This is a genomic window from Tenacibaculum piscium, from assembly GCF_021390715.1.
GTDB lineage: Bacteria > Bacteroidota > Bacteroidia > Flavobacteriales > Flavobacteriaceae > Polaribacter > Polaribacter piscius.
Map to the genome: position 1 here is coordinate 1 of NZ_JAJGWT010000009.1, position 57,671 is coordinate 57,671.

Sequence of the window (57,671 nt, forward strand, 5' to 3'; positions counted from 1 at the left end):
CTCGAATGATAGTTTTTTATTTATTTTATTATCATAAAATAAATAAAAAACTATCATTCGAGTGATTCTTTTTGAATAAAAACCACCTGAACTGATAGTTTTTTTATTGATTTAAATTATTATTTCTTAGAGGCTGTTTAAAAATTAAAGAAACTGTCAATTCGAGTGATTTTAATGACTAAAAGGAATTAAAATTGTATCGAGAATTTGAATTATTTTATCTTGATGAATTTTGATGCTAAAAAAGTTCTCGATACAATTTTTTTGAAGGAAAAAAATCACTCGAACTGACAGTTTCTTTAATTTTTAAACAGCCTCTAAGAAATAATAATTTAAATCAATAAAAAAACTATCAGTTCAGGTGGTTTTTATTCAAAAAGAATCACTCGAATGATAGTTTTTTATTTATTTTATTATCATAAAATAAATTATAATTTTTATAGGGTTAAAATTGCCAAACTTAGATTATTTATTTTTTGTTCATTTAGTTTCAAATCGGCTAAAATAGTTGGTGAATATGTCATGGCATTTTGATATTCTTTATCAAATAATTGTTGATAATACGCGACACCTTCTTGCAAATTTTTAGCAAATGTTTTTAGATATTTAATTTCTTTTAGAGAAGCTTCCGCGGTGGTTTCTTTTACTTTTTTCTTTAAAAAATCGATATAAATTGTTAATTCTTTGATGAAAAAATTAGGTCTTTCATTAGTCGTTACGTTTTTAGATTGTCCGTAAATTGCCTTTGTAATTTCGTTTAAACTCATCATTTTAGAGAAATAAGCGATATTTGGTCCAGGGCAAACCGACACTCCAGCACCTTCGGTTTTGGTATCTAAATCGTAGGCTAATAAAGCGGAAGTTCCTAAACCAACACAGGTACAACTTTTTTCGGTTATTTTGTTGAATTTTTCAGTATACTCTTCTTTTGATATTTTTTTTGATAATTTTTCGGTATCTAATTCTTTAATTTTCAGATGTTGAAATTGCCTTGATGCCGTACAAACACCTTTTTCATTAAATTCTTTATTTAAGGCGACAAATTTCTTTGGACAGGCACTTCCAGGTCTTCCTTTAGCGATATTTGAGGCTTTTTCTTGGTCTTTTGTATTTCCTTTTAAATTATTAAATGGCACGCCTAACGGAGAAATATCACTTAAATAAACATCGTCTTCTTTGGCTTTAATTAATTTATGGAGTGTTTGTTTATCAACCGTTGTTGCTTCTGGAACTAATAAAAAAGGCGTTCCCCAGCCTACTGAATCAATATTATAATGCTCCAATAAAAACTGATGTTCATCGGCAGTTCCTACGCCTCCTTGTGCCGAAATTTTAAAGGTTAAATCTTGTGTTGGAATTGTATATTCTTTTTGTTTTAAGGCGTTAAAAAGTAAACTTTGAATTGATTCATGCAATTCTTTTCGTTTGATTTTGAATTCTTCTAAAACAGGTCCTAATAAATAACCATCGGTTGCAAAAGCGTGTCCGCCACAGTTTAAGCCCGATTCGATACGATATTCTGATACCCAAATTCCTTTTTTCGCCAAAAATTTCCCTTGAATTAATGCAGAACGATAATCACTTACTTTTAGAATAATTCTTTTTTTAATAGCACCTTTTTCGTCAGGATAAAAATCTTTAAAACGTTCTAAATAAGCATATAATCGAGGATTCATTCCTGCAGAAAAAACGACTGATGAATTAATATCACTATTTGCAAAACCTCTTAAAGCGGCATGTGCATCGTTATATTCAATGCCTAATTTTTCATCTTTTTGATAATTATCTTTATCAATTTTGGTCATGATATTTACATCAATTTGCCCCATTGATAAATTTTCTTTTAACCAATCAGCAACTTTTTTAACATCAAAATTAGTACTTGTTACTTTTAAAAACTCTTGTTTTAATGATGATGAATCTGGAAGGTCTTCAAAAAATGCCGTAATATCTTGTTTTGTTTGCGTGATATTCTTTTTAAATTCTTCAAATTTTTCTTCAGAAAGTGTTTTCATCAAATTCAAATAAGAAGTAACTCTTTCTGCTCTAAAATCTTCCATTTTTTCGGTGATTTCATCGTATGGAATTTTAAATTTTAAAGAATACATTTTTCGTATTTTTTCCAACAAAATATCATCAACTAACGAAATAACAGAGTCTATTCCGAATCTCGAAACTTTTAAGGGCGAATCTATGGTGAATCCAATTCCCATCACTGGAATATGAAATGAATGTGTTTTTAACATACTTTATATATTATAGTTTAAAAAACGCAAGCTATTAGTATCTAAAATAGTATCATATGATAAATATCATACAAAAAAAACACAAAAAACCTTTTCAAAAAAGCTACAAAATTGCAACTATATTGAAAAGGTTTTATTTTTTAAATCTAAAAAAGATAATTTATATTGTTCTAAAATATTCTAAAACTTGCCTTGCATCTTCTTTTGTTAAATGCTGATTTGCCATTGGAACGCCTTTAAATTTCACTAATAACTCTTTAGCGATAGGATCTTTTTTAAGCATTTCTTCAGGATTTAAAATCATATTCATTACCCATTCAGGCGAACGTCTTTCTAAGATTCCCGCAGGACTTGGCCCAATAAATTTCTTACTTGCTTTATGACAAGAAGAACATTTGTTTTTAAATACTGATTTTCCTTTTTCAGCCATTGCCTTATCAATAGTTGTGGCAAGTTCTAACGATTTTACAGGACCAATTCCTTTATTTTTTAAATCGATAATCCCTGGTTTTTCTACCTTCTTTTCAGGTGCTTTTTCAACTGTTTTTTCAACTGCTTTTGTTACTGTTTTTCCAGAGCTATATGAAGGCGCTTTTTTCTCTTTTCCGCCACAACTCATAAATAATGCTACTAATAGTACTAAAAATACGTTTTGTAATTTCATCTGATTTTGTTTTATAGTATTTGTTAATTTTTGATTTTTTTAGCTACTTATTTACGCTTTCGTACCTCAAATTTAAAAAACTCGATTCCTTAAAAACATGACAAATGTCATAAAAAGATAACAAAATGTTATCAGCTGTAAAATATTTTTTCTTTAAAGAATATTAATTTTACATTATATAATTAAACAGTAACACTATTCCTATAATTATTGAAAATGATTATTTTTATTACATATATGATAAATATCATAAAAAAACATACTGTTATTTAGAATAAAAATAAATTATTTTAATATAAATTATTTTTTAATATAAATACACATCAACTAAATGATAGTTATATCAATAAAAAACACGCTTTATTGATACGAAAAGAGCTTGTAAAAATTTTAAAATAACAAAAAGCCTTATTTTAGCAGAAAAAAGCATGAATAATTTTTTAATTGGTATTGGTAAACGCATCAAAATCATCAGAAAAGAACAAAAATTGACTATTAGCGAAGTTGCTTCAAACGCAGGTGTATCGAATGGCTTAATTTCTCGAATAGAAAATGGAAGAACAATACCTTCTTTACCTGTTTTATTAGAGTTAATAAATGCTTTAAAAATTGATGTTAGTACTTTTTTTAAAGATATAGAAAATTCTCAATCAAGAAAATATATTCATATATCAAAAGAACAACAGCAATTAATTGAAAAAGAAGTTGAAGCGGAAGGATTTACTTACAATCATATTTTTAGTAAAAGTTTATCTGCCATGGGTTTTGAAGCTGTTATTTTAAATATAAACCCAAATTCTAAAAGAGAAAAAGTAGTTACTGATGCTTGGGAATTTAAATATATTATTAGCGGAAGTTGTACATACTATATTGGTGAAGATGAAATTGTTGTAAATAAAGGTGATTCGTTATATTTTAATGGAAAAATACCTCACGTACCTTTTAATCATACAGCACAAGACTGTACAATGCTTGTGCTGTATTTTTTTATTGATGCTAGTTAAATTTCTTATTCTTATAAAATATCTTTTAAATTTACCAACGATTCTAAAATATACGTTGGTTTTTCTTTTTCTAATTGTGCTTTTGTTTGTGCTCCTGATAAAACACCGACTGTAATTCCACAGCCTGCATTTTTTCCTTCTTCAATATCAATAGCAGAATCACCTGCTTTTAAAACTTTTGAAGCATCGGTAACCCCTAATAATTCCATAGCTTGAAATATCATATCTGGGTGCGGACGCCCGTTTACAACATCGCTTGCTGTAATTAAAGCATCATAATGTATTTTTTCATCCCACTTTAATTTATCTAATAATAAAGTAGCTGTTTTTCTATCATACCCTGTATTTAGAACTACTTTTATACCTTCCGATCGTAAATTTAGCAATACATTTTCAACTCCTTTTATCGGTTTTACTTCTAAAGTGGCATACGCAACTGTTAACAATTTTTTAAAATTATCAAAAATAATTTGAGAATCTTTTAATTTATCAGACTTTAAATGTGTTAAAACATCTTTAATTGCTTTGTGTTTTTCTTTTCCTGCTCCATACTCTAAAACCGTTTCTAAAGACACCTCAACATTAGCGGCTACAATTGCTTTATGCAATGTTTTATAAACTACATTTTGTTCATCCACTGTTGTTCCTGCCATATCAAAAACAACCATGTCTATTTTTCTCTTTGTTTCGCTCATCATCATCATTATTATTTGTTATTTATTAAATATTTTATTGATATTTTCTTTTGAAAACCCAGCACTCCCTGTCATTCCTTTTCCACCGATACCTGTTACAACATGCACATTATCACTTACGGCATATTCAAAAATATCTTTTTCTTTACATTGACTGTAAAAACCTGCCCATTTATATTGAATATCGTAAGTAGGTAAGTCTATTATTTTTTTAGCTTCTGCAATCATATAATTATCAATATCTTCATTTAAGTCAAAACCTAAATCATCGCTATTTTTTGCAGTTGCATATTCGTGAGAATCTCCTAAGATTACCGAACCATCTGTAGCTTGTTTAAATAAAATATGAACTCCATATTTTTTTTGAAAACTATCAGGATCTTCTTTTGCTTTAATTTGATCCCAAGAAGCACATTCTTCAAAAGCCTCATACCTTCGGATTGTTGAACCTGTTAAAATAGAACCATCTAAAGTGTAATTTTTTTGAGGTTTGGTTTGCATCATTTGTAATTTAGCAACTACTAAATCACTATTATTATAAATTGATGGATACAACGTTTTAAAATCTACCCCATTACAAATAATAACTTTTGATGCTTTATATAACACACCTATTGAAGATGTTATCACTACTTCATTATTTATTTCTTCCGTATTAATTACAGTTGTATTGTAATGAATTTCAATATTTTTTTCTGCGGATAAAAAAGAATGTAAACGATGAATCATCGTTTTTGGCTCTACGGTTACTTCTTCAGGAAAAAACAATCCTGCTTTACAATAATCTGCACGTAATCCTGCATATTTATCTAAACATTGTGCCTTTGTTAATAGATTTGAAGTATAATTATTGTTTTTATTAATTTGATGCAATTCTTCAATTAACTGAACCTCTTCATCATTAGAAGCTAAATAAACCGTACCATTTTGACGAATTGTAACATCAAACTGACTTTGAATATCTTTATAAATAGCTAAACTTTCTCTTCCATAATTTTGCCATTTTTGATTCATTCCTGAAGGTACTACTTGTCCAAAATTACGAACCGTTGCTCCTTGAGGCTTACTATCTCTTTCTAAAATAGCTACTGATAACCCTTTTTTTGCTGCGTGAAAAGCATGAAAAGTTCCTAAAACTCCTCCACCTATAACTATTAAATCATACTTATTGTTCATATACTAAATCTTTTAATTGTACTGGTTTTTTGTATTTGTTTTTAAAAAACTGAAAGCAATAAATTGTTATTGCTAATCCTATAAATGCTAGAAAATATAATGCTTGTGTAAAAAAGGAAAGCCAAGAAATATCTCCTTTTCCAAAATTTTTATAAAGAAGAATCAGAATGCTTCCTAAATATCCGAAGGCATCGGCTATGTAAATTAAGAAGCCTACGTTTCCGTTAATTTTAAAAGTTGCAATCATTCTATCAAAGAAAATTCCGTTAAAAGGTACGTAACAACTGTACAATCCTATTCCTGAAACGACCATCCAAACTAATGGTGTAATAACTTGTTGTTGATATAAATATGTTGATACCAAAATTGAAATACATCCAATAATCAACACATAATGATAATACATAAAGGCTTTATAATTTTTAGTAACACTGCCTATCATCCCTAAAACAACCAATACAATAATCGCTATTGGTATTTCAGAAATACTATAAATAGAGGCATCTGTATAGCCTAAAGAATCCCATATTTCTCTGGCAAAATTGTCTCTAAAATCTCTAATTGATGTTAATAACATAAAGAAAAATACAATGAAAGTTAAAGGCAATGCGTATTTTTTAAACAACAGCTTTCTTTCTTGTTTATTTAATGGATTTCTTACTGCTTTTAATAATTGATCTTCGGTTGTTGGTGGTGGTAATTTTTCTAACATCCAGGCAAAAAATAATAATGGAAGTATAAAAAATAATCCTGTAATAAATGGCATCCAATATTCATCAAACTGAAATTTATCTAACACCATTTTCCCTATTGTTTTAACAGCTCCTGAGGAAACTATAAAACTAGAGGATAAGATTACTCCTAATAATTCGGTAGCTTTTCTTCCTTCTAGATAAGAAAATACAATTCCCCAAATCATTCCTAATGGTAATCCGTTTAAAAATAAAAAGAGAATATTATAAGGTGCTGGAATAACAGCAAAACCTAACAATGCTAATTCTGCTGAAAAAATAAAACCAACTAAATAAAGCATCCTTTTATATGATTTCATTTCTGAAATTACTTTTATACCTATAAATTTTGATAATGTATAGCCAATCACTTGAGCTACGATTAATAAAATTTTATAATCAACTCCCCAAAAAGCTAAGTTTTCAAATGTTGCTACCGTAAAAGGCTTTCTAAAAGCGTACATACAGAAATAAGTACCAAATGCCGCTATCGAGGCTTGTAATAAAAAACGTAAACGCATGAGTTCTTTTTTTTGACAGAATTTAGCTCTCAATTTCTTGAGAGCCTACTTCCGCGTTTAATTCAAAATACTTAAAGACTAAACTTAACACCAATGTTTCCTTTAACACCGTAGTATTCTACTTGTTTCGGGCGGTCTTGGCTTTTACCGTAATGATAAATAAGGGGGTTATTTAAAATATTATTGAAATCAGTATATATTGTCCATTTTTTTCCTATTTGATAAGATGCTGAAAAATCTAACGTATTATATTTTCCGTAATACACATCATCAATATCTCTTTCACCGTAAGCAATCGCATATTTTCCTTTATGATTAAAAGCTAATCGAGTATTAAATCCACCTTTTTCAAAAAATAACTGTGCATTAAATAAACTACCCGCTTGATAAGCCATCGCTACTTTTCTACCACTTGCTTTTGTCATTTCAGAATCCATAAACGTAGCGTTTAATTGTGTTCCAAAATATTTTAAAAAGCCTGGTAAGAAATCAAAACGTCTGTTAATTCCTAATTCTACACCACCAATCCATGATGCTGCTCCTCCGTTTACAGGAGTTGTAAATTCAACACCTTCTTTTCCGTTATAAGTTCCTTGATAGGTATCATTATAAATAATATCTGTAATCGATTTATAAAAAACACCTGCATTGATAACACCAACATTTTGGAAATAATATTCTCCTAATAAATCAAAATTCCATGAAAACGTTGGATTTAAATCCGGATTCCCTCCTTTAAATTCATTATCATAAGAAATAAAAGTTCCTGATGGAGAAATATCTCCAAAATTAGGTCTTGAAAAACTTCTTGTTGCTGCAAAACGGATATTTAAATCTCTTTGAGGAGAATATTTAACATGTAACATTGGTAATACTGCCCAATATTTTTTAGTCTTTATTGATTTTTTCAAAGCATCATTTTCAACAACATATCCTGATACTTTTGTTTCAGTTTTCGTTGCTCTTAATCCTCCTAAAATAGTCCACTTTTCAGAAGATTTTAAAGTTCCCATACCATAAAAAGATAAATGAGTTTCATCAACATCAAAATTTCTTCCTAATCCACTATTATATTGTAAAGCTGATGAATCATCTTCTAAAACACTTAAATTTTCTTTGTTTGATGTCCAAAAATTATTCATTCCTTGAGTAGATAAAACAGGTCCAAAAGTTGATTGAATATTAGAACCCATTTCATTTAAATAGTCTGCGCGACCTGGTTGTTCAATAATATATTGAGAAGAATCTGATAACATTGGAGTTTCTCCTGCGCCATTCCATCCGTAGTATAAATCTTCAAAAGTTGCTCTACGATCTTTATCTCTATATTTAGTTCCTACTTTAATTTTGAAGTTATCATTAACAGTATGTTCATAATTTAATGAGGATACAATGTTATCTCTTTCTTTTATTGATATTTTATATAATTCTAAATCTGAAAACTTCATTTGAGTTGCATCCATTTTAAATTTAGAATCGCTAAAAAATCCAAATAAAGCATCGGTATCATTATAATCTAATTTTCCACCGTCTGCTTTCCAATAAGCTCTATCATCACCAGCTCCTCCATTTTCTTTAGAACGATTATCTAAATAATTTGAATTTATACCGACACCATCTTGCTTAAACTTTACAACAAAATAACTTTTATCTTGAGCTGTTGGCGTATTTCCGTATCTAAATTCATTAGCATAAGAAGCAATACTCCAATCGAATTTTCCATTTTCAACAAGATGTCTTCCTCCTATTTCTTTTCCAAAAAGCTCTGTAATTAATTCGTTATGTATATTTTGTAATTCTACTCTTGTAGTACTTGTTCCTGAATCGAATTTATCAAAACGAATTCTATGTTTATAATGTTCTTCAGTATCCGATAAAGTTCCATAAACTCCTCTAAAATACATTTTATGAGCAGGTGTAAAATTATATTCCATCGCTGCATTTATACCAGTAGTAATTCTTACCCCATTATAATCTCTTAATTCCATTCTAAAAACACCTTCGTCTCCTTTTCTACGTGCTTCAAAATTATCAGTACCCCAACTTCTATTCCAATAAGAACCGTTTACGATATATCCGAATTTACCATCTTTACTTTTGTTACCAATGGTTAAAGAAGCATTGTAAATTGGTTCACCCGATTTTTCATTAAAACCTCCACCAATATTTACATTTAAAAGTTTTTTAGCTGGTGCTGTTTGTGTGATAAAGTTTACACCTCCACCAATACCGTCTGATTCCATATCAGGCGTATATGCTTTAGCTGCTTGTACGTATGAAATTAATTCTGATGGAAAAAAATCAAAAGCCGTTGCACGTGAAGTCGTTTCTTCTTCGGCTGTTGGAAGTCTATTTCCATTAATAGTTGTTGATGTCCAAAAAGGAGGCAATCCTCTTACGGATACAAAACGTCCTTCACCTTGATCTCTTTCAATAGATAAACCTTGAATACGTTGTACTGTTTCGGCTGCATTACGATCTGGTAATTTACCAATACCATCCGAAGCAATCACATTCATTATACTCATTGATCTTTTTTGAATACTTAAAGCTTTCGCTTCACTATTTCTTCTTGATCCTACATTAATAACAACTTCCTTTAATGCTTGTGAAGATGGTAATAACGCAACTACACCTATATTTTTACTAGCACTACCAATAATAGAAACGTCTACTATTTTTGTTTGAAAACCGATATAAGAAATTTCTAATTTTATGGTCCCATTTTTCATTTTATTTATCACAAATTTACCATCAAAATCTGTGTAGACTCCTTTTGTCGTTTCTGCTACCGAAACACTAGCTCCTGGTAACGGAAAATTACCATCAGTTATAATCCCTGTAATAATTGATTCTTGTGAAAAAACAGCATTACTAATAAAGAGAATTAGTATCGTATTTAATAAAAGTTTAAAATTATTCATTTGTTTAGTTTTACAATAGTTAAATTACCTGATACAAATCACGCTATTTTTTTACTATTTGTAAACTTTTAAAAGTTAAGAAAACTTTTATAAAAAGATATTTTAATGTTAGATAATTGTTAATTAAGTAATTATATTCTTTAAATTAACAATTCTAATATTAGCTTTTTTACATAAAGTTACGCCTGTTAAAATAAATCATATAATTAGTTCGTACTTTTGTACGCTACATAAACTATAGTAATTTTACACTTATTAATACAATAATGATAATACAAGACTTAGTGGGTAGTTATACTATAATTGGTAATAACCAAGATGCAGAAAAACATTCTTATAAAGGAGTACTTTCTTTACAACTTGATATGAATAATCGAATAGTTGCTAAATGGTTCATCAATAATGAACAAGAACAAACTGGTTCAGGTTTTTTTAATGATAATATATTAGTTATCAATTTTAACTATAAAGGAGAAGATAACAATACTTATAAAGGAGTTGTGGTTTACAGATGCATTTCTAAAGATATTTTAGATGGATTTTGGTCTGAAAAACATGGAAACCCACTATTTTTAGGAAAAGAACGTTGTTTTAGAATTGATACAGAAAATACTCACTTAAATTAATAATACTATGAAATGTCCTTGTAACCCAAACAAAAATTATACTGATTGTTGTGAAATAGCACATAAAAACATTCAAGATGTTTTAACTGCAGAACAATTAATGCGCTCACGATACAGTGCTTTTGCCTTAGCTAATGTCGATTATTTACATAAAAGCCATCATTCAAGTACTCGCCCATCGAAAGAAGAAAATAAAGAAATTTTACTTTGGACAAAATCTGTTGCTTGGGTTAAATTAGAAATCATCAATACAAATAAAGGTGCAGCTTCCGACATTATAGGAAATGTAACATTTGAAGCTTTTTTCAAAGAAAATAATAAAATTAATAGCATAAAAGAGAATTCTTCTTTCTGTAAAGAAGATAATCATTGGGTATATTTAATAGGAAAATAAATATTTTTTGGATAAAAAAGGATAAAAGATATAGATTCTTTTTAAAAAAAGTTTATATTTGACACCGTGTTAAACAACAGAACAAATATCACTTCTTTACCTATCGTAGCTCCTACGATAAATTCTGTTGGCACTATTATTTCTACCATCATTATTACCCTTTAGGGGTTATTTTTATACATATCATTCCGATTCTATTTATATTTTTCAAATACTTGAAAAACAGGTAAATAACAACTTATATTTTTTATTCTATTATTAAAACATTAAAAACATTTTTTTAAGATGAAAATTTTAAAATTTGGAGGCTCATCAGTCGCTAATAGTGAAAACATTCAAAAAGTAATTCAAATCGTTTCAGCTGCTTCAGCAAAAGATAAAGTAGCTGTTGTGGTTTCTGCATTTGGAAAAACGACTAATAAATTAATTGCCGCAGCAAACAAAGCTGCCAATAATGACCCATCGTATATTGTACTTTTTAACGAAGTTACCGAGCATCATACACAGGTAATTTCCGATTTAATTTTTAAAGAAAAGCAATCAGAGGTTCAAGAAAAAGTAAACACCTTATTTAATCAATTACAAACTTTATTAGAAGGTTGTTTTTTACTAAGTGAAGTTACGCCAAAAACAATGGCTACTATTAGTGGTTTTGGTGAGCGTTTATCATCTTATATAATTTCTGAAGTTGCTAAAAACACTTTAAATGCTAGTTATAAAGATAGTAGAGAGCTTATTATTACTTCTAATGTTTTTGATAAAGCACAAGTAAATTTCGCTATTACCAATAAAAACTGTCAAGATTTTTTTAAAAATAACCCGCATCAAGTTACGGTTTTACCAGGTTTTATTGCCAAATCTGAAAATGGCTTAACCACTACTTTAGGAAGAGGTGGTTCTGATTATACAGCAGCTATTTATGCGGCAGCGTTACAAGCAAACGAACTTCAAATTTGGACAGACGTAAGCGGAATGTACACCGCAAACCCAAGTATTGTAAAACAAGCCTTTCCGATTCCTGAAATTTCGTATCAAGAAGCTATGGAATTATCACATTTTGGCGCAAAAGTTATTTACCCACCAACCATACAACCTGCACTCGAAAAGGAAATTCCTATTGTTATCAAAAATACTTTTGAGCCAAGTAATCCAGGTACTTTAATTGCAAAAGATGTAAAAAGCACCAACCTTGTAAAAGGAATTAGCCATATTGAAGATATTACCCTGTTAACCCTAGAAGGTACAGGAATGATTGGCGTATCAGGGATTTCAAAACGCTTGTTTGAAACACTTTCGAACCAAGATATTAGCGTAGTTTTAATAACCCAAGCTTCTTCGGAACATTCGATTTGCGTTGGAATTTACGATCAAGATGCTCAAAAAGCAACCAAAGCAATTAATGATGCTTTTGAAATTGAAATTGAACGCAAAAAAATAAAACCCGTTATTGTTGAACAAGGCTTGGCTATCTTAGCATTGGTGGGCGATAACATGAAAAATCACCAAGGATTAAGCGGACAAATGTTTAGCGCTTTAGGAAGAAATAACGTAAATATTAGAGCAATTGCTCAAGGTGCTTCTCAAAAAAATATTTCGGCAGTTATCGATAGTAAAGATGCTAAAAAAGGATTAAATACCTTGCACGAGCAGTTTTTTGAAGAAAAATTAAAACAACTGAATTTATTTGTAACAGGTGTTGGAAATGTTGGTGAACGCTTTTTAGCACAAATACATCAGCAAAAAAAGTATTTGAAAGAACATTTAAAAATGAAAGTTAGAGTGATTGGTATCGCAAACTCTAAAAAAATGACTTTTGATACCAATGGTATCGATTTAAATAATTGGAAAGATGCTTTAAATAACGGAGAACCTGCTACTTTAGATGATTTTTTCAATAAAACAAAAGATTATAACCTACGTAACGCTGTTTTTGTAGATAATACAGCAAATCAGCAAGTATCTGAAATATATGAACAGTATTTACGCAATAGTATTGCCGTAGTTACTTGTAATAAAATAGCGTGTGCATCTAGCTTAGAAAACTACAAAATATTAAAAGCTGTTTCTAGAAAATATAATGCACCATTTTTATTTGAAACCAATGTTGGCGCAGGTTTACCAGTTATTGATACACTTAAAAACTTAATTGCTTCTGGTGATAGAGTTCAAAAAATACAAGCTGTTTTATCTGGAAGTTTAAATTTTGTTTTTAATAACTTTAATGAAAATACTACTTTTCATGATGTTGTTGCTAAAGCTCAAAAAGAAGGATACACAGAGCCTGATCCAAAAATTGATTTAAGTGGTGTTGATGTTGCTCGAAAAATATTAATATTAGCTCGTGAAAGTGGTTATGAATTAGAATTATCTGATATTGATAATAATGCTTTTTTACCTGAAAAAAGTTTAAACACGACTAATAATGATGATTTTTACGCTAGTTTAACAGAATTTGAAGCTCATTTTCAAAATATTTTTAAAGAAGCTAACGATAAAAACTGTCGTTTAAAATATGTAGCTGAATTTGCTGAGGGTAAAGCTAAAGTAGGTTTACAGCACATTCCTGCCGATCATCCTTTTTACAATTTAGAAGGAAGTGATAATATTGTGTTATTTTTTACTGATAGATATCCTGTAAATCCTTTATTGATAAAAGGTGCTGGAGCTGGTGCAGATGTTACTGCTTCTGGTATTTTTGCTGATGTAATTCGTATAGGAAATCGTTAATATTATTTTTATATCAATAAAAAATCATACAAACACATCAACTAAAAAATGATTATTATTGTTTTTTAGTTGATTTTAATTGCAAAAAAAGATGGAATATATAAAAATATTTGCTCCAGCAACAGTTGCTAATGTTTCTTGCGGATTCGATTCTATGGGATTAGCCGTAGATACCATGGGAGATGAAATGACTTTTACCAAAACAATAGAAAAAGGCGTAAAAATAACAGCAATTACAGGTGCTGATGGTTTAAGTTTTGATCCAACAAAAAATGCTGCAGGAGTTGTTGCTTTGGCAATGCTAGAAAAACATCCTGTTGATTTTGGTATTGAAATAACCATGCATAAAGGTTTCTCTCCAGGAAGTGGATTAGGTAGTAGTGCAGCAAGTTCAGCTGGTGCTGCTTTTGGTGTAAACGAACTGCTAAACAGGCCTTTTTCTACATTAGAATTGACAAAATTTTCTATGATAGGCGAAGAAGCTGCTTGCGGTACTCCAATTGCAGATAATGTTTCGGCGGCTATTTATGGCGGTTTTGTGCTCATCCGAAGTTATGAACCTTTAGAAATCATAAAATTACCTGTACCTAGCGAATTACGATTAGTTGCCATACATCCACAAATTGAAGTAAAAACTAAAGATGCTCGTGAAGTTTTACCTGATAACGTATCTTTAAAAAATGCCGTTACTCAATGGGCAAATGTTGGCGGATTAGTAAGCGGTTTATATACAAATGATTATCAATTAATCAGTAATTCGTTAACTGATGTAATTGTTGAACCTGCCAGAAAACACTTAATTCCTAATTTTGATTTAGTTAAAAGCGAAGCCATTAAAGCAGGTGCTTTAGGTGCTGGAATTTCAGGTTCTGGACCAACTATTTTTGCTTTATGTAAAGGTGATGATGCTGTTAAAAAAGTACACAAAGCCATCCAAAATGCGTATGCTGATAAAAATATTAACTTCACATTATTTTCATCAAAAATAAATACTGAGGGAATCAAAATTTTAGAAACTAAATAAAATAACGTTATCGTAAATAAACAAAGTAATTTTGTTTGATTTAAAATGACATTAAAAAAATAAAAATGAATTATTATAGTCTTAATAAAAAATCGTCAAACGTTAGTTTTCAAGATGCTGTAGTTAACGGATTAGCTCCTGATAGAGGTTTGTATTTTCCTGAAAGTATAACACCTCTTTCTTCTGATTTTATCAAAAATATTGATAACTATTCTAATGAAGAAATTGCTTATGAAGCAATTAAACAATTTGTTGGCGATGAAATTCCTAAGGATGTTTTACAGAATATTATTAAAGAAACACTTTCTTTTGATTTCCCTGTTGTTTCTATTGAAGAAAACGTAGCAACTTTAGAGCTTTTTCATGGTCCTACCATGGCTTTTAAAGATGTTGGTGCTCGTTTTATGGCACGCTGTTTAGGTTATTTTAATAGAAATAATAACGACCAACTTACTGTATTAGTGGCAACTTCTGGTGATACTGGTGGTGCTGTTGCCGATGGATTTTTAGATGTAAAAGGTGTAGACGTTGTTATTTTATATCCAAGCGGAAAAGTAAGTGATGTACAAGAAAAACAATTAACAACTTTAGGTAAAAACATTACTGCTTTAGAGGTTAATGGTGTTTTTGATGATTGTCAAGACATGGTAAAAACAGCTTTTTTAGATGCTGAAATTAGCCGTACTTTAACCTCTGCAAATTCAATTAACGTTGCTCGTTGGTTACCGCAAATGTTTTACTTTTTCTTAGCTTATAAGCAAATACACAAGCAACAAAAAGATGTTGTATTCTCTGTACCAAGTGGAAATTTCGGTAATATTTGTGCAGGAATGATGGCTCAAAAGTTAGGATTACCTATTAAACATTTTGTTGCTTCAACAAATATTAATGATACCGTTCCTAATTATTTAAAAGATGGAGTTTACACTCCAAAACCATCAAAAGCAACTATTTCAAATGCTATGGATGTTGGAAATCCTAGTAATTTTATCCGTATTCAAGAAATTTTTGAAAATAATATCGAAGCTTTAAAAAACACATTTTCTTCATATTCATTTTCTGATGATGAAACTCGTGAGGCTATGAAATTAATCCATAAAAATAGTGGATATGTTGCCGATCCTCATGGAGCTGTTGGTTATTTAGGAGCTAAAGAATATCAAAAAACAAATGCAGATGCCTTGTGTATTTTCTTAGAAACTGCACATCCTGTGAAATTTTTAGAGGTTGTTGAAAATACTTTAGATATAACTGTTGCCATTCCTGAACAGATTAAATCGGTTATGGATAAAGAAAAAACAACTATAAAAATGAGTACTTATAACGATTTAAAAAGTTTTTTAAATTCGTAATATTTTTCACATAAAATTATTTTTTAAACCGTTGGTTATTTAAAAATTAGCCAACGGTTTTTTAATTCTTTATCTTTTCGACTAAAAATAAGAGCAAAAAGTAAAAAATAGCTCAAAATAAATTGCTTTAAAAATAATAGTACCTCTTAAAAAAACCATAAAAAACTAACAATCAAACAGTAAGATTAAATTTGTACAATCGATGGAATTTACCTAATTTGCAATACGCAAAAAAAACAACAACTTTATGTCGATTGAAATCACCCGTCTTTTTGACTTCCCATATCACTTGAAAGAAACTTATAATTTAGATAAAGCTTTTAGCACTAAATATAATGGTACATGGGAATCTATTTCTACTCAAGAATATATTGATAAAGCCAATACAATTAGTAGAGGTTTACTACGTTTAGGCGTACAACCGAATGATAAAATTGCGGTAATTTCTTCAAGCAATCGTACAGAATGGAATATTTGTGATATCGGTATTTTACAAACTGGTGCGCAAAATGTACCTATTTATCCAACTATTTCAAAAGAAGATTACGAGTATGTTTTAAATCATTCTGAATCAACATATTGTATTGTTTCTGATGAAACCGTTTTAGAAAAATTAAATCAAATTAAAGGAAATACAAAGTTAAAAGGTGTTTTTACTTTTGATGCTATTGCCAATGAAAAAAGTTGGAAAGAAATTTTAAAACTTGGTGAAGATACAAGCAACCAAAGCCAAGTAGAAGCGAGAAAAAAGAAGGTTACCTCTGATAGTTTAGCAACCTTAATTTACACATCTGGAACTACAGGAAAACCTAAAGGTGTTATGCTTTCTCACGGTAATATTGTTGCCAATGTATTGGCGAGTGAAAAAAGAGTTCCATTAACATATGGGCAAGAACGTGGACTGAGTTTTTTACCTGTTTGTCATGTTTTTGAACGCATGATTTTATACTTATATCAATATTGTGGAGTTTCTATTTATTTTGCAGAATCGATTGAAAAACTAAGTGAAAACGCTCAAGAAATTAAGCCACATGTTATGACGGCAGTTCCTCGTTTATACGAAAAAATTTACGATAAAATTTATGCCAAAGGAGCTGATTTAACAGGTATCAAAAAGAAATTATTCTTTTGGGCTATTGATTTAGGACTTCAATATGAACCATACGGAGCGAACGGTTGGTGGTACGAAAAACAATTAAGTATTGCTCGTAAACTCATTTTCTCTAAATGGCAAGCTGCTTTAGGAGGTGAATTAAAATTAATGGTTTCTGGTTCAGCTGCCTTACAACCTCGATTAACCAGACTATTTACCGCCGCTGGAATGCCTGTTATGGAAGGCTACGGACTTACCGAAACCTCTCCTGTAATTAGTGTAAATGACCTTAGAGATGGTGGTTTTAGAATAGGAACCGTTGGTAAAGTTTTAGATGGAATCGACTTAAAATTTGCTGATAGTGGCGAAATTTTAGTAAAAGGTGCTAACGTAATGTTAGGCTATTATAAAGATCCTGAAAAAACTGCAGAAGTTATAAAAGATGGTTATTTTTATACCGGTGATAAAGGAGAATTAGATACTGATGGTTTCTTAAAAATTACAGGACGTACCAAAGAAATGTTTAAAACTTCAGGAGGAAAATATATTATTCCACCATTATTAGAAGGTGAATTAAAAGAATCTCGTTTTATTGAACAAGTAATGGTGATTGGTGAAGGCGAAAAAATGGCATGTGCTCTTATTCAACCAAATTTTGATTTTGTAAAAGAATGGGCTTTAAGACATGGAATTGAATTAAAGTCAAATGAAGAATTAATTAAAAATCAACAAGTTATTGATCGTATTGAAAAAGAAGTCGCTTTATGTAATACACATTTTGGAAAATGGGAAACCATTAAAAAGTTTGAATTAACTGCCGATGAATGGTCTATAGAAGGAGGACACCTTACCCCTACTTTAAAAATGAAACGTAACGTTATTAAAGAAATTTATAAAGATTTATACGAAAAAATTTATAGAAGTTAAATTTTTATTATTTGATATACTTTTCAAAAGTGTACTCAAAAAAATATATTAAAAAAGTGTTGTGATAAGCAACACTTTTTCTGTTTTTATTTATTATTTTATTTAAAATTATGCCTAAATTTATTGAATTTACTTCGGATATTAGTAATATTGAAATTCCTGAAAAATTTGATTATCCTCATAATTATACGCCGCATATTTTAGCCAAAATTGCTTCAGAAGAACTACAAGAATATTTAAAAATTCAAACCGATTTTTCTCATAATTTTCAAGATTTAGGAAAAATGTTTGGCGTTTTAATCGTTAAAAACAAGCAAAATAAAATCGGTTATTTAAGTGCTTTTTCAGGAAAAATTGCTCAAAGTACACAGCACAAACAATTTGTTCCGCCCGTTTATGATGTCTTAAAAGAAAATGGTATTTTCTTACAAACAGAAAAAGTAAACAATCAAATTAATCAGGAAATTTTAATTTTAGAAAATAATTCAGCGTATCTAAAAACTAAAAAAAACTTCCTAATTCAGCAAAAATCTAACGAAAATTTATTTCAAGAAGAACAAAAAATCCTCAAAAAAAGACGACAACTAAGAAAATTAGAAGCAAAACAAGATAATCAACAAAATATTAATGAAGAATTTTATCTGCGAGAATATCAAATTTATTTAAAAGATAAAATTCGTCCTTTAGAAAAAAAATACACCGATTTTCAGCAGCAAATTGAGCAATTAAAACAACAACGAAAAGAACTTTCAGCATCAGGACAGCAAGAAATATTTAAGCAATATCAGTTTTTAAATGCTGAGAAAAAAACAAAAAATTTAACCGATATTTTTAAAAATTCAACCCAAAAAATTCCCGCAGGAGCAGGCGATTGTTGCGCGCCAAAATTATTACAATATGCGTTTTTAAACAACTTCACTCCTATTTGTATGGCGGAATTTTGGTGGGGAAGCCCGTTAGCGACATCAGTTCGAAAACATAAAAATTATTACGATGCTTGTTCTGGAAAATGCAAACCGATTTTAAAACACATGCTTCAAGGAATTGCAGTGCATCAAAATCCTTTACTTCTCGAGAATCAAGAAAATACAAAAAAAGACACACAGAAAGACAGAAAGACAGAACTCGAAATTATTTTTGAAGATGCTTATTTAGTCGCTATTAATAAACCAACAGGATTATTATCCGTAGCTGGAAAAGAAATCAGTGATTCAGTGGAAAATCGTATTCAAAAAAAACACCCAAATGCCTTGATCGTTCATCGATTAGATAGGCAAACTTCTGGAATTTTACTGATTGCAAAAACATTAGAAATATATAAAAAATTACAAATACAATTTATAAACAAAACAATTAAAAAGCGTTATGTAGCGGTTTTAGATGGGGTTTTATCCGAAGAAAAGGGCGAAATAAATTTGCCGTTAAGAGTCAATTTAGAAGATAGACCTAAACAATTGGTTTGTGAACTTCACGGAAAAAAAGCACTTACAAAATGGGAAATTATCAAAATTAAAAATGCTAAAACCTACGTTTATTTTTATCCAATTACAGGAAGAACACATCAATTACGAGTACATTCGGCACATTATTTAGGCTTAAATTCCCCCATTATTGGCGATGATTTATATGGAAAAAAAGCAAATCGCTTATATTTACACGCTCAAAAAATTAGCTTTATACATCCTGTTTCAAAAAAAATCGTAACTTTTGAAACTCCTACACCTTTTTAATTATTTCTTAGAACCTGTTTAAATTTCATCTGAAAAAAAATAGTGGCAAAAAATGACGGCAAAAGAGTACGCCAAGGGGTTGAAACACCTTGTTTTAAAAATAAAAATGCGTCAAAGGGATTTTATTTCAGTTTCTCATCCTGATTTGCAACATTTTTTAGCTTTTTTTAGCTCATTTTAACAAGGGGTTTTAACCCCTTGCCTTTTTTCAGATGAAATTTAAACAGGCTCTAAAAGGAATTAAAATTGTATCGAGAATTTGAATTATTTTATATTGATAAATTTTAATTGACTTTATTAAATAAGTTCTCGATACAATTTTTTTGAAGGAAAAAAATCACTCGAACTGACAGTTTCTTTAATTTTTAAACAGGCTCTTAGAACCTGTTTAAATTGTAAAAAATAATTAAACTACATATTTTGTTTTTTTCATGGTACTTAACACTAATAATGACGCTAAAAAGAAAACCGCCAGACATAATACGCTCCATTGCATCGAATCTGTAATGGCATATAATGCTCCGTAAACCGAAGTTCCTAGAACAATGGCTATTTTTTCCGTAACATCATAAAAACTAAAATAAGTGGCGTTATCTTGCGTATCTGGCAATAACTTTGAATATGTCGAACGAGTAAGCGTTTGAATTGCACCCTGAACCAATCCTAATAAACCGCCTAATCCATAGAAATACATTCCTACATTTTCTTGTGATTTATCCAACGAAAAAGCAAAAAAACATACTAGCATCCAAATGATAATCGTTATTTTTAAAGCAGTAATATTTCCAAATTTCCCTGAAATCCTCGAAAAAATATAAGCCCCCAAAATAGCGACAACTTGCACCAATAAAATAGTCAAAATCATATTAAAAGTGGGTAAATTTAATTCTGATGAACCAAAAATTGCTGCCATTAAAATAATCGTTTGTACTCCGATACTCAAAAAGAAAAAGGATATTAAAAAACGCTTTAAAGTCGGATAATTTAAGACTTCTTTATATACCGTTTTTAACTCACTGTACCCTTTCCAGATATAATCGTTATCGGGCTGTTTATTGTAAATATCGTCGGGTAGTTTTTTAAAGGTAATTTGTGCAAAACTAATCCACCAAAGCCCGACCATCACAAAAGAAATACGAGATGCCATACCCGATGTAATCCCAAATAATTCAGGTTTTTGAATCAATATTAAATTGATAATCAACAAAATAACAGAACCAACATAACCATAAATAAAACCTTTTGCACTGGCTTTATCTTGTTGTTCTGGCAAGGCTACTTCGGGTAAATACGCATTGTAAAATACCCAACTTGCCCAAAAACCAATACTTGCTAAAATGGTAAATAAAATACCAATCCAAACAGTAGCAACACCTTCAAAAAAGAATAAAGCGATTACCGATAAACCACCCATCCAACAGAAAAATTTCATAAATTTTTTCTTACTTCCTGTGTAGTCGGCAATTCCTGATAAAATTGGCGAAATAAGTGCCACCACTAAAAAAGAAAATGACAACGCATAGCTATATAAACTATCAGGATGTTCCCAGTCCATTCCTAAAAAACGGACTGTTTTTCCTTTGGTTACCGCACTATAATACAACGGAAAAACTGCCGTACTAATCACTAGTGAATATACTGAATTTGCCCAATCGTAAAACGCCCACGCATTGATTAACTTTTTATCGCCTCTTTTATACATATATCTTAAAATAAAAAAACCGTTCGTAATAACAATAAATTATTACGAACGGTTTGCAATATAAAAAATTTATGATACTATCCTTTTACGCCTCTGTTAAATTTAGCGGCTAATTGTTTTGCTTCTGGCAAATAAGCTCTAAGTGTTCGAATACGTGTTTGATTCGAAGGGTGTGTACTCATAAATTCTGCAGGTGCTTTTCCTTTTGACATTTGACTCATTCGTACCCAAACCTCAGCGGCTTCACGACCGTTATATCCTGCCATTATCATAAAAACCAATCCTAATTTATCGGCTTCTGTTTCATGACTTCTACTAAAAGGCAACATAATTCCGACTTGTGTTCCTAAACCATATGCGGTGTTAAAAAGTTGTGCATTTTTGCTATTCGCCGTTCCTAAAGCAACCGCAGCACCACCTAATTGTTGTAATTGACCAGTAGACATACGCTCTTGACCGTGTTTTGCAAATGCATGTGCAACTTCATGTCCCATTACTGCTGCAATTCCATCTTCATTGGCACAAATTGGTAAAATTCCTGTGTAAAAAACTACTTTTCCACCTGGCATACACCAAGCATTTACGGTATTATCTTCTACTAAATTAAATTCCCAACGATATGAATTTGCTTCTGATGTCATTCCGTTGGCTCTCATAAAACGATCTACTGCTGAAGAAATATTTTTACCAACTCTTTTTATTTGGTTTGATTTTGTAGCGTTTGTCGATAATTTATTTTCCTGTAAAAAACCTTTATATTGTGCAAAACTTGCCGGTAATACTTGCGCATCGCTTACAAAATTAAGACGTTTTCTACCTGTAATTGGCACGGTGCTACATTGTACTAAAAATAAAGCGACCATTCCTAAAGCTATAATTTTTTTCATTTTTTAATTTTTTTGATGATTTTTAGTTGTTATTTATATTTTTAATATTGGTTGTTCTATTATGACACATTTTAAAAATAATGTCACAAAAATAGCAAACTAATTATATCTTTATCCCGATAAAAATCATAAAATCTATTTTAAAATAAGTCTAAAATAAACTTAATAAATTTAATGAAGTTAAAAAATACATTACTGTTTCCTCCAACACTTGTTATTCCAAAACCGATTACTTTTTTAGCAAAGGGAATACAGTTATTCTCGACACATTTAACCGCCAAATTTGCTACGGTTCTTTTTAGCACTCCTGTAAAATTCCCAATTCCGAAAAGAGAAAAAATAATGTTTGAAAGCGCACAAAAGAAAACAATTTTTGTGCCAAGTATTGCTAAAAATATCGAAGTTTTATCCTATGGATATTCTCAAAAGAAAGTATTATTAGTACACGGTTGGGCAGGTAGAAGTACGCAATTGTATATGATTGCCGATAAATTATTAGAAAAAGGCTATATGGTTATTTCTTTTGATGGTCCTGCGCATGGAAACTCATCAGGAAAAACAACATCAATGCCCGAATTTATAGCAACTATAACCGAAATTAATAAACAATTTGGTTCTTTTGAAAGTGCTATTGGACATTCTTTTGGTGCAATGTGCTTATATAATAGTGTTGCTACTGATTTTAAAATCAATAAATTAGTGACTATTGGAGCTCCTGATAGCATTTCTAACGTACTTTTTAATTTTGCAAATAGTTTGAAAGTAAAGCCTGTTATCGGTGAAAAAATGAAGCAATTTTTTGATAAAAAAGCACAAACAAATATCGATAAGCATTCTTCAAGTATTGTTGCCAAAAAAATAACGATTCCAACCCTAGTTATTCATGATGCAAATGATGGTGATGTCGCTGTGAATTGTGCGATCAACATTCGTGAAAACTTACAGAAAGGAACACTTTTAATCACCCAAGGATTAGGACACACTAAAATACTACGCAATAAAAAAGTAACTGCTGATATTGTCAATTTTATCAATCAATAACTCATCAACAAAAACTAAAAAAATAACAAATAAAATCCCTGAAAATTACCTAAAATTAGCCTTAAAATATCTTTTTTTTTATTTTTTTCTAAAAAAAATGTTAAAATAACGAGTATATTATTTCAACAGACTCCTTATTAATAATATAACCAATCATTAAAAAAACAGCTTTACCTGTAATTTGAACGTTAAATTATTACTAACTAAACACATTTTTATGAAAAAATTTACTCTTTTATTTTTTGCTACACTATGTAGTAGCCTGCTATGGTCGCAATCACAAATTTCAGGAACTATTGTCGATAGTACTAATGAAGCGCTTCCTGGAGCAAATGTTATTGAAAAAGGAACTTCCAACGGTACAAATTCTGATTTTAACGGAGCATTTAAACTAACCGTTAAAAATGATGCTATTTTAATTATTAGTTTTTCAGGATTTGAAACACAAGAAATTCCTGTAAATGGAAAAAAGAATTTTAAAATCATCTTAAAAGAAGGATTAGAATTAGACGAAGTTGTTATTACAGGTTCTCGAACGCCATCACGAAGCAACACGACAAGTGCCTTACCGATCGATGTAGTATCGGCTAAAGACCTCCAATCAACAGGACAAACGTCTTTTGATAAAGCGTTACAATATAAGATTCCTTCTTTTAATACGGTTCAAACACCTGTTAATGATGCAACTTCTTTATTAGATCCCTACGAAATTAGAAATATGGGACCTAGTAGAACCTTAATTTTAATCAACGGAAAACGTAAAAATTTAAGTGCATTATTATACACACAAGCCGCTCCCGGACGTGGGGAAACAGGTTCTGATATTTCTGGAATCCCTACGGATGCTATAAAAACAGTGCAAGTTCTTAGAGATGGCGCTTCGGCACAATATGGTTCTGATGCGATTGCAGGAGTTATCAATATTATTTTAAAAGATAATGCTAAAGACGGTTCAGCGACTTTTAGAACTGGAATTACTGGCGAAGGCGATGGCGAAATGCTTGGCGTAAGTTTAAACAATGGTTCTAGTATTGGTGATGATAAAGGTTTTGTAAATTATACGGTTGATATTTCAAAAACAGCGTCTGCAAATCGAGCAGGAACTGTTAGTGCCGAAGGAGAATTTGCTGATTTTTATGATTCAGAAGCAACTACGCCACTTACCTTGGCTGATGTTCAAGAGTATTTAAAAAGAAACCCAGATGCCAATAATATTAATGGAACTCCAACAATGGCAGCTTCTAAGTTTTCAATAAATGCAGGATATTCACTTAGTGAAGCTACTGAAATATATGCAAATGCCGCGTATGTATTCAAAAAAGTAAATTCTTTTGCAAACCACAGAACACCGTATTGGAGAACACTTGACACAAAAGATGGATACCCATATTTAGCAGATTTTTATCCAGGAAATCATCCTACAAATGCTGGCGGTTATGACGGTTATACCCCAACTTTTGAAGGTGATTTAAATGATTATAATGCTACTGTTGGTTTTAAAACCAAAAAAAATGACTGGAATATTGACGTAAGTTTTACCACAGGTGGAAATTCACAAACTTATAGAGTGAGTGAATCTCATAATGGGAATAAAGTATATTCTCCTTCTACTTGGATTGATGCCAATAATAATGGCGATGTTGATACAGGAGAAATAACACAAGGTTCAGAATTATATAGAGAAAACAGTAAGAAATCCTACGATACAGGAGGAACAGCTTTTTCTCATAAAGTAGGGAATATCGATATTTCAAGAATACTTTCAGACCAAGTAAGTGTTGCCTTTGGTACAGAATTTAGATCGGAAGAATTTGAAGTAATCGAAGGAGAATTAGGATCTTATGATGGTGGCGGTGTCGATTCTTTTTCGGGAAATAGCCTTAAAAATTCAGGGAAATTTAGTCGATATAATTTAGGAGGATACGCAAGTTTAGATTGGGATATCAACAAAGATTTTTTGCTTAGCGGAACAGCAAGAGTTGAAAATTATTCTGATTTTGGAAGTACTTTTATCTGGAAATTAAGTTCTCGTTATAAATTTGCAGACGATAAATATACGGTAAGAGGTTCGCTTTCTACAGGATTTAGAGCGCCAACATTACATCAAATTTATACACAAAAATCACAAAATAGTTTCGTTCCAGGACAAGGAATACAAATTGGTGGTTTGGTTAGTAATGTATCATCTCAAAAAGGATTGTTAGGTTTAAAAGATTTAACAGCAGAAGAATCAACTAATTACACCATTGGAATTGGAGGAAAACCTTTTAGAAATTTCTCTTTTACGGTAGATTATTACAGTATTAAAGTAGAAGATAGAATTATTTTAAGTACGGAAGTAAAACCACCTAACACACCTGTTTTCAAAGGATTATCAGATGTTAGTTTCTTTTTAAATGCGATGGATACTCAAACTGATGGTTTAGATGTTGTTCTTGGATATAAAGGAATTGAAATCGGTGATGGTAAATTAGGACTTAATTTATCAGGAAATTATACCATTAAAAATGAACGTGTTGGAAAAGTTAAAAATCCTACTTTTGTTACTGCTTCAAACCAATCGGTTGTAAATGAAACGCAAGAAGCCTTATTTTTCACTTCAAGACCTGAAACAAAATGGATTTTAGGGGCGAATTATAGTATCGGGAAATTTGGGTTTTCTTTAAACAATACGTATTTCGGTAAAACAAAATTTGCACAATTAGGCTTACAAAATCTGGAAGATATTTTTATAAATGCTTCGGATATTCCTACTGATGCTCTAACCGATGGAGGTTCTGATTTAAAAACAGAATTTACTCCGAAAATCGTAACGGATTTAGGAATAAATTTTACAGCTACTGATAGAATTACCATCGCGTTGAATGTTAATAATATTTTAAATGTATTACCTGAATGGAAATTTACAGATGCGACCACTACAGGACAAGCTATTTTAGATGGAGCTTCTGTTACAAGTTCTCCTTCAAATTTAATTACCTTTAACCAACGTTATTCACAAATGACCTATGATGGTTCACATTTTAGTCAATTAGGAACGATGTTTAATTTATCTGTAAATTATCAGTTTTAATATAAAAATTTAAAATTTTTGTTTCTATTTTTTATTTGTTTTTTTAACAAAAAGCCAAAATCATGATGATTTTGGCTTTTTAAATATTCTAAAATTAGAAATATTATTCGTTGTGTAAAAAACGTTTTTTTGCTAACAATTCGGCTTCCGTTTCTACATTGTCATCATCAGGAACACAACAATCTACTGGACAAACTGCCGCACATTGTGGTTCTTCATGAAAACCTTTACATTCCGTACATTTATCTGCTACGATGTAATATATTTCATCTGATATTGGTTCTTGATCAGTATCTGCGTTTTCTTTTTTACCATTTGGTAACACTACATTTCCTTGTAATTCAGTTCCGTCTGCATATTTCCAATCATCCGCTCCCTCGTAAATTGCCGTATTAGGACATTCTGGTTCACAAGCACCACAATTTATACATTCATCAGTTATTATAATTGCCATAATTAATCTGTTTCAGTTTTGTAACTTTGCATTGCAAAAATAGTTCCAAATTAATTTAGAAACAAAATAAATGGATACAATCCAAAATAGAATTGAAGCTTTTATAAAACTAGGTGTCTTTTTAGGACAATTTTCTCAATCGGAAGTTAAAAAGAAAGAAAATATTCCACATAATGAATTATTTTTTGATGGTTTTAAACATCAATTAAAAATAGCCGAAGAAAATAATAAATGGTTTACTACCGATAATTTATTATTTGCAACTCAAAATTGGAGCAACGCATTATCCGAAGAAAAAATACAACAATGGATTGCCAATGAAAAATTAGGAACTAATACGCCTCAAAAAGTTGCCATTATTATGGCAGGAAATATTCCATTAGTAGGTTTTCATGATTTTTTATCTGTTTTGATTTCTGGACATTCAGTTGTTGTAAAACAATCATCAAACGATAAACATTTACTGCCTTTTTTAGCCAAATATCTAGAATATATTTCGCCTGATTTAAAAGGAAAAATAAGTTTTACAGAAGATAAATTATCGGATTTTGATGCCGTTATCGCAACAGGAAGCAATAATACTGCCCGTTATTTTGAATATTATTTCAAAGGAAAACCAAACATTATTAGAAAAAGTAGAAACTCGGTAGCCGTTTTAACAGGAAACGAAACATCCGAAGATTTTGAGAATTTAAGTACCGATGTATTTCGTTATTTTGGCTTAGGATGTCGTTCGGTTTCCAAATTATTTGTGCCTAGAAATTATAATTTTGACGCTTTTTTTAACGGAATGTATCAGCAACAAGAAATTATCAACAACGCCAAATACGCCAATAATTACGATTATAATAAAACCGTATATTTAATGAGTGAATTCGATATTTTAGAAAATGGTTTTTTAATGATTAAAGAAGATGCCAGTTACTCCTCGCCTATCGCCACCATTTTTTATGAATATTATGATACTATCGCCGATTTAAAAATAAAGATTTCACAAGAAAAAGAAAAAATTCAATGCGTTGTTGCTCGTGATGTTTTCGAAAATGAAATCGCTTTTGGACAAACCCAACATCCCGAATTATGGGAATATGCCGACGGCGTAAATACCTTAGCTTTTTTATCGGAAATTTAAAAAAAAGAACTCGCTATAAAACTCGCCATAAATTTTGCACCTTTGTTATCTCTTAAAAATTATCCATAAAAAAGCACCAAATGAAAAAACATAACTTTAGTGCAGGTCCGTGTATTTTACCTGAAGAAGTTTTACAAAAAGCTTCCCAAGCAATTCTCAATTTTAATGATGATGATTTATCATTAATTGAAATTTCTCACCGAAGTAAACCCTTTGTTGATGTCATTGAAAAAGCACGAAATTTAGTTTTAGAATTATTAAATTTAGAAAATAAAGGCTACACCGCATTATTTTTACAAGGCGGTGCAAGTGGGCAATTTTTAATGACAGCCTATAATTTATTGAACAAAAAAGCAGGATATTTAAATACAGGAACTTGGAGTTCAAAGGCGATAAGAGAAGCAAAATTATTCGGCGAAATTGAGGAAGTTGCTTCTTCAGAAAATAAAAATTTCTCTTATATTCCTAAAAATTATACCATTCCTACGGATTTAGATTATTTTCATTGTACCAGTAATAACACGATTTACGGAACACAAATGAAAAACTTTCCAAAAACAAATGTGCCGTTAATTTGCGATATGAGTTCGGATATTTTTTCGCGTCAATTAGATTTTTCAAAATTTGATTTGATATACGCAGGAGCTCAAAAAAATATGGGTCCAGCAGGAACAACACTTGTGGTTATCAAAAATGAAATTCTAGGAAAAGTGGAACGAGAAATTCCATCAATGTTAAATTATCAAACGTTTATCGACAAAGAAAGTATGTTTAACACGCCTCCCGTTTTTGCGATTTATACCTCGATGCTAACTCTTGAATGGTTGAAAAATTTAGGCGGAATCCCGTTTATTGAAAAAGTAAACGAGCAGAAATCAGCACTTTTATATGCCGAAATTGATAGAAATAAACTCTTTGAAGGAACTGCCCAAAAAGAAGACCGAAGCCACATGAACGCTACTTTTAAACTTAAAAATGAAGCGTTGAAAAATGAATTTGATACGCTTTGGAAACAAGCAAATATCAACGGATTAGAAGGACATCGAAGCATCGGCGGATACCGCGCAAGTATGTACAACGCACTGCCTTTATACAGCGTACAAGCACTTGTCGATGTGATGCAAGAATTTGAAAGAATACAAAAATTATAGCATCAGCATCAAAGAGTAAAAGAGTAAAAGAGTAAAAGAGTAAAAAAAGTAAAGAATAATTAAAGCGTAATTCAGCATACAATGAAAATATTAGCAAACGACGGAATTTCTGAAAGTGGAAAAAATACGTTAGAAAATGCAGGTTTTGAAGTAATTACAACCAAAGTTGCACAAGAACAATTACAAAACTTTATTAATGATGAAGCAATTAATGCAATCATTATTAAAAATAATATTCAAATACATTCCGAACTTATCGATAATTGCCCAAGCTTGAAATTAATAGCAAATGCAAGTACAAATAATGATAATATCGATGTTATATACGCTCAAGAATGTGGCGTAGAAGTCGTAAATATCAATGATGCAAGTGCCAACGCAATTGCAGAACTCGTTTTTGCACACCTTTTAGGAATGGTGCGTTTTTTACATCAAGCCAATAGAGAAATGCCGTTAGAAGGCGATATGAATTTTAATTCACTGAAAAAACATTTTTCTGAAGGAACAGAACTTCGTGGAAAAACATTAGGAATTATCGGCATGAATATCGACGGACAACAAGTAGCAAAAATTGCTCTCGGATTAGGAATGAAAGTAATTGGTTTTGATGTAGAATTTAATGATACCATAACAATTCCTGTAGAATTTTATAATGGTCAAGTGATTGATATCGAAATTGAAATGACAAATTCTGATGAACTTTTAAAAGATGCCGATTTTATAACCCTGCATGTATCATCCGAAGAAAATCATGTAATTGGTGCTAAAGAATTTGAAAAAATGAAAAATGGCGTTGGTTTTATTAACGTAGCTCAAAGTGGTTTAGTCGATGAAATTGCACTTGTAAATGCCATCGAAAGTGGAAAAGTAAAATACGCAGGTTTAGATACTTTTGAGAATCAACCAACACCTGAAATTCAATTATTAATGAATCCTGAACTGTCTTTAAGCCCTAATATTGCTGCTTTAACACAAGAATCACAACATAAAATAAGCACCGAATTAGCAGATAAAATTATCAATTCATTACATATTTAAACATTTTTTTGATATTTAAGCTTCTCGCTTTATTAAAAAATATCTTTAGCACTAAAAAAATTATCAATGGCAATCGTAAAACCATTTAAAGCCGTTCGAGCCACTAGAGATAAAGTGGCGTTGGTTTCGGCAAAATCACATGAAATTTATACGCCAAAAATGCTAGATGCAAAATTAGCATTCAATCCGTATAGCTTTTTACACGTCATAAATCCTGGATATAAATATCATAAACAAGATGTTAGTGGCGAACAACGCTTCAAACTCGTGCATAATCGATATTTAGAATTTAAAGAAAATGACGTTTTTAAACAAGATGAAATCCCAGCATTTTATCTCTATCAAAAAACAACCGCTACCAACTCTTTTTGCGGAATTATTAGTGCAACTTCCGTGGAAGATTATCATCAAAATATCATCAAAAAACACGAAGGAACACTCAAAGAAAGAGAATTATTATTTGAAAATTATCTGAAAAATACAGGATTCAATGCAGAACCTGTGCTTCTTACCTATCCTGATAATCCAATTATTAATAAAATTGTAGCAAAATATCAGCAAAAAAGAGCCGAATATGAGTTTTCAACCACCGATAAAGACCATCATTTATTATGGGTTATTGATAATCAAAATGATATTCAACAATTAATTGACGCTTTTAAAGACATCGAAACCTTATATATTGCTGATGGTCATCATCGTTCAACTTCGGCGTGTTTGCTTGCCAAAAACTTAGCCAAAAAAAATCCGAAGCATACAGGAAAAGAAGCGTATAACTTTTTTATGAGCTACTTATTGCCCGAGAGTCAATTGAGTATTTATGAATTTAATCGGTTTATAAAAGATTTAAACGGACTCACTCCCGAAGAATTTTTAATCGAATTAGATACTTTTTTTAGAATCGAAAATAGAGGACAGGAATTATACAAACCCAAAGAAAAACATCATTTTAGCATGTATTTAAACGGCGAATTTTATGCCCTATACTTGCGAAAATCAAGATATAATTTTAAAAATGCCCTAAGTAAATTAGATGCACAAATTTTGTATAAAACCATTTTAAAACCTATTTTAGGAATTGAAGATATTCGAAATGCCTCTAAAATTTTATATTCTCAAGATAAATCCGATAGTTTAGAACTGAAAACCAAAGTCGATACAGGCGAATTTAAAGTTTCCTTCGGAATGTTGCCAACCTCTATCAATGAAATCAAAGAAATTGTAGATGCCGATATGTTAATGCCTCCAAAAACAACGTATATCGAGCCAAAATTAAGAAGTGCTTTAACGATTTATGAATTTGATTGTCAATAAAAAACAGCCAAACAAATCAAAAAAAATCACCAAAAAATTAAAAGAAAAATTTAAAAGAAATGATAGGAATTAAAGAAAATTTAGCCCAAATAAAAACTAGCATTCCAGCAAATGTAACACTCGTTGCCGTTTCTAAAACAAAACCAATCGCCGATATTCAAGAAGCCTACAACGAAGGACAACGTGTATTTGGTGAAAATAAAATTCAGGAAATGGTCGCCAAATTTGATGCTTTACCTAAAGATATCAAATGGCATATGATTGGACATTTGCAAAGTAATAAAGTGAAATATATGGCGCATTTTGTCAATTTAATTCACGGAGTTGATAGCTTTAAAACACTCAAAGAAATCAACAAACAAGCTAAAAAACACCACCGAATTATTAACTGCTTATTACAAGCCAGAATCGCCAAAGAAGATACGAAATTCGGACTGTCATTTCAAGATATTGATGCCATTATTACATCCGAAGAAATTGTAGCATTGCAAAATATTAAAATTGTCGGACTTATGGGAATGGCTACTTTTACAGACAATCAACAACAACTCGAAGAAGAATTTTTATCGCTAAAAAACTTTTTTGAAAATAAAAAACAGCAACAAGAAAATCAACAGGAAAATCAGCAAAAAAAACAAGAAGTAAAAAATATTGACTTAAAAATAATATCCATGGGAATGAGTGGCGATTATCCATTAGCCATAAAAAATGGTAGCACTATGGTACGAATTGGTAGCGCTATTTTTGGAGTTCGAAATTATATTGTTTAGATTTACAGTTATCAGTTTAAAAAAAAAGATTTGTACGCAATTTTAGATATTGAAACCACAGGAGGAAAGTTTAACGAAGAAGGAATTACAGAAATTGCGATTCATAAATTTGATGGACATCAAGTTGTAGATCAATTTATTAGCTTAGTGAATCCTGAACGAGAAATTCAGGAATTTGTCGTGAAATTAACAGGAATTAATAGCAATATGTTGCGTAACTCTCCTAAATTTTATGAAGTTGCAAAACGAATTATTGAAATTACCAAAGACTGTATTATTATCGCACATAATGCGAGTTTCGATTATCGAATTTTACGTACCGAATTTGACCGATTAGGATTTGATTATCAACGAAATACCATCTGTACTGTAGCACTTAGTAAAAAATTAATCCCCGAAGCACCTTCGCATAGTTTAGGAAAATTATGTCGATTTGTCGGTATTCCGATGAGCGACCGACACCGAGCAAATGGCGATGCACTCGCTACAATTCAATTGTTTAAACTTTTACTGGAAAAAGATATTGATAAAAATATCGTGCAACAATCTATAAAATATGCCGATAACAGACATATAAAACAACGCTATCTAAAATTATTAGAAAAATCACCCGAAAAAGAAGGACTTTTTTATGTGCATAATCAGCAAGGCACCATTATTTTTATCGGACGAGGACAAAATATAAAAAAAGAAGTCAATAAATTATTTTTAAAAGAAAGCCCAAAAGGCGTAAATATTCTAAAAAGAATACACGAAATAACGTTTCAAGAAACTGGAAACCTGCTTTTTACACGCTTAAAATATCATTTAGAATTGCTTAAATTACGTCCTAAATATAACGTTATTCGCAAACCAAAAATATCTGGTAAACATTTTAATCATGATACTTTTTTAATTCTTGATAAAGGAAGAAGCCCTGAAGAAAATGCCGTTATTTTAATCGAAAAAAATACCGTTTTAGGATATACCTACACCAATTTAGCCTTTCAAGAAAATAATTTATCCGTTTTAAAATCGATGCTAACGCCTATTGAAAATCGTGAAATTGCAAAAACAATTATCAAAAATTATTTACTCAAAAACAACGTTTCCAAAATTGTACGATTAGAAATTGAGTAAAAATAAATTGAAAATCTAGACACTAAAAAGTAATTACATAATAATATTGCTCCTATTTTGAAAAATACAAAAAACTGGAAAGAAAAATTACATGAAATAATTTATGAAGCCGATACACCCGCTGGTAAATTATTTGATATCATTTTATTAATTGCCATTCTTGCCAGTATTTTACTGGTCATGCTCGAAAGTGTGGAAAGTATCAATTCCAAACATGGTACACTTTTAAACATTTCAGAATGGATAATTACCATACTATTTTCTGTGGAATATATTATTCGCGTAATTTCGATAAAAAAACCAGCGAAGTACATTTTTAGTTTCTATGGAGTTATTGATTTACTTTCTACAATTCCGAAATATTTGGCGATTTTTTTTACAGGAACGCACAGTTTAGTTGCCTTAAGAGCCTTACGTTTACTACGGATTTTCAGAATTTTAAAACTTGCTCGTTTTGTTGGCGAATCGAATAATTTTATGAAAGCCTTAAAAGCTAGTAGAACAAAAATTACTGTTTTCTTGTTTTTTGTATTGATATTATCTGTTATTTTAGGAACCGTTATGTACTTAATTGAAGGCGGAGAAAACGGATTTACAAGCATTCCAAGAAGCGTTTATTGGGCAATTGTAACCTTAACCACCGTTGGTTATGGCGATATCGCACCACATACGCCTTTTGGACAATTTGTAGCGAGTATTATTATGATCTTAGGATATGGAATTATTGCCGTTCCTACGGGAATTGTAAGTTCTGAAATGGTCAAAGTAAACGACCTAAATTTAAACACACAATCTTGCCCAAACTGTTCGCATGAAGGACATGATGACAATGCCATTTTTTGCAATCATTGCGGAAATAAACTACACGATTAAAATTACACAATTAAAATGAAAAACACCTTAATAACCATTGTTGGTGCTACCGCAATCGGAAAAACAGCATTAAGTATAAAACTTGCACAGCATTTTAATTGCAGTATTATTTCTTGTGATTCTCGTCAGTTTTTTAAAGAAATGAGCATCGGAACTGCAGTTCCTTCTTCGGAAGAATTGGAAGCTGCGCCACATCATTTTATTCAAAATAGAAGTATTTTTGATAACTATTCTGTCGGTCAATTTGAAAAAGATGCACTCGCTAAATTAGACGAATTGTTTACTGAAAATCCTGTGCAAATTATGGTTGGCGGTAGCGGTTTATATATTGATGCCGTTTTGAAAGGCTTGGATTATTTCCCTGAAGTCGATGCTAGTATCAGAGAAAAATTAACCCAAGAACTTGAAGAAAGTGGCATCGAAAAACTTCAAGAACAACTCAAAGAACTCGATATTGAAACGTATAATTCCATTACTATTGATAATCCGCATCGAGTAATGCGTGCTTTAGAGGTTTGTATTGGTAGTGGAAAAACATACAGTTCTTTTAAAAATAAACCCAAAGCACCTCGTAATTTTGAAGTTATCAAAATCGGTTTAACTGCCGACAGACAAATTATGTACGACCGAATTAATAAACGTGTTGATATTATGTTAGAAAATGGTTTGCTTGAAGAGGCTAAAAAAATGCAACCTCATAAAGATTTAACCGCATTAAAAACTGTTGGATATCGCGAATTATTTGAATATTTTGAAGGGAATTTTACCAAAGAATTTGCCATTGAAGAAATTAAAAAAAATACCCGCCGTTTTGCAAAACGACAAGGAACTTGGTTTCGTAGAGATACCCAAATTAATTGGTTCGATTTTCAAGATGATATTCAAAAAATTATTACTTCTTTAGAAGATAAAATATAAAAATCGAATCCGTCAACCTGAATTTAGTTCAGGTTCTCATCATAATTTGCCGTAGTTACCTCTTTTAATGCGATGCTGAAATAAATTCAGCCACAAGGCATATCAAAACTTTTTTCACTGATGGATAAAAAATCTAAAGACTTGCAATTACAATACGAAGGCTTTTTAAAAACACCTTTTCTATGGAACGGATTATGGAATATAAAAGATGAAAAAAATATCTTTGACTTACAACAATTTGAAATAAATGCTACAAAAACAGCCTCTTTTTTAGTAGAAATTACAAAAATACCACGCTTAGGAAAATTAGTCGAACGGTTTGTTTCTTTTGAATTTCAACAAGATAAACGCCTTAAAATATTAGTCGAAAACATCCAAATTCAACAAGAAAAAATAACCCTTGGCGAACTAGATTGCTTACTTTTAAAAGATGAAAAACCAATTCATGTAGAAATAATTTATAAGTTTTATTTATATGATACTTCAGCAAGTAATACAGAAATTGAACGCTGGATTGGTCCTAACAAACAAGATTCTCTAGTTCAAAAATTAACCAAACTTAAAGAAAAACAACTACCACTACTCTATTCTGAAGAATGTGAAAACTACTTAAAAACACTAAATTTAGAGGCTAAAAACATAGCACAGCAACTTTATTTTAAAGCACAATTATTTGTTCCATTAAAAGATTATGGAAAAGAATTTCATCAAAAAAACAACAAAAAATATTCTTTAATTAATACCGATTGTATTATCGGTTTTTATGTTACTTTACTTGAATTAAATCAATTTAAAGATTGTAAATTTTACATTCCAACAAAACATAATTGGCTCGTAACACCTCACACAAACATTAATTGGCATACTTTTAATGATTTTATTACAAAAATAACACCCGTTTTAATAGACAAAAAATCGCCACTTTGTTGGTTGAAAAAAACAAATGGCGAATTATTGAAATTTTTTGTTATCTGGTGGTAACTGCCTATTTAAAATATAAAAATAGTCTTTCAAGCAAAAAACCCTAGCCCCGATTGAAGCAATTGTTTGAGCTCCTTTTTTGATTTTTCTTCAAAAAAGAGCGAGTGCGGAAAGCGGGAAATAGCTCCAAAAAATAATCGCTAAAAACTCCCTTTTTTAGGAAGAACTTTTACCAATCTTTTTCTTGATGTTATAAAATAAACACCCGTTAAAAGTACCATAGAAGCAATAACCGATTGTAGCGTTAACGTTTCATCTAACAATGCCCAACCTAAAAATAACGCTATTATCGGGTTTACATACGCCGATGTTGCAACCTTTTCAGTAGCCACAACTTTTAACAAATAATTAAAAGACGTAAAAGCAACAATACTTCCCAAAATAATTAAAAATAACATCGCTCCCTGAGTTTTTTGTGACCAATTTAAAGGCGATGTCCACGTTTCTTTAAAAACTAAACTCGATATCGCCAATATAAAACCTGCGACTAACATCTGATAACCTGTGCTTACTAAATGATTTTTTGGTAAATCAGCTTTTGATACAAATACACTTCCGTAACTCCAACTCAAAACACACGTTAAAATCATGAAAATCCCTAAAACACTGCCTTCTGAAGTAGTGATTTCCTGCTGACTAACCAATAAATACATCCCTATTAAACCTAATAAAACACCTATCATTGATTTTTTTTGCAATCTTTTCCCGTCAATTAAACGCAGTAAAAATAACACAAATAACGGTTGTGTCGAAGCTAATAAAGCCGCAAAACCACTATCGACATATTTTAATGCCCAGACAAAAACACCGTTTCCATACACCAAAAATAAAAACCCTGCAATTCCTGAATTTACAAACTGATTCTTAGTGATTTTTAACGATAATTTCATAGATTTAGCCAGTATCATAATTAAAATTCCCGCTATTGAAAAACGTATCGACGCTAAAAATAATGGCGAAATTTCTGTTACCGCTATTTTATTAAACAAATAGGTAGAACCCCATATAATGTATATCGAAAAAAAAGCAGCTATAATTAAAAATTTTGAATTTTTCATCTTTTGAATATTTTAAATATTTTTCACATAAAATAAACTATTATTTGAATTTTTCAGAAAAAAAATAAAAATATTTTTAGTTGATAAAATTTAACAAATTATACTTTTGAAAGTGCTTTAATTGTGTCCGAAAAAAGTATGGTTTCCCTTGGTTTTAATGCTGAAATATTTTTCATCGCTGCTGCTATTGTTTCTGCTTTTATATTTTTATATTTCGCCAATTTCCCTATTAAAAAAGGATTGATTATTCGGGCAATACAATTCCCTAAATCTTCCGCAAAACGAGTTTCAGTACGATTTCCTTTAATTAAAGAAGGACGTAAAATATAGGTGTTTTTAATATTTTGAGCTAAAACAGCTTGCTCCATTTCACCTTTTGTTTTATTATAAAAAACACTACTTTTTTCATTCGCTCCCATAGCTGATATTACGACAAAAAAAGGAATATCATTTTCTTTGGATAATTTTGCAGCAGCAACAGGAATACCGTAATCAATGTTTTTATAACGTGTTTTATCTTTCGTTTTTTTCGCTGTAGTGCCGATACAACAATATACCTCATCAGCAAAAAAATCTTCTTTAAAATTTTCTAACAACAGTAAATCACCTATAAACTCTTTTACTTTTAGCGACGCTTTTCCTGTTGATTTTCTTGTAAAAACTTTAATCGTTTTGTAATTTTCATCGGCGATTAACTTATCTAATAACAAACCTCCTGTTAATCCTGTTGCTCCTAATATAATTGCTGTTTTCATCTTTCTTATTGCTTAAAATTAATTGAAAATTATTTTAAAGATATTATTTACACAAAAAAACCACCAATATTTGGTGGTTTTTAAGATACTATTTTAAAATGAACTTTCGTACTATTTTTATTTTTATACAAGTGTTTCTAAATAATGACTTTCAATAGCATACGCTTCTTTTAAACCTGCTATTTTAGCATCAATTTTAGATATATCGTTCTTTTTTATTGATTTACTTGCTACTAACATTACATTTTTACGCGTATGTTCGTTACTTATAAATTCAAAAACTTTGGTATTATAATTACTTTTTTCTAAAATTAACGCACGAATCGTATCTGTAACCATTTCAAACTGACGTTCTTTAAAAATTCCGTATTTTAATAACGGGCTTTCTTGCTCTTTTCCTTTTACTTGCTGACGAATTTGTTTATGACAACAAGGCGCACAAATAATCAGTTCTGCTTTTGCTGATAATCCTTTATAAATAGCATCATCAGTAGCCGTATCACAAGCGTGTAATGCTATTAAAATATCAATTTTATTGTTATCATATTCTTGAATTGGCTGTGCTACAAATGATAAATTAGTAAATGCCGATTTTTCAGCAACATCATTACAATAATCTACCAATTCTTTACGTAATTCGATACCTGTAACCGTTGCGCTGTATTTTTTTTGATTTACTAAATAATCGTACAAAGCAAATGTTAAATAGCCTTTACCCGATCCCATATCAACAATATTAATATGTTTTGGTAATTTTGTCGATTTTAATAAGCCTTCAATAATTTCTAAATACTTATTAATTTGACGATATTTATCTGCCATTTTATGAATAACCTTTCCTTCTTTGTCGGTAATTCCTAAATGATGTAAATAACTTCCTGCTTCGGCTAAACGCTCTTTTGGTTTATCGTGTGTTTCGGGTAATTTATGCTTAAAACTAGCGGCATTTACTCGATAAGAAACTAGTTTTCTTTTAGATATAAATATCAATAAATCTTTAGATAATGTAAACAACGTTGCTGCTCTAAAATTATCCATCAATAAAATTTCTATTTCGGTAATAGCTTCAGAAATCGTATAATTTTTAACCTTATCATTTGTATTATAATGATACGTAAATTGAAACATTTCTGTTTCTTTTATTTTTACCAAACGAACATATACATTTGGCAATCCATCACTTTTTTTGATAGGTTTACTTAACGTTAGTTTTACAAAATTAGCTTCTAAAACGCTTTCGTTTAAGGTATCTTTTAATTGTTGAAATTCATTCATTTTGCAAAAATACTATAAATCATTTAATTCCTTTCTTTTAAAACTGCTTCAATTTCACTTAACGTAAAACCTTTTGCTTTTAAAAGAATTACAATATGATAAAATAAATCGGCAGCTTCATTTTTAAATAAATCAGCATCATTATCTTTTGCTTCAATAACAAGCTCTACAGCTTCTTCTCCAACTTTTTGAGCAACTTTATTAATTCCTCTTTTATACAATTTATTTGTATATGAAGTTGGATGATCCGTATCAATTCTATCAGAAACAATACGTTCTAATTCATATAAAAAACCTTTTGGAGTTTCATCTGCAAAGCAAGAAGTCGTTCCTTTATGACAAGTTGGTCCTGCTGGTATTGCTTTTATTAAAATAGTATCGTTATCGCAATCGATTTGAATATCTTTTACTTCTAAAAAATTACCAGACTCTTCGCCTTTTGTCCATAACCTACTTTTGCTTCTGCTAAAAAAAGTAACTTTTTCAGTTTCTTTTGTCTTTAAAAAAGCTTCCTCATTCATATACCCTAACATTAAAACTTGTAATGTGGTATCATTCTGAATTATTACAGGTACTAAACCGTCTCCTTTTGTAAAATCTATATTCATCGTACTGGTATATTTTGTTCTTTTAAGTATTGTTTAAGTTGTGGTACTGGTATTTCAGCAAAATGAAAAATACTTGCTGCTAAACCTGCACTAGCTTGTGTTTTGGTAAAAACATCTTTAAAATGGACTTCTTTACCTGCTCCTCCTGATGCTATAACTGGAATATTAATTGCACTACTTACAGAGTTAGTTATATCAATTGAAAAACCTGCCTTAGTTCCATCACTATTCATCGAAGTTAGTAAAATTTCACCTGCTCCTAATTTTTCTGCTTCTTTAGCCCAAGCAACTGTTTCTAATTCAGTTTCGTTAGTACCTCCTTTTGTAAATACTTTCCATGTATCATTTACATGTTTTGTATCAATAGCAACCACCACAAACTGACTTCCAAATCTGTTTTTTAAATCGGTAATTAACTGCGGATTTTTTACTGCCGATGAATTAATACTCACTTTATCTGCACCTGCTTTTATTAAAGCTAATGCATCATCAACAGTACTAATTCCACCTCCAACAGTAAAAGGAATGTTTATTTCTTGTGCTATTTTTTCAACTAAATCAACTAGTGTTTTTCTGTTTTCTAGAGTAGCTGTAATATCTAAAAATACTAATTCGTCAGCGCCATCTTTTACATATTGTTTAGCTAATTCTATCGGATCACCAGCGTCTTTAATATCAACAAAATTAACACCTTTTACAGTTCTTCCGTTTTTAATATCTAAACAAGGTATTATTCTTTTTTTTAACATAGCTTTTGTAATTCTTTTAAGCTGATATAACCTTCGTAAATAGCTTTTCCTAAAATAGCGCCTTCACAACCTATTTCTTTCAACTCTATTAAATCGTCAATACTAGCAACACCTCCACTAGCAATTAAATTTACATCGCTTTTACTTAAAATTTCTTTATATAAATCTACAGAAGCACCTTGTAACATTCCATCTTTAGCAACATCTGTACAAATAGTGTTTTTTACACCTATTTGTTCGTACTGTTTTATAAAGTCAACAACATCTACTTCTGATGTTTCTAACCAACCATGAGTTGCTATTTTTCTGTTGATACAATCGGCACCTAAAATAATTTTATCGCTACCATATTTAGTTAACCATCCTGTAAAAATATCAGGATTTTTAACAGCAATACTACCTCCAGTTATTTGACTAGCTCCGTTTTCAAAAGCAATACGTAAATCTTCATCAGATTTTAATCCACCACCAAAATCAATTTTTAAATTAGTTTTAGCTGCAATTTGTTCTAATATTTTATAATTTACAATATGTTGCGATTTAGCACCATCTAAATCTACTAAATGTAAATACTCAATTCCGTTGTCTTCAAATTCTTTGGCTACTTCAACAGGATTTTCGTTATATATTTTTTTGGTTGCGTAATCACCTTTTGTTAAGCGTACACATTTTCCATCAATAATATCTATGGCAGGTATAATTCTCATTTTCTTATTTTATAATTCTAAAAAGTTTTTCAATAAATTTTCACCAATACTTGCTGATTTTTCTGGGTGAAATTGCATCGCATAAAAATTATCCTTTTGCATAATTGAACTAAATGGCTGTATATAATTACAGGTTGCTATGGTTTGCTCACAAACTTCTGCATAATATCCGTGTACGTAATATACATCATCATTACTATTTAAATTTTTGATGATTTTTGATGATTTAATTTCAGCAACTTTAATTTCTGAAAAGTTATTCCATCCCATGTGTGGTACTTTTTCTAAAGGCGGAAACTTTTTTGTAACCGTATTAAAAATACCTAAACATTTTGTATCTCCTTCTTCTGAAGACATTCCCATAAGTTGTAATCCTAAACAGATACCTAATACGGGTTGGGTTAGCGATACTAAAAGTTCGTCTAATTTACGTTCTTTTAAATATGCCATTGCCGAACTAGCTTCGCCAACACCAGGAAAAATTACTTTATCGGCTTGTTGTATTTCAGCAGGGTTATCTGTTATAATACTATCGTACCCTAAACGAGTAATAGCATTTTGAACAGAGCGTATATTACCTGCATTGTATTTTATAATTGCAATCATATTAATTATGAATTATAGCGTTCCTTTGGTTGATGGTAAAATCATTTTACTACTATCTCTTTTTACAGCAACTTTTATTGCTTTTGCAAATGTTTTAAAAATAGCTTCAATTTTATGGTGTTCATTATCACCTTCAGCTTTTATATTTAAATTACATTTTGCGCCATCGGTAAATGATTTAAAAAAGTGAAAAAACATTTCTGTTGGCATTTTACCTACCATTTCTCTTTTAAAATCTGCTTCCCAAACTAACCAATTTCTACCTCCAAAATCGATAGCTACTTGCGCTAAACAATCATCCATTGGCAAACAAAAACCGTAACGTTCTATTCCTAATTTATTACCTAAAGCTTTGTTAAAAACTTCACCTAAAGCAATAGCAGTGTCTTCAATTGTGTGATGTTCATCAACTTCTAAATCTCCTTTCACTTGAATATCTAAATCCATTTGCCCATGACGTGCAATTTGATCTAACATATGATCGAAAAAATCAATTCCTGTACTAATCTTACTTTTACCTGTTCCATCAAGATTTAATTTAATATCAATCTTAGTTTCATTGGTATTTCTAACAATTGCAGATGTTCTTTCTTCTAGTTTTAAGAACTCATAAATAGCATTCCAATCGCTACTTTCTAAGGCGATAAAATCATCTAATTCACTTCTTTTAACGGTAATTTCATCAGTACCTAAAAAAGTTTCATCATTTATATAAATCCCTTTTGCTCCTAAGTTCTTTGCTAACTCAACATCTGTTAAACGGTCACCAATAACAAATGAATTTGCTAAGTCATATTCTTCCGAAAAAAACTTTGTTAACAAACCTGTATTTGGTTTTCTTGTAGGCTGATTATCTTTAGCAAAAGTGACATCAATAATTTCTTCTGAAAAAACAATTCCTTCTTCAGCCAATGTACGCATTACAAATTTATGTACAGGCCAAAAAGTATCTTCTGGATACACTTCTGTTCCTAATCCATCTTGATTTGTAACTAAAACCAATTCGAAATCTAATTCTTTAGCTATTTTGCTTAATCCTTGAAATACCTTCGGATAAAAGGCTAATTTTTCGAATGAATCTGTTTGTTCGTCTGCTGGTTCTTTAATTAAAGTTCCGTCTCTATCTATAAATAATACTTTTTTCATGTGCTGATTTTTAATAAAAATACTCCGTTAATTTATTTTTGAAGTGATTATTATTAAATTGATTTTAATGCTGTGATTAATCGTTTATTTTCGTCTATACTTCCTACCGTAATTCGTAAACAGTTATCTACTAACGTATTTCTGTTTCTTGTAATTATTTTATCGGCTACTAATTTATTGTAAATTACATTTGCATCCGTTACTTCTATCAGAATAAAATTAGCTTCGGTAGGATATATTTTTTTAACTAATTTAATATCGCTTAACGCTTTTATCAACGTTTCTTTTTCGTTGATAATACTATTTTTATTGATTTCAAACTCGTCTAAATTACCTAACGATTTCAGCACCGCTTCTTGATTTAAAGTACTAACATTATAAGGTGGTTTTACTTTATTATACAAATCGATAACCGCTGAATTTGCGTACGCCACTCCTACTCTAGCCCCAGCTAAACCCCAAGCTTTGCTAAAAGTTTGGCTTACAATTAAATTTGGATATTTCTCTAATTTAGTACTATAAGAAGCTCTTGAACTAAAATCAATATAAGCTTCATCAATTAGTACTACTCCATTAAAATTCTCCAATATATATTCAATCGTTTCATCATCGAAACAATTACCCGTTGGATTATTTGGCGAACAAATAAATATAATTTTCACTTCTTCCATATCTAAATATGGTTGTAGTTGATTTAAATTTATTTGAAAATCATTTAATAACGGTTGTTTAATCAACTCAACATCATTAATACCTGCAGAAACATCGTACATACCATAAGTAGGCGAAAATGTTAAGGCTTTATCTTTTCCTGGTTCACAGAAAATTCTGAATGCTAAATCAATTACTTCATCACTACCATTTCCTATAAATATTTGATTTTCATCAACTTTCTTAAGTACTGATAATCGTTCTTTAATTTTTATTTGCCTAGGATCTGGATACCTATTTAATGTTCCAAAAGGGTTTTCATTAGCATCTAAATATACTTCTGCAGCTCCTTTAAATTCATCTCTTGCTGATGAGTACGCCTTTAATTTCTGAATATTTGGGCGAACTATTTTATCTAAATTAAACATTTTCAATATCTTTTAATCTTAAAGTAACAGCATTTTTGTGTGCTTGTAAACCTTCGGCTTCGGCCATTAATTCTATTGCTTTTCCGATAGTAGCTATTCCTTGTTTTGTTACTTCCTGAAAAGTAATTTTTTTGATAAAACTATCTAAAGAAACACCGCTATAATTTTTAGCATATCCGTTTGTTGGCAACGTGTGATTTGTACCACTTGCGTAATCACCTGCACTTTCACAACTATAATTTCCTAAAAATACCGAACCTGCATTGATTATTTTATCAATATATATTGATGCATTTTCAGAAGCAATAATTAAATGTTCTGGTGCATATACATTACTAAAGTCAATCATTTCATCTGAAGAATTTAAAACAACTACAAAACTGTTTTCTAATGCTTTTTCAGCTGTTTCTTTTCTCGGTAATTCTTTTACTTGCTTCGCTACTTCGGCAAGTACATTTTCTGAAACCTCTAATGAAGTTGTTACTAAAACTGCTTGACTATCTGCTCCATGTTCTGCTTGCGATAATAAATCAGCAGCTACAAATGCAGCATTTGATGTTTCATCAGCAATAACCAAAACTTCACTTGGTCCTGCTGGCATATCAATAGAAAGCCCTTCTTGCTGAACTAATTCTTTCGCTTTTGTTACATACTGATTTCCTGGGCCTAATATTTTATACACACTAGGAATAGTTTCTGTACCGTACGCCATTGCTGCAATAGCCTGAGCTCCACCAACTTTAAAAATTTTGGTAACGCCAACTAATGCCGCCGTATATAAAATTGCAGGGTGAACTTTTCCTTCTTTATTTGGAGGCGTACACAATACGATTTCTTTACAACCTGCTATTTTTGCAGGAATTGCTAGCATTAAAATTGTTGAAAATAACGGAGCAGAACCTCCAGGAATATACAAACCTACTTTTTCGATAGCAACACTTTTACGCCAACAAGTAACACCTGCAGTAGTAACTACTTTTTTCTCTTCCTCTTTTTGAGAATTATGAAAAACTTCAATATTACTTTTTGCTAACTGAATTGCTTCTTTTAACTCCGAACTAACTAATTTATCAGCTTCTTCAATTTCTGTAGCTGTTACTTCGAAAGAAGAAATTGCTACTTTATCAAATAATGCTGCATATTTTGTTAATGCTTCATTTTTATTTATTTTGACATCGTTTAAAACACTTTGAACAGTTTCTTGTAAACTATTTTCGTTAAAAGTTGCTCTTTTACAAAGAGATTTCCAATCTTTTCTTTGAGGATACTGTATAATCTTCATTTTGTTATCTTTGCTTTTTAAACAACCATTTTTTCAATAGGACACACTAAAATACCTTCAGCTCCATTCTTTTTAAGTTCGTCTATAACCTCCCAAAATTCATTTTTATCTAAAACTGAATGTACAGAACTCCAACCTTTTTCTGATAATGGTAAAACTGTAGGACTTCTCATTCCTGGTAAAATGCTAATAATTTTTTCTAATTTATCGTTAGGAGCGTTTAATAAAATATATTTAGAACGTCTTCCTTTTAAAACCGATTGAATTCTGAATTGTAATTTATCTAAAATTTCTTGCTGTGATGCTTCTAATTTTGGAGAAACCGCTAAAACAGCTTCCGATTTTAAGATAACTTCTACTTCTTTTAAGTTATTTTTAAATAATGTAGATCCGCTTGATACAATATCACAAATACCGTCTGCCAATCCAATATTTGGAGCAATTTCAACAGAACCGTTAATGATGTGTAATTGAGAAGTAATATTTTTTGATTTCAGAAAATTTTGAACTGTATTCGGGTATGATGTTGCTATTCTCTTATCTTGAAAATAAGATAATCCTGTGTATTCATTACCTTTAGGAATTGCTAAAGATACTTTACACTTAGAAAAACCTAATTTTTCAATGAACTCAATATCTCCTCCTTTTTCAATTAATAAATTTTCACCAATAATAGCAATATCGACAACACCATCTTTTAAATATTGAGGAATATCGCCATTTCGAAGATAAAAAACTTCTAAAGGAAAATTACTTGCTACGGCTTTTAATTGGTCTTTTCCATTATCGATAGAAATACCACAATTTTTTAAAAGACTTAATGAATCTTCGTTTAATCTTCCTGATTTCTGAATTGCAATTCTTAATTTGCTCATTTTTTTTATTAATTTAATTTGAGCAAATTTTTAACGTGTAGTTTACTTTATTTTTTAAAAATAAAAAACCCGCTTGATTTGCTCAAACGGGTTTAAAATATATGTTGTTTTTAGTCAATACATCTTTAGTTCGCCTGAGTGCAAATATGAGAATGATGATGATGTAATTGATTAAAATTCATGTTCTTATTTTGATAATACAAATATTTGTCTTTTTTTTTTATTTCACAAGGAAAAGATTAAATTTAAACAAATTACCTTTAAATGTTAATTATTAATTACTTTATGAAAAATTTAATCAAAATTAAATTTCACCTCAAAATTTACAAAATTTTTATTGTTAGATACTTAAATAAATTCAGTATAATAGTTTTAATTTAAATCAATACTAAAAAACTCGTTAAACCAAAAAACCACCTAAAAATAGGTGGTTCTTTATATAAAAATTTTAAAATTTAATTTAAAAATTATGCCTTAAATTGAATCTTACGCATACGTAAGCTTTCAGGAGTAACTTCTAAATATTCATCAGCTTTAATATATTCCATGTTTTCTTCTAAAGAGAAATCAATTTTCGGAGCAATTTTCATAGCGTCATCAGTACCAGATTTACGCATGTTTGTTAATTGCTTTCCTTTAATTAAGTTTACAGCCATATCGTCAGATTTACTGTTCTCTCCAATTACTTGACCAATATAAATTTCTTGATTTACATCAATAAAAAACTTACCTCTATCTTGTAAACGATTTAATGCATAAGCAGTAGCTTTACCAGTTGCAGCAGAAATAATAGCTCCTTTTACCTCTTCAGTAAAGTCTCCTTTATAAGGACCATACTCACTAAATCTGTGGTTAATAATTGCTTGACCTGCTGTTGCAGTTAAAATTTTATTTCTTAAACCAATTAATCCACGAGAAGGAATAGAGAACTCTAAATGTTGTAAATCTCCTTTAGGCTCCATAATTAATAAATCTCCTTTACGTAAAGAAACTAAGTTTACAGCTTTAGAAGCAACATCTTCTGGTACATCAATAGATAATGTTTCCATTGGTTCATGTTTCTTACCATCTACCATTTTAATAATTACTTGTGGTCTTCCCACTTGTAATTCATATCCTTCACGACGCATTGTTTCAATAAGTACAGATAAGTGTAATACACCACGCCCGTAAACATTAAATTTATCTTCAGAATCGGTCGTTTCAACTTTTAATGCTAAGTTTTTCTCTAATTCTTTAAACAGACGATCACGAATGTGACGAGATGTAACAAATTTACCTTCTTTACCAAAGAAAGGAGAATTGTTAATGGTAAACAACATACTCATAGTAGGTTGGTCAATTTCAGTTCTTGGTAATGCTTCTGGATTTTCTAAATCAGCGATCGTATCTCCAATTTCGAATCCTTCAATACCTGTAATAGCACAAATATCTCCACAAGGTACTTTTTCTACTTGAACTTTACCCATTCCCTCGAATACGTGTAATTCTTTAATTCTTACTTTTTTAGTAGAACCATCAGCTTTACATAACATGTAGTCTTTACCTACTTCTAAATCTCCACGAAAAACACGACCAATAGCGATTCTACCTGTAAAAGCAGAAAAATCTAAAGATGTAATTTGCATTTGTGGCGTTCCTTCGTTGTACTTCGTTGCAGGAATAGATTCTAATACAGCATCTAATAAAGGTACAATGTTATCAGTTTCATTTTTCCAATCAGTACTCATCCAGTTGTTCTTTGCAGAACCATAAATGGTAGTAAAGTCTAATTGCTCTTCAGTAGCCTCTAAAGCAAACATTAAATCAAAAACTTTTTCGTGAACGATGTCAGGAGTACAGTTTTCTTTATCAACTTTATTTACAACTACAATAGGAGTTAAACCTAATTCTAAGGCTTTCCCTAATACGAAACGAGTTTGTGGCATCGGTCCTTCAAATGCATCAACTAATAATAAAACACCATCAGCCATTTTTAATACACGCTCTACTTCACCTCCGAAATCGGCGTGACCAGGGGTATCAATTACATTGATTTTTGTGTTCTTATAGTTTACTGATACGTTTTTAGAAAGAATTGTAATTCCTCTTTCACGTTCTAAGTCGTTATTATCTAACAATAAATCAGTACGTTCTTTACGATCGTCTAATACTTTTGCTTGATCTATAATTTTATCAACTAAGGTTGTCTTACCGTGGTCAACGTGGGCTATAATAGCGATATTTCTAATTGGTTGCATTCTTGGTCTTTATTATTAAAGTTGCAAAACTAGTGTTTTATATATAAATATAATATAAATAGGAAGTTATTTATTTTTCTTTATTGAAATTTTCCTTATTTTCCTCTTCATCTTCTCTAAAAGCAGTTGGTAATATATCTGGAATTAATTTTATTAATAACGGGAGTAATAAAGCACCACCTGGCATCATGAACACTGTAAAAGCGGGTATTGCTTTACAAATATCTAAGGTTTGTTGTTTAATTTTACCTTTTTCTTCATCAGATAATTTAGCTGTAAAAGATTTTTTAATCAAAAAAACTAATTCTTTACTTTCTTCTAGTTCTTTTGCTAAGCGTCTTTTATTAACTTTTATAGCATACTTTATTTCTCCAACTGTATTCATGTTGTTTAATTAATTACATTTAAACTATTATCTAAATATTATTCAAACATTACCTAAAGTATTACTTAAAACAGCATTATTCAAATACTGTTTTAAGTATGTTATCAACTAAAAAAATACAGTATTAATACTACAATTTCCTACGTTTTCTTTCTGTTTTTATCAAATTAAGTTCTCTTGAAGTTTGTCCAGCTACTGAGGTATTTTCTTCCGCTCTACGGATTAAATATGGCATCACATCACGTACAGGACCAAAAGGAACATATTTTGCTACATTATAACCTTCTTTGGCTAAGTTAAAACTTATATGATCACTCATTCCGTATAATTGACCAAACCACATACGATAATCATTTGGTTTAATATTATATTCTTTGGCTAAATCCATCAATAATAATGAGCTTTCTTCGTTATGCGTTCCTGCAAAAATTGCCATATTTTTGTGTTCCATCATAAAACGAACTGCTTCATTATAGTTGTCGTCTGTTGCTTGTTTGTCTTTACATATTGGCGATGGATATCCTTTTTCTTCGGCTCTTTCACGTTCTTTTTCCATGTACGCACCACGCACTATTTTCATACCGATATGGTATCCTTTTTGATGCGCTCTTTGATACAAACCACGTAAATAATCCATACGATCATGGCGATACATTTGTAATGTATTAAAAACAATGGCTTTATCTTTATTATATAACTCCATTAATTCTTCAATTAAATCATCAGCGGCATCTTGCATCCAACTTTCTTCGCCATCAATTAACAACGGAACATCTTTTTCTGATGCTGCTTTACAAACCGTATGAAAACGAGCAATAACTCTTTCCCATTCTATTTTTTCATCAGCAGTAAGTTCTTTTTTTTCTGTTAATTTTTGATACAAAGCGAAGCGTCCAAATCCTGTTGGTTTAAAAACGGCATACGGAATTGCTTGTTTTTCTGCAGCGAAATCGATTGTTTTTAAGGTCATTTTAAGAGCGTTATCAAACTGATTTTCGTCTTCTTTTCCTTCTACCGAATAATCTAAAACACTATGCACATTTCCTTTAGTGTACATTTTTTCAATGTTTGGTAAACAATCATCTTCGGTTACTCCGCCACAAAAATGGTCGAATACTGTTGAACGAATTAACCCTTCAACAGGTAAATGTGCTTTTAACGCAAAATTAGTTACCGCCGTACCAATACGTACCATCGGTTGATTTTGAATCATTTTAAATAAGAAATATGCGCGCTCTAACTCTGAGTCAGATTTTAATTTAAAAGCAGTTTCGGTGTTATTAAAAAGTGTCATTATAGGAAGTCCTGTTATATTTATTTGTCAAACACAAATATAAATCTACTGTATGATATATTTTAATTTTTTCTATTTATTTTTGCTATAAATTTTCAAACAAATTTTCAACAAAAATGACTTCTATTCAAGCCGTAACGTATCCAATTGATTTTAATGAAAAAGGATATGACTCACTATCAACTTTAATCAGTAAAAACAACTACTCAACTATTTTTATATTGGTTGATGATAATACTTTTACGGATTGTTATCCTCGTTTTATATCGCTTTTAGCGACCGATAAAAAAATTGAAGTTATTGAAATTGATGCTGGAGAAGTTCATAAAAACATCGAAACTTGCGTAGGAGTTTGGAATGCGATGACCGAATTAGGTGCCGATCGAAAGAGTTTATTAATTACTTTGGGTGGCGGTGTTATTACAGATTTGGGTGGTTTTGTTGCTTCAACTTTTAAGCGAGGTATTGATTTTGTAAATATTCCAACGACATTATTAAGTATGGTTGATGCGTCTGTTGGCGGTAAAACGGGTGTTGATTTAGGTGTTTTAAAGAATCAGATTGGCTTGTTTGCGAATCCTGAAATGGTTCTTTTAGATCCCGAATATTTACAAACGCTTTGTTCAAGAGAAATTAGGTCGGGAACGGCGGAAATTATCAAATACGGAATGACGCACGATGTTCATTTATATAATGAAATCAAAAATAATGCTTCGTTAAATATTGTTGATTTAATTCCTCGTTCTATCGAAATTAAAAATGATGTTGTTTTAGAAGATCCGAAGGAACACGGCGTTCGTAAGGCATTAAATTGGGGACATACGATTGGTCATGGAATTGAATCTTATTTTTTAGAAAGTGAAGCGAAAGAGCGTTTAACCCATGGTGAAGCAATCGCGATTGGTATTATTTGTGAATCGTATATTTCATCAAAATTACTTGGTTTTCCTGCGGATAAAGTAGCCGATGTTAAAAATACAATTCTAACTATTTACGGAAAAACGCCTATTTTAACCGATGATTTTTTACCAATTTTAAATTTCATGAAGCATGATAAGAAAAATATCGGTGGCGAAATTAACTTTGTATTGTTAGAGGAATTTGAAAAATTCAAAATTAACTGTAAAGTTTCAAATGAATTAATTCAAGAGAGTTTAAAGTATTATACTTCTTAATTATATTTTACAAAAAAACAAGAGATTCGAATCTCTTGTTTTTTTGTTTTATATTGATGTATCGTTATTTTTATATTAAGAAAGTACGATATCTTCTTTTAATTGTTCCACTGTTTTTTTAGACCATGCATTAAGCATCCAGCTTGTTTTTTCTAAGGATGCGATATATCCGCCAATTAAATCAATAGTTCCTTCATCTTCTGCTTGTTCTGCTTTTTTGATAATACAAGTCATTTGAACTAACAAAATTTTATGGTCTGTCAATAGGATATCAATCATATCACTATCGGTTTGAAATGGGCTTTCTTCAGAGATGTTTGATATTTTCAAATACCTACTATATCTACTTATCGGATGATATTGGAGTGTTAAAATTCGTTCTGCGATTTCATCAATTTTGGTTCTAGCATCGCCATACATTTCTTCAAATTTCCCGTGTAATTCAAAAAAGTTTTTGCCTACGATATTCCAGTGAAAATTTCTTAATTTTTGATAATAAATATGATAATCTGCTAACAATTGGTTTAACTCTTTTGCTACGGGTAAAATACTTTCATTCTGCATGTTTAAATAATTCATTTCGTTTATATTTTAGATTAATAATTTATGTACACTACAAAGATAAGTTGTTTACTAGGAGTCGTTTTGCTCATTTAAGATGTTTCCTTGCTCATTTCATTTCTTTTGGTTTTCTTTTGATTTTTAGTTAATTTTCACTTGATTTTTAATCAAAAAAAAGAACGAGATAAGCTTCGTTCTTTTTTTGATTTAATATAAATTTCAGTAGAAATAAGTATCTACTTACTGATGATTATTTATATTATAACTTGAATGTTTCAAAAATGGCATATTCAAGTTTGTTTGATTTTTTATTCTTGTATTCGATTACAAAATTATTATCTTTATCATAATAACCTACGCCATTAAAATCATTTCCTTCTACAACATAAAAGTTATTATTAATTGATTTTATTGCTTTTGTTGAAGTAATATCTTTGTCATTTACTTTATAAGTGATTAACAAGTTATTTTCATCAATAAAGAAGCTATACCGAATTCCTTTATATTTATAATATTTAACGCTTGTTTTTGCATCATAATTTGGATCAAGATCGTTATCAACCATAATTGTTTTTTTAATCGCCACAGGACTTTCGACTCTGTTTTGATTTAACTCATGTTTTTGGTTCGGGTCAAATTTTGTTCTTTGTGATTTTTCAGTTGTAACCTTTACTTTTGTTGTGTAATCGACTCCTTTTTTTGTTGTTTTTTGTGCTTTTTTAACTTCAGTTATTTTTATTATATCCGACTGAGAACTAACGGTTTCAACAATTCCTATTAATAATAAACTAACAATTAAATTTTTCATTTTTAATATTATTTTAAATTACAAGTAATTTTAAATGGTGATGATTAAATGATGTATACTTTTAACATCATTTTTATTAATTTTGATTCATTTTGATTCGTTTTTGTTTTGTTACTATATTTTCTTACGACCTGTAAACAATGATATTACAAAAAGAATTAAAAAGATGAAGAATGCTATTTTAGCAAATCCTGCTGCGGCACCTGCGATTCCTCCAAATCCTAAAACTCCTGCGATTAAAGCTATAATAATAAATGTGATTGTCCAACGTAACATATTTTTATTTTTTAAGATTAATACTTGATTTAAAGCACTTTTGTTGTGCACTACAAAGTTATGGCTAGTTCTAAAATATGTTTTACTCATTTAAGATTTTTCCTTGCTCATTTCATTTTTAGTCGATTTTGATTTGGTTTTGAGTTAAATTTTCATAGGTAAAAAATCAGCTTATTTCAAGCTCTTGTTGTTTATTTTTAAGGTATTTACTTGGGCTGATACCGTATTTACGTTTAAAGATTTTAGAGAAATAGCTTCTACTAGAAAATCCGATTGAATATATAATTTGAGAAATATTTCCATCGGTACTACTGATTAAATCTTTTGCTTTTTCTAGTCTTACGTGTCTAATATATTCAATAACGGTTCTTGAGAATAGCAATTTAAATCCTTCTTGCATTTTAGCTTGTGAGATTCCTATTTCTTCGGATAATTTTTCTACATTATATTCATCTGCAACATTTTTAACAATTCGTTGTGCTATTTTTCTAACAAGGCTAATTTCTTTTTTAGTGAGTGATGTTGTAGGTTTTTCGGCTCTTTTAACGTCGTTATTATGTTGTTGCATGTGTTCGGATAGGATTTGATATACAATTCCTTCTTTTATCAAAATCCGAATAATTCCTTTTAGTTTAATTTCGTTATATTGTTTAATTAGGTTTGCTATTTTCAGGTTATAGGTTCCGTAATGTGCAAAAACGTTTTCACATTGTTTGTCGTAAAACACTTCATATAATTTTTGATTTAAGACGGATGCATCATTTAGGCGTTTATTAATAAATTTAACTCTATTGATTTGTATTAAGTGTATTTGCACTTTTACATTTTTATCAAAATACCCATAATTGTATCCGCCTTCTTTACTTGTAATAATAACGGATTGGTACTCTGCTATTTTTCTTTTTTTATTTTCTCGTTCAAATTGGTGAAAAGTATGCCCTTCTGTGGTGTATACAAAGTGTATTGGATTAAATTCTGAAGCGTCCATTATAAGGGTAATATCATCTAAAAAAACAATATCATATTGCAGAACGCTTCCACCCCATTCGAAATTTAAAAAAGTAATGCTTCCTTTAGCTAAATCACTATCAACGTCTAACACATATTCTCCCCATCTTTCGGTAATAGTACCTCCAATAACGTGCTGTATTTGTTTAACAGTTCCAGCGGTATCAGATGCGGTTATTTTAATTGTAGTCATTTTTTTTTTTTATTACTAAAATACATTATTTATCTTTTAGATAAGTTAAAAAATATGTAATAGTCTTGATTCTTTATTTGTAGCTATTTCCCGCTTTCCGCACTCGCTTTTTTTTGAAGAAAAATCAAAAAAAGAGCTCAAACAATTGCTTCAATCGGGGCTAAGTCTATTTATTTTGTGTTGTTTTTCTTTTTAATTATTTTTCATTTATTTAATTTTCGTTAAAATTTCGTTTAGATAAGTGTTCTAAAACAAGAATTATCGTTTAATTTTGTTATTTAATTTTAAAACGTAGGAGATGAAAATTTTAAGAGTATTATTATTAGGTTTTTTCTTTTTGATAGCATTTAATGCTAGTGGTCAACAGATTTCAGAGAATGCTTTAGGTATTCGAGTTGGTGACAATGATGGATTTGGTGGAGAAATTTCATATCAATATTATGTAAAGGATAACAATCGTTTAGAGTTTGATTTAGGTTTTAGAAACACGGAAAAAGTAGATGCTTTTAAGTTAGTTGGTTTATACCAGTGGGTTCAAAACTTAGATGGAAATTTCAATTGGTTTGTTGGTTTTGGTGCAGGTTTGGGTTCTTTTAACGATACAAGTAAAGATTCGAGTAATGGCTTATTTGCTTTAATAGCGGGTAATTTGGGTATTGAGTATAATTTTGATATTCCGTTATTAGTATCTTTAGATATCAGGCCAGAACTTGGTTTTAACGACAATTACAGTAATGGTTTAGATTTAGATATTGCTTTAGGAATAAGATATCAATTTTAAGTTATTTAAGTGCCTGTTTAAGTTTTTAAACAGGCTTTTTTTTAAGGATTAAAGGATATTATTTCAGGTAACATTTTTTATAAATTTCTTCATATGCGGGCAATATTTTCTCTAGAGAAAACACTTTAATATGTTCTTTTGCATTCTCTTTAAACGCTGCTAAAACAGCATCATTTTTCAATATTTTGATAGCATTTTTCGCCATATCTTTCACGTCAGCTAAATCGCTTAAATAGCCTGTTTTTCCATGGATATTTACTTCAGGCAATCCGCCACAATTTGTAGAGATAACGGGAGTTCCTGCTGCCATTGCTTCTAGGGCTGCTAATCCAAAGCTTTCTGTTTCTGAGGGTAATAAAAAAACATCAGAATAGCATAATATTTTAGCGACTTCGTTACTATTTCCTAGGAATAGTACTTTATCTTCGATGTTGAGTTTTTTGGCTAAGTTTTCGGCTTTTAAGCGTTCAGGACCATCTCCGACCATCAATAATTTTGATGGAATTTCTTTTTGAATTTTATTAAAAATTTTAATAACGTCTTGTGTTCGTTTTACGGGGCGAAAATTACTAACATGTGTTACAATTTTTTCTTGAGGCGTTGCCAAAGCGATACGTTTACATTCTCCTTGATGTGCTTGGTTATATTTTTCACCATCAATAAAATTATAGATAACTTTTATATCTTTTTTGATATTAAATAAACGTAAGGTATCTTCTTTTAAGCTATTGGAAACGGTGGTTACCTCATCGGATTGATTGATACTAAATTCCACAGCAGTTTTATAGGTTGGGTGGCTTCCAACAAGCGTAATATCTGTACCGTGCAATGTGGTTACTACTTTTATATTGATATTTTTTTCTTGAAGCATTTTCTTTGCCATATAAGCGGCGTAAGCGTGTGGAATTGCATAATGTACGTGCAAAACTTCTAATTGATATTTCTCAACTATTTCGACCATTTTACTTGACAACGCTAATTCATAGGGTTGATATTGAAATAATGGATATTCTTCTAAAACGACTTCATGAAAATGCAAGCGATGCGAGAAAAAGTCTAATCGAACAGGTTGATTATAGGTTATAAAATGAACTTCATGTCCTTTATCGGCAAGTGCCATTCCTAATTCTGTCGCTACTACGCCACTTCCTCCAAAGGTTGGATAACAAACAATTCCTATTCTCATAATTAAATTTGATGATTATAAAGTAAATTTACGGTATTTCTTATATTTTTCTGTGAATAAAAGCATAAAAAAACCCCGCTATAAAGCAGGATTTTAATTTTTAAAATAAATTTATATGTAAAAAAGGATAATTTAATAATCTCCTAATGTTTCAGGATTTTGCGCTAATGATTCCGCTAATTGTGCATCATTTGGAGCTTTACCGTGCCAAGCGTGTGTGTTCATCATAAAATCGATTCCGTTCCCCATTTCTGTATATAATAATATACAAACAGGTTTTCCTTTACCTGTGCGAGATTTTGCATCTGCTAATCCGCTTAAAATAGCTTCTATATTATTTCCTTCTTTGACTTCTAAAACGTCCCATCCAAAAGCTTCGAATTTTGCTTTTAGGCTTCCCATTGCTAATACTTGATCGGTTGTACCGTCAATTTGCTTTTCGTTTACATCAATCGTTGAAATTAGATTATCAACTTTTTTTGCTGATGCGTACATTGCTGCTTCCCAGATTTGACCTTCTTGTAATTCTCCATCACCATGTAATGTGTATACAATTTTATCATCTTGGTTTAATTTTTTTGCTTGTGCAGCTCCAATAGCCACGCTCATTCCTTGTCCTAAAGAACCCGAAGCAATACGGATACCTGGTAAATGATCGTGTGTTGTTGGGTGTCCTTGTAGTCGTGTATTTAATTTTCTAAAAGTCGCTAATTCTGCTACTGGAAAAAATCCACTGTGTGCTAAAACACTATAAAAAACTGGCGATATATGCCCATTTGATAAAAAGAATAAATCTTCATTATTACCGTCCATTTTAAAATCAGTAGAATACTCCATGACTTCTTGATATAAACAGGTTATAAATTCTGCACATCCTAAAGAACCTCCTGGATGTCCTGAATTTACGGCATGTACCATTCGAACGATATCTCTACGAACTTGTTGTGTAAACTCTTGAAGTTGTTGTGTTGTTGGCATTATTTTTAGTTTTGTCGTGTCTTGTTTGTCTTGTTATCTGTAGGCAAAAGTAACTGTTTATAAAACAATTGCCAATTACTTTTTTTAAGTTTTTTGCTTTTTCTTTTTTGCTGCGGGAAAAAGCACATTATTTAAAATCAAACGATACCCTGCAGATGTTGGGTGTAATTCAAGTTCAGTTTTTGGGTCGCCTATTCTATGTTGATAATCTTCAGGATCGTGTCCTGCGTAAAAGGTGAACATTCCTTTTCCTTTTGTTCCGTGGATATATTTTGCTTCGCTATTACTGTTATTTTCACCTAAAACAAGCACGGTTGATTTGATTGTTTTGGCATCAAAAGAGGTTGTTTGTCCCATAA

51 protein-coding genes (1 of these 51 running past the window's edge) are annotated in these 57,671 nt (G+C 30.5%); 21 read left to right on the forward strand and 30 right to left on the reverse strand.

Annotated features, from left to right (window positions below):
* Positions 1–437: 437 nt before the first annotated feature.
* Complete coding sequence (locus L0U77_RS09075) at positions 438–2,246, reverse strand: hypothetical protein (protein ID WP_233901055.1); 1,809 nt, start codon at positions 2,244–2,246, stop codon at positions 438–440.
* Between the two features lie 160 nt (positions 2,247–2,406).
* The gene (locus tag L0U77_RS09080; protein ID WP_193700029.1) at positions 2,407–2,910 is read right to left on the reverse strand and encodes a c-type cytochrome; all 504 of its coding nucleotides are present in this window, start codon (positions 2,908–2,910) and stop codon (positions 2,407–2,409) included.
* A 428-nt stretch (positions 2,911–3,338) separates the two neighbouring features.
* Here L0U77_RS09080 and L0U77_RS09085 point away from each other — a divergent pair, with 428 nt between their 5' ends.
* On the forward strand, positions 3,339–3,914 hold the full coding sequence (locus L0U77_RS09085; protein WP_101917140.1) for a helix-turn-helix domain-containing protein: 576 nt from the start codon (positions 3,339–3,341) through the stop codon (positions 3,912–3,914).
* A gap of 11 nt (positions 3,915–3,925) precedes the next feature.
* On the opposite strand, the gene L0U77_RS09090 is transcribed toward L0U77_RS09085, so the two are convergent.
* From L0U77_RS09090 to L0U77_RS09105, 4 genes are all read right to left on the reverse strand, one after another.
* Positions 3,926–4,609 carry a phosphonatase-like hydrolase gene (locus L0U77_RS09090; protein WP_420895226.1) on the reverse strand — a complete coding sequence of 228 codons (684 nt, stop codon included), beginning with the start codon at positions 4,607–4,609 and terminating at the stop codon, positions 3,926–3,928.
* Positions 4,610–4,627: 18 nt separating this feature from the next.
* Positions 4,628–5,785 (reverse strand): TIGR03364 family FAD-dependent oxidoreductase, encoded by a 1,158-nt coding sequence (locus tag L0U77_RS09095; protein WP_233901057.1) that lies wholly within the window; start codon positions 5,783–5,785, stop codon positions 4,628–4,630.
* On the reverse strand, positions 5,775–7,037 hold the full coding sequence (locus L0U77_RS09100; RefSeq protein WP_198912857.1) for a DUF5690 family protein: 1,263 nt from the start codon (positions 7,035–7,037) through the stop codon (positions 5,775–5,777). The genes L0U77_RS09095 and L0U77_RS09100 overlap by 11 nt, the downstream gene beginning before the upstream one ends.
* Positions 7,038–7,108: 71 nt before the next feature.
* Positions 7,109–9,961 carry a TonB-dependent receptor gene (locus L0U77_RS09105; RefSeq protein WP_101917142.1) on the reverse strand — a complete coding sequence of 951 codons (2,853 nt, stop codon included), beginning with the start codon at positions 9,959–9,961 and terminating at the stop codon, positions 7,109–7,111.
* Positions 9,962–10,227: 266 nt separating this feature from the next.
* Between L0U77_RS09105 and L0U77_RS09110 the strand changes: the two genes are divergently transcribed.
* The 7 genes from L0U77_RS09110 (at position 10,228) to L0U77_RS09140 (ending at position 19,834) form a co-directional block, all read left to right on the forward strand.
* Positions 10,228–10,587 (forward strand): hypothetical protein, encoded by a 360-nt coding sequence (locus tag L0U77_RS09110; protein WP_193700031.1) that lies wholly within the window; start codon positions 10,228–10,230, stop codon positions 10,585–10,587.
* Positions 10,588–10,594: 7 nt separating this feature from the next.
* Positions 10,595–10,981 (forward strand): YchJ family protein, encoded by a 387-nt coding sequence (locus tag L0U77_RS09115; RefSeq protein ID WP_233897174.1) that lies wholly within the window; start codon positions 10,595–10,597, stop codon positions 10,979–10,981.
* 285 nt (positions 10,982–11,266) lie between these two features.
* Positions 11,267–13,708, forward strand: coding sequence for a bifunctional aspartate kinase/homoserine dehydrogenase I (thrA, locus tag L0U77_RS09120; RefSeq protein ID WP_233901058.1), 2,442 nt, complete (start codon positions 11,267–11,269; stop codon positions 13,706–13,708).
* A 91-nt stretch (positions 13,709–13,799) separates the two neighbouring features.
* A complete protein-coding gene (locus L0U77_RS09125; RefSeq protein ID WP_233901059.1) occupies positions 13,800–14,732 on the forward strand; it encodes a homoserine kinase in 933 nt (310 codons plus the stop codon).
* A 65-nt stretch (positions 14,733–14,797) separates the two neighbouring features.
* Entirely contained in the window at positions 14,798–16,084 is a 1,287-nt protein-coding gene (gene thrC, locus L0U77_RS09130) for a threonine synthase (RefSeq protein WP_233897171.1), read from the forward strand.
* 247 nt (positions 16,085–16,331) lie between these two features.
* Complete coding sequence (locus L0U77_RS09135) at positions 16,332–18,104, forward strand: AMP-dependent synthetase/ligase (protein ID WP_233897170.1); 1,773 nt, start codon at positions 16,332–16,334, stop codon at positions 18,102–18,104.
* Between the two features lie 110 nt (positions 18,105–18,214).
* Positions 18,215–19,834: an RluA family pseudouridine synthase gene (locus tag L0U77_RS09140; protein ID WP_233897169.1), complete on the forward strand. Its 1,620-nt coding sequence runs from the start codon at positions 18,215–18,217 to the stop codon at positions 19,832–19,834.
* A gap of 406 nt (positions 19,835–20,240) precedes the next feature.
* On the opposite strand, the gene L0U77_RS09145 is transcribed toward L0U77_RS09140, so the two are convergent.
* Together L0U77_RS09145 and L0U77_RS09150 are read right to left on the reverse strand one after the other, a co-directional pair.
* Positions 20,241–21,536: an MFS transporter gene (locus L0U77_RS09145; protein ID WP_233897168.1), complete on the reverse strand. Its 1,296-nt coding sequence runs from the start codon at positions 21,534–21,536 to the stop codon at positions 20,241–20,243.
* 77 nt (positions 21,537–21,613) lie between these two features.
* A complete protein-coding gene (locus L0U77_RS09150) occupies positions 21,614–22,423 on the reverse strand; it encodes a M48 family metallopeptidase (protein ID WP_101917151.1) in 810 nt (269 codons plus the stop codon).
* 174 nt (positions 22,424–22,597) lie between these two features.
* On the opposite strand from L0U77_RS09150, the gene L0U77_RS09155 reads away from it, so the two are divergent.
* Entirely contained in the window at positions 22,598–23,464 is an 867-nt protein-coding gene (locus L0U77_RS09155; RefSeq protein ID WP_101917152.1) for an alpha/beta hydrolase, read from the forward strand.
* A gap of 217 nt (positions 23,465–23,681) precedes the next feature.
* Positions 23,682–26,537, forward strand: a complete 2,856-nt coding sequence (locus L0U77_RS09160; protein ID WP_233901060.1) for a TonB-dependent receptor — start codon at positions 23,682–23,684, stop codon at positions 26,535–26,537.
* 103 nt (positions 26,538–26,640) lie between these two features.
* Here L0U77_RS09160 and L0U77_RS09165 read toward each other — a convergent pair whose 3' ends face one another.
* Positions 26,641–26,991 carry a 4Fe-4S dicluster domain-containing protein gene (locus L0U77_RS09165; protein ID WP_101917154.1) on the reverse strand — a complete coding sequence of 117 codons (351 nt, stop codon included), beginning with the start codon at positions 26,989–26,991 and terminating at the stop codon, positions 26,641–26,643.
* 70 nt (positions 26,992–27,061) lie between these two features.
* Between L0U77_RS09165 and L0U77_RS09170 the strand changes: the two genes are divergently transcribed.
* The 9 genes from L0U77_RS09170 to L0U77_RS09210 all read left to right on the forward strand — a co-directional run bounded on the left by L0U77_RS09170 (position 27,062) and on the right by L0U77_RS09210 (position 36,287).
* Positions 27,062–28,123 (forward strand): acyl-CoA reductase, encoded by a 1,062-nt coding sequence (locus L0U77_RS09170; protein WP_233900292.1) that lies wholly within the window; start codon positions 27,062–27,064, stop codon positions 28,121–28,123.
* An 80-nt stretch (positions 28,124–28,203) separates the two neighbouring features.
* Positions 28,204–29,274 (forward strand): 3-phosphoserine/phosphohydroxythreonine transaminase, encoded by a 1,071-nt coding sequence (serC, locus tag L0U77_RS09175; RefSeq protein WP_193700036.1) that lies wholly within the window; start codon positions 28,204–28,206, stop codon positions 29,272–29,274.
* Between the two features lie 81 nt (positions 29,275–29,355).
* Positions 29,356–30,312: an NAD(P)-dependent oxidoreductase gene (locus tag L0U77_RS09180; protein ID WP_233900290.1), complete on the forward strand. Its 957-nt coding sequence runs from the start codon at positions 29,356–29,358 to the stop codon at positions 30,310–30,312.
* A gap of 66 nt (positions 30,313–30,378) precedes the next feature.
* On the forward strand, positions 30,379–31,626 hold the full coding sequence (locus L0U77_RS09185) for a DUF1015 domain-containing protein (RefSeq protein WP_101917158.1): 1,248 nt from the start codon (positions 30,379–30,381) through the stop codon (positions 31,624–31,626).
* A 62-nt stretch (positions 31,627–31,688) separates the two neighbouring features.
* Positions 31,689–32,396 (forward strand): YggS family pyridoxal phosphate-dependent enzyme, encoded by a 708-nt coding sequence (locus L0U77_RS09190; protein WP_233901092.1) that lies wholly within the window; start codon positions 31,689–31,691, stop codon positions 32,394–32,396.
* A gap of 30 nt (positions 32,397–32,426) precedes the next feature.
* Positions 32,427–33,515 carry an exonuclease domain-containing protein gene (locus L0U77_RS09195; RefSeq protein WP_101917159.1) on the forward strand — a complete coding sequence of 363 codons (1,089 nt, stop codon included), beginning with the start codon at positions 32,427–32,429 and terminating at the stop codon, positions 33,513–33,515.
* A gap of 57 nt (positions 33,516–33,572) precedes the next feature.
* A complete protein-coding gene (locus tag L0U77_RS09200) occupies positions 33,573–34,388 on the forward strand; it encodes an ion transporter (protein WP_241426938.1) in 816 nt (271 codons plus the stop codon).
* A gap of 15 nt (positions 34,389–34,403) precedes the next feature.
* On the forward strand, positions 34,404–35,306 hold the full coding sequence (gene miaA, locus L0U77_RS09205; protein ID WP_233897164.1) for a tRNA (adenosine(37)-N6)-dimethylallyltransferase MiaA: 903 nt from the start codon (positions 34,404–34,406) through the stop codon (positions 35,304–35,306).
* Between the two features lie 120 nt (positions 35,307–35,426).
* Entirely contained in the window at positions 35,427–36,287 is an 861-nt protein-coding gene (locus tag L0U77_RS09210; protein ID WP_233897163.1) for a DUF1853 family protein, read from the forward strand.
* A gap of 140 nt (positions 36,288–36,427) precedes the next feature.
* Here L0U77_RS09210 and L0U77_RS09215 read toward each other — a convergent pair whose 3' ends face one another.
* From L0U77_RS09215 to L0U77_RS09280, 14 genes are all read right to left on the reverse strand, one after another.
* Entirely contained in the window at positions 36,428–37,345 is a 918-nt protein-coding gene (locus L0U77_RS09215; RefSeq protein WP_233884881.1) for an EamA family transporter, read from the reverse strand.
* Between the two features lie 98 nt (positions 37,346–37,443).
* Positions 37,444–38,100: an NAD-dependent epimerase/dehydratase family protein gene (locus L0U77_RS09220; RefSeq protein WP_233897162.1), complete on the reverse strand. Its 657-nt coding sequence runs from the start codon at positions 38,098–38,100 to the stop codon at positions 37,444–37,446.
* A 123-nt stretch (positions 38,101–38,223) separates the two neighbouring features.
* The gene (locus L0U77_RS09225) at positions 38,224–39,375 is read right to left on the reverse strand and encodes a class I SAM-dependent methyltransferase (RefSeq protein WP_233897161.1); all 1,152 of its coding nucleotides are present in this window, start codon (positions 39,373–39,375) and stop codon (positions 38,224–38,226) included.
* Between the two features lie 23 nt (positions 39,376–39,398).
* The gene (gene hisIE / locus L0U77_RS09230; protein WP_233897160.1) at positions 39,399–39,983 is read right to left on the reverse strand and encodes a bifunctional phosphoribosyl-AMP cyclohydrolase/phosphoribosyl-ATP diphosphatase HisIE; all 585 of its coding nucleotides are present in this window, start codon (positions 39,981–39,983) and stop codon (positions 39,399–39,401) included.
* Positions 39,980–40,732 carry an imidazole glycerol phosphate synthase subunit HisF gene (gene hisF / locus L0U77_RS09235; RefSeq protein WP_233897159.1) on the reverse strand — a complete coding sequence of 251 codons (753 nt, stop codon included), beginning with the start codon at positions 40,730–40,732 and terminating at the stop codon, positions 39,980–39,982. The genes hisIE and hisF overlap by 4 nt, the downstream gene beginning before the upstream one ends.
* Positions 40,726–41,439 carry a 1-(5-phosphoribosyl)-5-[(5-phosphoribosylamino)methylideneamino]imidazole-4-carboxamide isomerase gene (hisA, locus tag L0U77_RS09240; protein WP_232113202.1) on the reverse strand — a complete coding sequence of 238 codons (714 nt, stop codon included), beginning with the start codon at positions 41,437–41,439 and terminating at the stop codon, positions 40,726–40,728. Before hisA ends, hisF begins: the two co-directional genes overlap by 7 nt.
* Positions 41,440–41,448: 9 nt before the next feature.
* Complete coding sequence (gene hisH / locus L0U77_RS09245) at positions 41,449–42,045, reverse strand: imidazole glycerol phosphate synthase subunit HisH (protein WP_233897158.1); 597 nt, start codon at positions 42,043–42,045, stop codon at positions 41,449–41,451.
* A 12-nt stretch (positions 42,046–42,057) separates the two neighbouring features.
* Positions 42,058–43,191: a bifunctional histidinol-phosphatase/imidazoleglycerol-phosphate dehydratase HisB gene (hisB, locus tag L0U77_RS09250; protein ID WP_233897157.1), complete on the reverse strand. Its 1,134-nt coding sequence runs from the start codon at positions 43,189–43,191 to the stop codon at positions 42,058–42,060.
* A gap of 53 nt (positions 43,192–43,244) precedes the next feature.
* Positions 43,245–44,270: a histidinol-phosphate transaminase gene (gene hisC / locus L0U77_RS09255; RefSeq protein WP_233897156.1), complete on the reverse strand. Its 1,026-nt coding sequence runs from the start codon at positions 44,268–44,270 to the stop codon at positions 43,245–43,247.
* Positions 44,263–45,552 carry a histidinol dehydrogenase gene (gene hisD, locus L0U77_RS09260; RefSeq protein ID WP_233897155.1) on the reverse strand — a complete coding sequence of 430 codons (1,290 nt, stop codon included), beginning with the start codon at positions 45,550–45,552 and terminating at the stop codon, positions 44,263–44,265. Before hisD ends, hisC begins: the two co-directional genes overlap by 8 nt.
* A gap of 17 nt (positions 45,553–45,569) precedes the next feature.
* The gene (gene hisG, locus L0U77_RS09265; RefSeq protein ID WP_233897154.1) at positions 45,570–46,427 is read right to left on the reverse strand and encodes an ATP phosphoribosyltransferase; all 858 of its coding nucleotides are present in this window, start codon (positions 46,425–46,427) and stop codon (positions 45,570–45,572) included.
* 467 nt (positions 46,428–46,894) lie between these two features.
* Positions 46,895–48,667, reverse strand: coding sequence for a translational GTPase TypA (gene typA / locus L0U77_RS09270; protein ID WP_233884842.1), 1,773 nt, complete (start codon positions 48,665–48,667; stop codon positions 46,895–46,897).
* A gap of 70 nt (positions 48,668–48,737) precedes the next feature.
* Positions 48,738–49,052 (reverse strand): LETM1 domain-containing protein, encoded by a 315-nt coding sequence (locus L0U77_RS09275; RefSeq protein ID WP_233899022.1) that lies wholly within the window; start codon positions 49,050–49,052, stop codon positions 48,738–48,740.
* Positions 49,053–49,182: 130 nt separating this feature from the next.
* Positions 49,183–50,346, reverse strand: a complete 1,164-nt coding sequence (locus L0U77_RS09280; protein WP_262909563.1) for a proline dehydrogenase family protein — start codon at positions 50,344–50,346, stop codon at positions 49,183–49,185.
* 116 nt (positions 50,347–50,462) lie between these two features.
* Here L0U77_RS09280 and aroB point away from each other — a divergent pair, with 116 nt between their 5' ends.
* On the forward strand, positions 50,463–51,521 hold the full coding sequence (gene aroB / locus L0U77_RS09285; protein WP_233901061.1) for a 3-dehydroquinate synthase: 1,059 nt from the start codon (positions 50,463–50,465) through the stop codon (positions 51,519–51,521).
* A gap of 75 nt (positions 51,522–51,596) precedes the next feature.
* Here aroB and L0U77_RS09290 read toward each other — a convergent pair whose 3' ends face one another.
* The 4 genes from L0U77_RS09290 to L0U77_RS09305 all read right to left on the reverse strand — a co-directional run bounded on the left by L0U77_RS09290 (position 51,597) and on the right by L0U77_RS09305 (position 54,367).
* Positions 51,597–52,100, reverse strand: coding sequence for a Dps family protein (locus L0U77_RS09290; RefSeq protein WP_101917179.1), 504 nt, complete (start codon positions 52,098–52,100; stop codon positions 51,597–51,599).
* A 241-nt stretch (positions 52,101–52,341) separates the two neighbouring features.
* Positions 52,342–52,890 (reverse strand): hypothetical protein, encoded by a 549-nt coding sequence (locus L0U77_RS09295; protein WP_233897151.1) that lies wholly within the window; start codon positions 52,888–52,890, stop codon positions 52,342–52,344.
* 114 nt (positions 52,891–53,004) lie between these two features.
* Positions 53,005–53,166, reverse strand: a complete 162-nt coding sequence (locus tag L0U77_RS09300) for a DUF1328 family protein (RefSeq protein WP_101917260.1) — start codon at positions 53,164–53,166, stop codon at positions 53,005–53,007.
* A gap of 166 nt (positions 53,167–53,332) precedes the next feature.
* Positions 53,333–54,367, reverse strand: coding sequence for a helix-turn-helix domain-containing protein (locus L0U77_RS09305; protein ID WP_233884839.1), 1,035 nt, complete (start codon positions 54,365–54,367; stop codon positions 53,333–53,335).
* A 298-nt stretch (positions 54,368–54,665) separates the two neighbouring features.
* On the opposite strand from L0U77_RS09305, the gene L0U77_RS09310 reads away from it, so the two are divergent.
* On the forward strand, positions 54,666–55,148 hold the full coding sequence (locus L0U77_RS09310) for a hypothetical protein (protein WP_101917181.1): 483 nt from the start codon (positions 54,666–54,668) through the stop codon (positions 55,146–55,148).
* 58 nt (positions 55,149–55,206) lie between these two features.
* Here L0U77_RS09310 and bshA read toward each other — a convergent pair whose 3' ends face one another.
* From bshA to L0U77_RS09325, 3 genes are all read right to left on the reverse strand, one after another.
* Positions 55,207–56,334, reverse strand: coding sequence for an N-acetyl-alpha-D-glucosaminyl L-malate synthase BshA (gene bshA, locus L0U77_RS09315; protein ID WP_101917182.1), 1,128 nt, complete (start codon positions 56,332–56,334; stop codon positions 55,207–55,209).
* Positions 56,335–56,466: 132 nt separating this feature from the next.
* Positions 56,467–57,312, reverse strand: coding sequence for a transketolase (locus L0U77_RS09320; RefSeq protein ID WP_101917183.1), 846 nt, complete (start codon positions 57,310–57,312; stop codon positions 56,467–56,469).
* 84 nt (positions 57,313–57,396) lie between these two features.
* Positions 57,397–57,671, reverse strand: partial view of an asparagine synthetase B gene (locus tag L0U77_RS09325; RefSeq protein WP_233901062.1) — the 3' end only. It continues 985 nt past the right edge of the window; only the last 275 of its 1,260 coding nucleotides appear in the window; the start codon falls outside the window, past its right edge; it ends in the stop codon at positions 57,397–57,399.

Excerpts from the sequence above, each read along its gene's own strand:
- L0U77_RS09105 (WP_101917142.1), bottom strand. The coding sequence starts at position 9,961 with ATGAATAATTTTAAACTTTTATTAAATACGATACTAATTCTCTTTATT.
- L0U77_RS09300 (WP_101917260.1), bottom strand. The coding sequence starts at position 53,166 with ATGTTACGTTGGACAATCACATTTATTATTATAGCTTTAATCGCAGGA.
- thrC (WP_233897171.1), top strand. The coding sequence starts at position 14,798 with ATGAATTATTATAGTCTTAATAAAAAATCGTCAAACGTTAGTTTTCAA.
- hisH (WP_233897158.1), bottom strand. The coding sequence starts at position 42,045 with ATGATTGCAATTATAAAATACAATGCAGGTAATATACGCTCTGTTCAA.
- L0U77_RS09295 (WP_233897151.1), bottom strand. The coding sequence starts at position 52,890 with ATGAAAAATTTAATTGTTAGTTTATTATTAATAGGAATTGTTGAAACC.
- L0U77_RS09085 (WP_101917140.1), top strand. The coding sequence starts at position 3,339 with ATGAATAATTTTTTAATTGGTATTGGTAAACGCATCAAAATCATCAGA.
- hisIE (WP_233897160.1), bottom strand. The coding sequence starts at position 39,983 with ATGAATATAGATTTTACAAAAGGAGACGGTTTAGTACCTGTAATAATT.
- hisG (WP_233897154.1), bottom strand. The coding sequence starts at position 46,427 with ATGAGCAAATTAAGAATTGCAATTCAGAAATCAGGAAGATTAAACGAA.
- L0U77_RS09110 (WP_193700031.1), top strand. The coding sequence starts at position 10,228 with ATGATAATACAAGACTTAGTGGGTAGTTATACTATAATTGGTAATAAC.
- L0U77_RS09210 (WP_233897163.1), top strand. The coding sequence starts at position 35,427 with ATGGATAAAAAATCTAAAGACTTGCAATTACAATACGAAGGCTTTTTA.
- L0U77_RS09215 (WP_233884881.1), bottom strand. The coding sequence starts at position 37,345 with ATGAAAAATTCAAAATTTTTAATTATAGCTGCTTTTTTTTCGATATAC.
- hisB (WP_233897157.1), bottom strand. The coding sequence starts at position 43,191 with ATGAAAAAAGTATTATTTATAGATAGAGACGGAACTTTAATTAAAGAA.
- aroB (WP_233901061.1), top strand. The coding sequence starts at position 50,463 with ATGACTTCTATTCAAGCCGTAACGTATCCAATTGATTTTAATGAAAAA.
- L0U77_RS09170 (WP_233900292.1), top strand. The coding sequence starts at position 27,062 with ATGGATACAATCCAAAATAGAATTGAAGCTTTTATAAAACTAGGTGTC.
- L0U77_RS09320 (WP_101917183.1), bottom strand. The coding sequence starts at position 57,312 with ATGCCAACAACACAACAACTTCAAGAGTTTACACAACAAGTTCGTAGA.
- L0U77_RS09305 (WP_233884839.1), bottom strand. The coding sequence starts at position 54,367 with ATGACTACAATTAAAATAACCGCATCTGATACCGCTGGAACTGTTAAA.
- typA (WP_233884842.1), bottom strand. The coding sequence starts at position 48,667 with ATGCAACCAATTAGAAATATCGCTATTATAGCCCACGTTGACCACGGT.
- serC (WP_193700036.1), top strand. The coding sequence starts at position 28,204 with ATGAAAAAACATAACTTTAGTGCAGGTCCGTGTATTTTACCTGAAGAA.
- L0U77_RS09075 (WP_233901055.1), bottom strand. The coding sequence starts at position 2,246 with ATGTTAAAAACACATTCATTTCATATTCCAGTGATGGGAATTGGATTC.
- hisF (WP_233897159.1), bottom strand. The coding sequence starts at position 40,732 with ATGTTAAAAAAAAGAATAATACCTTGTTTAGATATTAAAAACGGAAGA.
- thrA (WP_233901058.1), top strand. The coding sequence starts at position 11,267 with ATGAAAATTTTAAAATTTGGAGGCTCATCAGTCGCTAATAGTGAAAAC.
- L0U77_RS09160 (WP_233901060.1), top strand. The coding sequence starts at position 23,682 with ATGAAAAAATTTACTCTTTTATTTTTTGCTACACTATGTAGTAGCCTG.
- L0U77_RS09080 (WP_193700029.1), bottom strand. The coding sequence starts at position 2,910 with ATGAAATTACAAAACGTATTTTTAGTACTATTAGTAGCATTATTTATG.
- L0U77_RS09140 (WP_233897169.1), top strand. The coding sequence starts at position 18,215 with ATGCCTAAATTTATTGAATTTACTTCGGATATTAGTAATATTGAAATT.
- L0U77_RS09165 (WP_101917154.1), bottom strand. The coding sequence starts at position 26,991 with ATGGCAATTATAATAACTGATGAATGTATAAATTGTGGTGCTTGTGAA.
- L0U77_RS09115 (WP_233897174.1), top strand. The coding sequence starts at position 10,595 with ATGAAATGTCCTTGTAACCCAAACAAAAATTATACTGATTGTTGTGAA.
- L0U77_RS09180 (WP_233900290.1), top strand. The coding sequence starts at position 29,356 with ATGAAAATATTAGCAAACGACGGAATTTCTGAAAGTGGAAAAAATACG.
- L0U77_RS09135 (WP_233897170.1), top strand. The coding sequence starts at position 16,332 with ATGTCGATTGAAATCACCCGTCTTTTTGACTTCCCATATCACTTGAAA.
- hisD (WP_233897155.1), bottom strand. The coding sequence starts at position 45,552 with ATGAAGATTATACAGTATCCTCAAAGAAAAGATTGGAAATCTCTTTGT.
- miaA (WP_233897164.1), top strand. The coding sequence starts at position 34,404 with ATGAAAAACACCTTAATAACCATTGTTGGTGCTACCGCAATCGGAAAA.
- bshA (WP_101917182.1), bottom strand. The coding sequence starts at position 56,334 with ATGAGAATAGGAATTGTTTGTTATCCAACCTTTGGAGGAAGTGGCGTA.
- L0U77_RS09225 (WP_233897161.1), bottom strand. The coding sequence starts at position 39,375 with ATGAATGAATTTCAACAATTAAAAGATACCTTAAACGAAAGCGTTTTA.
- L0U77_RS09150 (WP_101917151.1), bottom strand. The coding sequence starts at position 22,423 with ATGAAAAAAATTATAGCTTTAGGAATGGTCGCTTTATTTTTAGTACAA.
- L0U77_RS09185 (WP_101917158.1), top strand. The coding sequence starts at position 30,379 with ATGGCAATCGTAAAACCATTTAAAGCCGTTCGAGCCACTAGAGATAAA.
- L0U77_RS09290 (WP_101917179.1), bottom strand. The coding sequence starts at position 52,100 with ATGAATTATTTAAACATGCAGAATGAAAGTATTTTACCCGTAGCAAAA.
- L0U77_RS09090 (WP_420895226.1), bottom strand. The coding sequence starts at position 4,609 with ATGAGCGAAACAAAGAGAAAAATAGACATGGTTGTTTTTGATATGGCA.
- L0U77_RS09100 (WP_198912857.1), bottom strand. The coding sequence starts at position 7,037 with ATGCGTTTACGTTTTTTATTACAAGCCTCGATAGCGGCATTTGGTACT.
- L0U77_RS09220 (WP_233897162.1), bottom strand. The coding sequence starts at position 38,100 with ATGAAAACAGCAATTATATTAGGAGCAACAGGATTAACAGGAGGTTTG.
- hisC (WP_233897156.1), bottom strand. The coding sequence starts at position 44,270 with ATGTTTAATTTAGATAAAATAGTTCGCCCAAATATTCAGAAATTAAAG.
- L0U77_RS09095 (WP_233901057.1), bottom strand. The coding sequence starts at position 5,785 with ATGAACAATAAGTATGATTTAATAGTTATAGGTGGAGGAGTTTTAGGA.
- hisA (WP_232113202.1), bottom strand. The coding sequence starts at position 41,439 with ATGAGAATTATACCTGCCATAGATATTATTGATGGAAAATGTGTACGC.
- L0U77_RS09275 (WP_233899022.1), bottom strand. The coding sequence starts at position 49,052 with ATGAATACAGTTGGAGAAATAAAGTATGCTATAAAAGTTAATAAAAGA.
- L0U77_RS09310 (WP_101917181.1), top strand. The coding sequence starts at position 54,666 with ATGAAAATTTTAAGAGTATTATTATTAGGTTTTTTCTTTTTGATAGCA.
- L0U77_RS09280 (WP_262909563.1), bottom strand. The coding sequence starts at position 50,346 with ATGACACTTTTTAATAACACCGAAACTGCTTTTAAATTAAAATCTGAC.
- L0U77_RS09125 (WP_233901059.1), top strand. The coding sequence starts at position 13,800 with ATGGAATATATAAAAATATTTGCTCCAGCAACAGTTGCTAATGTTTCT.
- L0U77_RS09155 (WP_101917152.1), top strand. The coding sequence starts at position 22,598 with ATGAAGTTAAAAAATACATTACTGTTTCCTCCAACACTTGTTATTCCA.
- L0U77_RS09145 (WP_233897168.1), bottom strand. The coding sequence starts at position 21,536 with ATGTATAAAAGAGGCGATAAAAAGTTAATCAATGCGTGGGCGTTTTAC.